Origin of the sequence: Moraxella sp. K1664 (genome assembly GCF_039693965.1) — a bacterium.
Taxonomy (GTDB): domain Bacteria; phylum Pseudomonadota; class Gammaproteobacteria; order Pseudomonadales; family Moraxellaceae; genus Moraxella.
Genome location: NZ_CP155576.1, coordinates 172,535 through 230,205 on the forward strand (window position 1 = coordinate 172,535; position 57,671 = coordinate 230,205).

Annotated in this window: 57 protein-coding genes and 3 pseudogenes (1 of these 60 cut by a window edge); 36 read left to right on the forward strand and 24 right to left on the reverse strand. The window is 42.0% G+C overall.

Annotation, left to right across the window (positions count from 1 at the left end; genetic code table 11):
• The 5 genes in view from pilQ to AAHK14_RS00980 are tightly spaced (at most 34 nt apart) and all read right to left on the reverse strand, a layout consistent with a single transcriptional unit that may run on beyond the window.
• A protein-coding gene (gene pilQ / locus AAHK14_RS00960; RefSeq protein WP_065255320.1) for a type IV pilus secretin PilQ crosses the window boundary here: on the reverse strand, window positions 1-577 show its 5' end (the start). 1,547 nt of this gene lie to the left of the window's left edge; 577 of the gene's 2,124 nt are visible here — the first part of the coding sequence; the start codon lies at window positions 575-577; its stop codon lies beyond the left edge, outside the window.
• 34 nt (window positions 578-611) lie between these two features.
• Window positions 612-1,142, reverse strand: a complete 531-nt coding sequence (locus tag AAHK14_RS00965) for a pilus assembly protein PilP (RefSeq protein ID WP_227514659.1) — start codon at window positions 1,140-1,142, stop codon at window positions 612-614.
• Window positions 1,142-1,960 carry a type 4a pilus biogenesis protein PilO gene (gene pilO / locus AAHK14_RS00970; protein WP_083108163.1) on the reverse strand — a complete coding sequence of 273 codons (819 nt, stop codon included), beginning with the start codon at window positions 1,958-1,960 and terminating at the stop codon, window positions 1,142-1,144. Before pilO ends, AAHK14_RS00965 begins: the two co-directional genes overlap by 1 nt.
• Window positions 1,957-2,838 carry a PilN domain-containing protein gene (locus AAHK14_RS00975; protein ID WP_065255322.1) on the reverse strand — a complete coding sequence of 294 codons (882 nt, stop codon included), beginning with the start codon at window positions 2,836-2,838 and terminating at the stop codon, window positions 1,957-1,959. The genes pilO and AAHK14_RS00975 overlap by 4 nt, the downstream gene beginning before the upstream one ends.
• Window positions 2,838-3,896, reverse strand: coding sequence for a pilus assembly protein PilM (locus AAHK14_RS00980; protein ID WP_194092607.1), 1,059 nt, complete (start codon window positions 3,894-3,896; stop codon window positions 2,838-2,840). Before AAHK14_RS00980 ends, AAHK14_RS00975 begins: the two co-directional genes overlap by 1 nt.
• A gap of 267 nt (window positions 3,897-4,163) precedes the next feature.
• Here AAHK14_RS00980 and AAHK14_RS00985 point away from each other — a divergent pair, with 267 nt between their 5' ends.
• Window positions 4,164-6,878 carry a transglycosylase domain-containing protein gene (locus tag AAHK14_RS00985; protein ID WP_065255324.1) on the forward strand — a complete coding sequence of 905 codons (2,715 nt, stop codon included), beginning with the start codon at window positions 4,164-4,166 and terminating at the stop codon, window positions 6,876-6,878.
• 68 nt (window positions 6,879-6,946) lie between these two features.
• Here AAHK14_RS00985 and AAHK14_RS00990 read toward each other — a convergent pair whose 3' ends face one another.
• Both AAHK14_RS00990 and AAHK14_RS00995 read right to left on the reverse strand, forming a co-directional pair.
• Entirely contained in the window at window positions 6,947-7,897 is a 951-nt protein-coding gene (locus AAHK14_RS00990; RefSeq protein ID WP_115246899.1) for an IS3 family transposase, read from the reverse strand.
• Window positions 7,870-8,406 carry a helix-turn-helix domain-containing protein gene (locus AAHK14_RS00995; RefSeq protein WP_065256690.1) on the reverse strand — a complete coding sequence of 179 codons (537 nt, stop codon included), beginning with the start codon at window positions 8,404-8,406 and terminating at the stop codon, window positions 7,870-7,872. The genes AAHK14_RS00990 and AAHK14_RS00995 overlap by 28 nt, the downstream gene beginning before the upstream one ends.
• Before the next feature lie 255 nt (window positions 8,407-8,661).
• On the opposite strand from AAHK14_RS00995, the gene AAHK14_RS01000 reads away from it, so the two are divergent.
• The 7 genes from AAHK14_RS01000 to dapD all read left to right on the forward strand — a co-directional run bounded on the left by AAHK14_RS01000 (window position 8,662) and on the right by dapD (window position 15,071).
• The gene (locus tag AAHK14_RS01000) at window positions 8,662-8,982 is read left to right on the forward strand and encodes a hypothetical protein (RefSeq protein ID WP_194092755.1); all 321 of its coding nucleotides are present in this window, start codon (window positions 8,662-8,664) and stop codon (window positions 8,980-8,982) included.
• 336 nt (window positions 8,983-9,318) lie between these two features.
• Entirely contained in the window at window positions 9,319-9,666 is a 348-nt protein-coding gene (locus tag AAHK14_RS01005) for a hypothetical protein (RefSeq protein ID WP_065255340.1), read from the forward strand.
• A 954-nt stretch (window positions 9,667-10,620) separates the two neighbouring features.
• The gene (locus AAHK14_RS01010; protein WP_065255337.1) at window positions 10,621-10,863 is read left to right on the forward strand and encodes a hypothetical protein; all 243 of its coding nucleotides are present in this window, start codon (window positions 10,621-10,623) and stop codon (window positions 10,861-10,863) included.
• A gap of 743 nt (window positions 10,864-11,606) precedes the next feature.
• Window positions 11,607-11,894, forward strand: a complete 288-nt coding sequence (locus tag AAHK14_RS01015; protein WP_065255335.1) for a hypothetical protein — start codon at window positions 11,607-11,609, stop codon at window positions 11,892-11,894.
• 710 nt (window positions 11,895-12,604) lie between these two features.
• Window positions 12,605-12,958 carry a hypothetical protein gene (locus tag AAHK14_RS01020; RefSeq protein ID WP_346818210.1) on the forward strand — a complete coding sequence of 118 codons (354 nt, stop codon included), beginning with the start codon at window positions 12,605-12,607 and terminating at the stop codon, window positions 12,956-12,958.
• A gap of 275 nt (window positions 12,959-13,233) precedes the next feature.
• Entirely contained in the window at window positions 13,234-14,196 is a 963-nt protein-coding gene (locus AAHK14_RS01025; protein ID WP_065255330.1) for an alpha/beta fold hydrolase, read from the forward strand.
• 56 nt (window positions 14,197-14,252) lie between these two features.
• A complete protein-coding gene (gene dapD / locus AAHK14_RS01030) occupies window positions 14,253-15,071 on the forward strand; it encodes a 2,3,4,5-tetrahydropyridine-2,6-dicarboxylate N-succinyltransferase (RefSeq protein ID WP_065255329.1) in 819 nt (272 codons plus the stop codon).
• A 76-nt stretch (window positions 15,072-15,147) separates the two neighbouring features.
• On the opposite strand, the gene AAHK14_RS01035 is transcribed toward dapD, so the two are convergent.
• Window positions 15,148-15,771, reverse strand: a complete 624-nt coding sequence (locus tag AAHK14_RS01035) for a DedA family protein (protein WP_065255328.1) — start codon at window positions 15,769-15,771, stop codon at window positions 15,148-15,150.
• 112 nt (window positions 15,772-15,883) lie between these two features.
• Between AAHK14_RS01035 and ribE the strand changes: the two genes are divergently transcribed.
• The 10 genes from ribE to AAHK14_RS01085 all read left to right on the forward strand — a co-directional run bounded on the left by ribE (window position 15,884) and on the right by AAHK14_RS01085 (window position 24,037).
• On the forward strand, window positions 15,884-16,378 hold the full coding sequence (gene ribE, locus AAHK14_RS01040) for a 6,7-dimethyl-8-ribityllumazine synthase (RefSeq protein ID WP_029103191.1): 495 nt from the start codon (window positions 15,884-15,886) through the stop codon (window positions 16,376-16,378).
• A 143-nt stretch (window positions 16,379-16,521) separates the two neighbouring features.
• Entirely contained in the window at window positions 16,522-17,079 is a 558-nt protein-coding gene (gene nusB / locus AAHK14_RS01045; protein ID WP_065255327.1) for a transcription antitermination factor NusB, read from the forward strand.
• Window positions 17,080-17,143: 64 nt separating this feature from the next.
• Window positions 17,144-17,680 carry a helix-turn-helix domain-containing protein gene (locus AAHK14_RS01050; RefSeq protein ID WP_065256690.1) on the forward strand — a complete coding sequence of 179 codons (537 nt, stop codon included), beginning with the start codon at window positions 17,144-17,146 and terminating at the stop codon, window positions 17,678-17,680.
• 2 nt (window positions 17,681-17,682) lie between these two features.
• Window positions 17,683-18,603, forward strand: coding sequence for an IS3 family transposase (locus AAHK14_RS01055; RefSeq protein WP_264753555.1), 921 nt, complete (start codon window positions 17,683-17,685; stop codon window positions 18,601-18,603).
• A 78-nt stretch (window positions 18,604-18,681) separates the two neighbouring features.
• The gene (gene thiL, locus AAHK14_RS01060; RefSeq protein WP_065255326.1) at window positions 18,682-19,659 is read left to right on the forward strand and encodes a thiamine-phosphate kinase; all 978 of its coding nucleotides are present in this window, start codon (window positions 18,682-18,684) and stop codon (window positions 19,657-19,659) included.
• Window positions 19,660-19,690: 31 nt separating this feature from the next.
• A complete protein-coding gene (locus AAHK14_RS01065; protein ID WP_062500474.1) occupies window positions 19,691-20,395 on the forward strand; it encodes a hypothetical protein in 705 nt (234 codons plus the stop codon).
• Window positions 20,396-20,408: 13 nt separating this feature from the next.
• The gene (locus tag AAHK14_RS01070; protein WP_062500471.1) at window positions 20,409-21,014 is read left to right on the forward strand and encodes a phosphatidylglycerophosphatase A; all 606 of its coding nucleotides are present in this window, start codon (window positions 20,409-20,411) and stop codon (window positions 21,012-21,014) included.
• 131 nt (window positions 21,015-21,145) lie between these two features.
• Entirely contained in the window at window positions 21,146-22,501 is a 1,356-nt protein-coding gene (glmU, locus tag AAHK14_RS01075; protein ID WP_065255325.1) for a bifunctional UDP-N-acetylglucosamine diphosphorylase/glucosamine-1-phosphate N-acetyltransferase GlmU, read from the forward strand.
• 76 nt (window positions 22,502-22,577) lie between these two features.
• Window positions 22,578-23,114: a helix-turn-helix domain-containing protein gene (locus tag AAHK14_RS01080; RefSeq protein ID WP_065256690.1), complete on the forward strand. Its 537-nt coding sequence runs from the start codon at window positions 22,578-22,580 to the stop codon at window positions 23,112-23,114.
• Window positions 23,115-23,116: 2 nt separating this feature from the next.
• A complete protein-coding gene (locus AAHK14_RS01085) occupies window positions 23,117-24,037 on the forward strand; it encodes an IS3 family transposase (protein WP_264753555.1) in 921 nt (306 codons plus the stop codon).
• Window positions 24,038-24,095: 58 nt separating this feature from the next.
• Here AAHK14_RS01085 and lipA read toward each other — a convergent pair whose 3' ends face one another.
• The gene (gene lipA / locus AAHK14_RS01090; protein ID WP_065256826.1) at window positions 24,096-25,160 is read right to left on the reverse strand and encodes a lipoyl synthase; all 1,065 of its coding nucleotides are present in this window, start codon (window positions 25,158-25,160) and stop codon (window positions 24,096-24,098) included.
• A 372-nt stretch (window positions 25,161-25,532) separates the two neighbouring features.
• Here lipA and AAHK14_RS01095 point away from each other — a divergent pair, with 372 nt between their 5' ends.
• From AAHK14_RS01095 to queE, 4 genes are all read left to right on the forward strand, one after another.
• Complete coding sequence (locus tag AAHK14_RS01095) at window positions 25,533-26,249, forward strand: alpha-ketoglutarate-dependent dioxygenase AlkB (protein WP_065256825.1); 717 nt, start codon at window positions 25,533-25,535, stop codon at window positions 26,247-26,249.
• 258 nt (window positions 26,250-26,507) lie between these two features.
• Window positions 26,508-29,132 (forward strand): bifunctional aconitate hydratase 2/2-methylisocitrate dehydratase, encoded by a 2,625-nt coding sequence (locus AAHK14_RS01100; protein WP_065256829.1) that lies wholly within the window; start codon window positions 26,508-26,510, stop codon window positions 29,130-29,132.
• A 186-nt stretch (window positions 29,133-29,318) separates the two neighbouring features.
• Window positions 29,319-29,567 carry a hypothetical protein gene (locus AAHK14_RS01105; RefSeq protein WP_065256824.1) on the forward strand — a complete coding sequence of 83 codons (249 nt, stop codon included), beginning with the start codon at window positions 29,319-29,321 and terminating at the stop codon, window positions 29,565-29,567.
• 67 nt (window positions 29,568-29,634) lie between these two features.
• Window positions 29,635-30,354: a 7-carboxy-7-deazaguanine synthase QueE gene (gene queE / locus AAHK14_RS01110; RefSeq protein ID WP_065256823.1), complete on the forward strand. Its 720-nt coding sequence runs from the start codon at window positions 29,635-29,637 to the stop codon at window positions 30,352-30,354.
• A 43-nt stretch (window positions 30,355-30,397) separates the two neighbouring features.
• On the opposite strand, the gene recJ is transcribed toward queE, so the two are convergent.
• Window positions 30,398-32,092, reverse strand: coding sequence for a single-stranded-DNA-specific exonuclease RecJ (recJ, locus tag AAHK14_RS01115; protein WP_083108412.1), 1,695 nt, complete (start codon window positions 32,090-32,092; stop codon window positions 30,398-30,400).
• A 461-nt stretch (window positions 32,093-32,553) separates the two neighbouring features.
• On the opposite strand from recJ, the gene AAHK14_RS01120 reads away from it, so the two are divergent.
• The 4 genes from AAHK14_RS01120 to AAHK14_RS01135 all read left to right on the forward strand — a co-directional run bounded on the left by AAHK14_RS01120 (window position 32,554) and on the right by AAHK14_RS01135 (window position 36,366).
• Window positions 32,554-33,120 (forward strand): hypothetical protein, encoded by a 567-nt coding sequence (locus tag AAHK14_RS01120; protein ID WP_227514765.1) that lies wholly within the window; start codon window positions 32,554-32,556, stop codon window positions 33,118-33,120.
• A 438-nt stretch (window positions 33,121-33,558) separates the two neighbouring features.
• Entirely contained in the window at window positions 33,559-33,882 is a 324-nt protein-coding gene (gene fdxA, locus AAHK14_RS01125; RefSeq protein WP_062499614.1) for a ferredoxin FdxA, read from the forward strand.
• 34 nt (window positions 33,883-33,916) lie between these two features.
• The gene (locus AAHK14_RS01130) at window positions 33,917-35,227 is read left to right on the forward strand and encodes a hypothetical protein (protein ID WP_065256821.1); all 1,311 of its coding nucleotides are present in this window, start codon (window positions 33,917-33,919) and stop codon (window positions 35,225-35,227) included.
• Between the two features lie 404 nt (window positions 35,228-35,631).
• Complete coding sequence (locus tag AAHK14_RS01135) at window positions 35,632-36,366, forward strand: TetR family transcriptional regulator (RefSeq protein ID WP_062500138.1); 735 nt, start codon at window positions 35,632-35,634, stop codon at window positions 36,364-36,366.
• Between the two features lie 48 nt (window positions 36,367-36,414).
• Here the strand turns inward: AAHK14_RS01135 and AAHK14_RS01140 are convergent, their stop codons facing one another.
• Window positions 36,415-36,678: a helix-turn-helix transcriptional regulator gene (locus AAHK14_RS01140; protein ID WP_062500137.1), complete on the reverse strand. Its 264-nt coding sequence runs from the start codon at window positions 36,676-36,678 to the stop codon at window positions 36,415-36,417.
• 157 nt (window positions 36,679-36,835) lie between these two features.
• Here AAHK14_RS01140 and AAHK14_RS01145 point away from each other — a divergent pair, with 157 nt between their 5' ends.
• On the forward strand, window positions 36,836-37,237 hold the full coding sequence (locus tag AAHK14_RS01145) for a DUF6636 domain-containing protein (RefSeq protein ID WP_346818241.1): 402 nt from the start codon (window positions 36,836-36,838) through the stop codon (window positions 37,235-37,237).
• A 62-nt stretch (window positions 37,238-37,299) separates the two neighbouring features.
• Here AAHK14_RS01145 and AAHK14_RS01150 read toward each other — a convergent pair whose 3' ends face one another.
• The 4 genes from AAHK14_RS01150 to AAHK14_RS01165 form a co-directional block, all read right to left on the reverse strand.
• Window positions 37,300-38,844: an aspartate aminotransferase family protein gene (locus AAHK14_RS01150; RefSeq protein ID WP_065256819.1), complete on the reverse strand. Its 1,545-nt coding sequence runs from the start codon at window positions 38,842-38,844 to the stop codon at window positions 37,300-37,302.
• 51 nt (window positions 38,845-38,895) lie between these two features.
• Window positions 38,896-40,338 carry a hypothetical protein gene (locus AAHK14_RS01155; RefSeq protein WP_346818211.1) on the reverse strand — a complete coding sequence of 481 codons (1,443 nt, stop codon included), beginning with the start codon at window positions 40,336-40,338 and terminating at the stop codon, window positions 38,896-38,898.
• Between the two features lie 4 nt (window positions 40,339-40,342).
• Complete coding sequence (locus tag AAHK14_RS01160; protein ID WP_346818212.1) at window positions 40,343-41,464, reverse strand: DEAD/DEAH box helicase family protein; 1,122 nt, start codon at window positions 41,462-41,464, stop codon at window positions 40,343-40,345.
• 72 nt (window positions 41,465-41,536) lie between these two features.
• The gene (locus AAHK14_RS01165) at window positions 41,537-43,120 is read right to left on the reverse strand and encodes a site-specific DNA-methyltransferase (protein WP_065256817.1); all 1,584 of its coding nucleotides are present in this window, start codon (window positions 43,118-43,120) and stop codon (window positions 41,537-41,539) included.
• Between AAHK14_RS01165 and AAHK14_RS01170 the strand changes: the two genes are divergently transcribed.
• On the forward strand, window positions 43,102-43,251 hold the full coding sequence (locus tag AAHK14_RS01170; RefSeq protein WP_156065240.1) for a hypothetical protein: 150 nt from the start codon (window positions 43,102-43,104) through the stop codon (window positions 43,249-43,251). The genes AAHK14_RS01165 and AAHK14_RS01170 overlap by 19 nt on opposite strands.
• Window positions 43,252-43,337: 86 nt before the next feature.
• Here AAHK14_RS01170 and AAHK14_RS01175 read toward each other — a convergent pair whose 3' ends face one another.
• Together AAHK14_RS01175 and AAHK14_RS01180 are read right to left on the reverse strand one after the other, a co-directional pair.
• Window positions 43,338-43,562 (reverse strand): PT domain-containing protein, encoded by a 225-nt coding sequence (locus AAHK14_RS01175; RefSeq protein ID WP_346818213.1) that lies wholly within the window; start codon window positions 43,560-43,562, stop codon window positions 43,338-43,340.
• Between the two features lie 120 nt (window positions 43,563-43,682).
• Window positions 43,683-45,059 carry a diaminobutyrate--2-oxoglutarate transaminase gene (locus tag AAHK14_RS01180; protein WP_065256816.1) on the reverse strand — a complete coding sequence of 459 codons (1,377 nt, stop codon included), beginning with the start codon at window positions 45,057-45,059 and terminating at the stop codon, window positions 43,683-43,685.
• Between the two features lie 663 nt (window positions 45,060-45,722).
• Here AAHK14_RS01180 and serA point away from each other — a divergent pair.
• Window positions 45,723-46,949, forward strand: a complete 1,227-nt coding sequence (serA, locus tag AAHK14_RS01185; RefSeq protein ID WP_065256815.1) for a phosphoglycerate dehydrogenase — start codon at window positions 45,723-45,725, stop codon at window positions 46,947-46,949.
• 56 nt (window positions 46,950-47,005) lie between these two features.
• Here serA and AAHK14_RS01190 read toward each other — a convergent pair whose 3' ends face one another.
• The gene (locus tag AAHK14_RS01190; RefSeq protein WP_065256827.1) at window positions 47,006-47,488 is read right to left on the reverse strand and encodes a pilin; all 483 of its coding nucleotides are present in this window, start codon (window positions 47,486-47,488) and stop codon (window positions 47,006-47,008) included.
• 66 nt (window positions 47,489-47,554) lie between these two features.
• Here AAHK14_RS01190 and AAHK14_RS01195 point away from each other — a divergent pair, with 66 nt between their 5' ends.
• Window positions 47,555-48,247, forward strand: coding sequence for a hypothetical protein (locus AAHK14_RS01195; protein WP_065256814.1), 693 nt, complete (start codon window positions 47,555-47,557; stop codon window positions 48,245-48,247).
• A gap of 91 nt (window positions 48,248-48,338) precedes the next feature.
• Here AAHK14_RS01195 and AAHK14_RS01200 read toward each other — a convergent pair whose 3' ends face one another.
• Window positions 48,339-49,892 (reverse strand): sulfatase-like hydrolase/transferase, encoded by a 1,554-nt coding sequence (locus AAHK14_RS01200; RefSeq protein WP_227713202.1) that lies wholly within the window; start codon window positions 49,890-49,892, stop codon window positions 48,339-48,341.
• A gap of 161 nt (window positions 49,893-50,053) precedes the next feature.
• On the opposite strand from AAHK14_RS01200, the gene piv reads away from it, so the two are divergent.
• Together piv and AAHK14_RS01210 are read left to right on the forward strand one after the other, a co-directional pair.
• Entirely contained in the window at window positions 50,054-51,022 is a 969-nt protein-coding gene (piv, locus tag AAHK14_RS01205; RefSeq protein WP_065256812.1) for an IS110 element transposase-like pilin switch DNA invertase Piv, read from the forward strand.
• A 50-nt stretch (window positions 51,023-51,072) separates the two neighbouring features.
• Entirely contained in the window at window positions 51,073-51,453 is a 381-nt protein-coding gene (locus AAHK14_RS01210; RefSeq protein WP_281133769.1) for a pilin, read from the forward strand.
• 252 nt (window positions 51,454-51,705) lie between these two features.
• Here AAHK14_RS01210 and AAHK14_RS01215 read toward each other — a convergent pair whose 3' ends face one another.
• Complete coding sequence (locus tag AAHK14_RS01215; RefSeq protein WP_115246899.1) at window positions 51,706-52,656, reverse strand: IS3 family transposase; 951 nt, start codon at window positions 52,654-52,656, stop codon at window positions 51,706-51,708.
• Window positions 52,629-53,165, reverse strand: coding sequence for a helix-turn-helix domain-containing protein (locus AAHK14_RS01220; protein WP_065256690.1), 537 nt, complete (start codon window positions 53,163-53,165; stop codon window positions 52,629-52,631). Before AAHK14_RS01220 ends, AAHK14_RS01215 begins: the two co-directional genes overlap by 28 nt.
• Window positions 53,166-53,215: 50 nt before the next feature.
• On the opposite strand from AAHK14_RS01220, the pseudogene AAHK14_RS01225 reads away from it, so the two are divergent.
• Window positions 53,216-53,695: pseudogene (locus AAHK14_RS01225) on the forward strand (IS3 family transposase); the annotation flags it as partial.
• 71 nt (window positions 53,696-53,766) lie between these two features.
• Here AAHK14_RS01225 and AAHK14_RS01230 read toward each other — a convergent pair.
• Window positions 53,767-54,216 (reverse strand): pilin, encoded by a 450-nt coding sequence (locus AAHK14_RS01230; RefSeq protein WP_346818242.1) that lies wholly within the window; start codon window positions 54,214-54,216, stop codon window positions 53,767-53,769.
• Window positions 54,217-54,305: 89 nt separating this feature from the next.
• On the opposite strand from AAHK14_RS01230, the gene AAHK14_RS01235 reads away from it, so the two are divergent.
• Entirely contained in the window at window positions 54,306-55,217 is a 912-nt protein-coding gene (locus AAHK14_RS01235) for an Rpn family recombination-promoting nuclease/putative transposase (RefSeq protein WP_194092780.1), read from the forward strand.
• 12 nt (window positions 55,218-55,229) lie between these two features.
• Window positions 55,230-55,658 (forward strand): pilin, encoded by a 429-nt coding sequence (locus tag AAHK14_RS01240; RefSeq protein WP_346818243.1) that lies wholly within the window; start codon window positions 55,230-55,232, stop codon window positions 55,656-55,658.
• Between the two features lie 26 nt (window positions 55,659-55,684).
• On the opposite strand, the pseudogene AAHK14_RS01245 reads toward AAHK14_RS01240, so the two are convergent.
• Window positions 55,685-56,236: pseudogene (locus AAHK14_RS01245) on the reverse strand (IS1595 family transposase).
• 203 nt (window positions 56,237-56,439) lie between these two features.
• Here AAHK14_RS01245 and AAHK14_RS01250 point away from each other — a divergent pair.
• A pseudogene (locus tag AAHK14_RS01250) lies at window positions 56,440-57,082 on the forward strand (IS1 family transposase); the annotation flags it as partial.
• 97 nt (window positions 57,083-57,179) lie between these two features.
• On the opposite strand, the gene AAHK14_RS01255 reads toward AAHK14_RS01250, so the two are convergent.
• Complete coding sequence (locus tag AAHK14_RS01255) at window positions 57,180-57,596, reverse strand: pilin (protein ID WP_345952321.1); 417 nt, start codon at window positions 57,594-57,596, stop codon at window positions 57,180-57,182.
• Window positions 57,597-57,671 lie beyond the last annotated feature (75 nt).

Consider the following 57,671-nt stretch of genomic DNA (forward strand, 5'->3'; position numbering starts at 1 on the left):
CAGGAATAGATTCATTGGTCAAGCTGACAACAACATCGCCACCTTGAGCATTACCTGTATAATTAAATGCCGAAATGCCTTCATAATTTGTCGCCAAAGAAGAGCTGGTCGGTGCAAGTAGCGGATTAACCCTTACTGTCATTGGCTGATTAGGTGCTGGGGCAACAGATGGATTTACCACCACTTGATTGCCCTGCTTGACATTTACAAGGAGATTATTGCCTTCAATGGTGCTGGTATAGCTTGCCTGTTCTTTTAAATCAATCATCAAGCGTGTCATCGAACCATTATTTAGTGCAGTTACTTCATTGACCACACCACGGTTGATTGGCATGCTTCTTGGCAATCCACCACTGCTGACTTGGTTAAAATCAAGTGTCAGTTGTTTGCCACCTGCCTGCTGGTAGGCAACAGGGGTTACAGGCTGACCATCAAAAGCAACCTTAATTTGTGTGGTGTCAGCACTGATTTGGTTGGCTGATAAACCTTGAATGGCTAAAGCGTGTGCCTCAATCGCCATAAAACTGATTGCCAACGCAGAGTAAGCAAAGGCGGATTTTTTGGTTAAAAAATTCATTATTTTGTCCTCAGAATAAATCTAGTTGGCTCTGTTAATTTGGTGACACCAACGGAGTGGTTTTTTCAACGTATTGCTCATCAACATCTTTGACAATCTCAATAAGATTGATTTGCGTTGCTGTAATCTCAGCAATGCGACCATGGTTTTTGCCCAAATAATTGTTTTTTTGAACATCATGAACCATACCATCTGGTGTTTGTACCAATCCAAATTCCTGTCCATTGGGAGCGGTTACTTTGCCACGATAGGTCAGTTCGGTCAATTCATAAGACTCAAGTGGCTCTTTCGTCCGATTCTCATCTGGTTTCACCGAAGGTGCCTGTTCTCTGACTTGCTGGCGTTCGCGCAGGCTTTTTGCCACGAAAGGACTAGGCTCACTTTGAGCAGCATAAGCAAAATCTTCAATGTGAAGTGGCTCTGGTGGTGGCTCAATGGCTTGCGGTCCTTGACTGCGAATTTTTTGCATCTCAGACTCAGCAATACTAATGCGATCAGTACAACCCGTCATTAATAATAATGCCAGCAATAAACCAACACCGACCTTAGAAGAATTATTTATCATCATTGACCTCCTTCGGTTGTTGCATTCAAATCCACGCCTTTGGAGCGATAAGTCTTAGTTTGCAACACCAGTTGTAACTCGGGCATTCTATCAAGCGATGGCTGTGGGTTTTTAATTTCAAAATCATGCATGGTGATGATTCGTGGCAATGCCGCAATACCACTCACAAACGAGCCAAATTGATGGTAATCACCCAAACCAATGATTTGAATCGGCTGTTCAATGAAAAACTCTTGCTCCACCTCGGCCTGCACTGAGATGTCTTGGAATCGCACACCGCTACCACTGCCCACCATGTTAATACCATCCACCAATTCAGGCACACGAGTATCGGTGGGTAGCTGTGCTAGTAAGTCAGCAAAGTCAGTTTTCATTTGTGCCACTTGCTCTTCATAAGCTTGCAAATGGCGAGCTTTGGATTCTTTTTCTTTATACTGATCTAGCAATACTGATTGCTGTGCTTCTGCCGCTTTGATCTCATCAAGCTTTTTGGAGACCAACATAAACCAAGCAAGTGCCAAGATAAATACCACCAACATCGCCAAGATAAAGATCTTGACCGGCATTGGAGCAGAGCCATAGTTTTGACCATTTAAGGAATTAACCTCCGCCATAAACTTCTTGGAATCAAAAGCAGGCTTTTTAGGCTTAGAACCTGCTTTTTTACCCTTGGCTTTTGCTTTGGATTTACCCAAGCCACCCAAGCCTTTTGGCTTTGATAAATTTGGCTTGCCAAGTTTAATTTTTTTCTTGCCACTCTCCTCTGGGGTAGCAGCCGCATCGGTAGCTGGTTTGGATTTTTTAAAAGGTGATTTCATGATTGACCTCCTACTTGGGTACTACCATCTGTAGGTGTAGGTTGTGCATTTTGAGTATTAGGAGCATCAGTCGCTTCTGTATCCACGGTGGTGTTATTAGTAGGTGCAGATGGCGGTGTTGTCTCACTTGTGGTTGAAGGTGTTTGAGCTGGGGCATTATCAACACCAATCACTGACACCTCGGGCATCTCTTGGTTGTCCATGCCTTGGCTATCCACAGTGACAGGTGGCAAAGCAACGTCTTCACCAGCTGAATCAGTAGCTTCATCTTTGGCTTCTTGATATTGAATCTTGGTGGTTGCCACGAATTCTACATAGCTATCCTCAGGATAGACAGAACGGGCACCTGCATTAGCCACTTGCTGAGAAGGTGTACCTTGATACGCTTGTATGCCACTCTTAATACTCACTACCGCCGAACCATCTAACCACTCACTGGCATTTAGATTACGCACTAGGTTTGCCACAACGTTGGGGTTGGCAGCAAAACCTGTCAATCTAATAACATCACCTTCACGCTTAATGTTATTTAAATACATGGTATCTCTTGGGATGGCTCGGGCAATGTTGTCCCACACACGTACGGGAACCGAACGGCGACCCTGCAAATCTTGAATGACTTTCATCTGAGCCAACATTTGCTCGCGTTGAGCTTCCAAATCTTCAATCGATTTTAGGGCGACATCAAGCTGAGCGTTGGCATCTTCAATACGTTTATTGGCATTTTGTTGATTGGTTAAATCTCTATTTAAAATAGACAAAACCAAAATCGTCGCTAAAATGGCAAGTCCAGCGGTGGCAGCAGCTAAAAGATTAAACTCTTTATTTCTACGCTCACGCTGTTCTTTACGCCATGGTAATAAGTTAATGCGTGCCATCAGTCAAACCCCCTTAAAGCCAATCCACACGCTGCCATCAGGCTTGGTGCATCTTTTTGGAGCATAACGGTATCAATGCGTGAGTCAATGGACATGCCCTCAAAAGGATTTGCCACCGACACCATGCCCCCAACACGTTGTTGCACCATCTGTGCCAATCCTGGCAATGCCGAAGTACCACCACACAAAATGATGTGATCAACATTGTTGTATTCGCTAGATGAGAAATAAAATTGCAATGAACGGCTGATTTGTTGGACGATATTTTCCATAAAAGGCATCAGCACACCCTCATGATAATCAGCAGGCAAAGTATGTTCGTGCTTGCCAATGGTGGCATCATGATAAGGAATGCTATAACGTGACTGAATCTCTTCGGTCAGCTGAGCTCCACCAAAACCTTGCTCACGGTTATAGATGAACTCACCGTCTTTGGCGATATATAGCGTGGACTGCTTATGCCCCAAATCAATGAGTGCCACCACCTGTGGGTCATTAGGCAGGTTATCCACCATCAAACTAAACGCACGCTCAATGGCATGGGACTCAATGTCCATCACTTTGGCTGTCAAGCCACCCATCAAGAGAGCCTCAACACGCTGTTCCACGTTCTCAGAACGGGAAGCGGCAAGCAAAACTCGCACCAAATTCGGGTCGGTCGCCGAAGGCCCTAGCACCTCAAAATCCATATTCACCTCTGCTAGTGGATATGGAATATACTGCTCAGCATCTAGCTTGATTTGTGCCTCACGGTCAGCATCAGACATGTTTGTTTCCATGTCAATGATTTTGGTGATGACCGCCGAGCCTGACACTGCCGTTGCAGCATCTTTGGCACCAGCACCAGAGCGACGCACCAAACGAGCGATGGCCTCGCCCACTTCTTCGTTATTGACAATATTTTTATCAACAACCCAGCCCGGCTCTAATGGCTCAACGCCATAAGACTTCAAATGAAGTCTTCCTTGTTGCTTTGTTAGTTCAACAAGTTTAACGGAAGTGGTACTGACATCTAAGCCGAGAAGATGCCGACCCTTAGGAGAAAAAGATAGTCCCACAGACTTTATCCTTATATTTTTGATGCCAACCGAACAAAAACAGCATCGTTTCGGTTATAATAGTGGCTTTTGAAAGTACAGTGCGTTACTGTTTTACACCAATGATGCCAACTTCACAGTTTTATTTACCAGTTTTGTTGGAAATCTGCTATACTTAGCTGTAATTTTAACATGAATTTTTCAAAATTAACATGCTTTGTAACGCATTCTTTACACAAAGAATATGATACAACATTTTGACAACAATTTTAACCACCTAGAAACGCTATGTCTCAAAAAAATTCTGCCGTTCGTCTGATTTCTTACCTAAAAAACCTAATTTTGGCAATTTTTGCTCTAATTTTTATCTTAGTGCTAACTTTTCCAATTGGGTTTTATGGCATGGCAATGTATCTTGAACCGAGCTTGCCAAACATCAAAGAATTAAAAACCATGCCCCTAGAAATGCCCCTACAAATCTACACCGCAGACAACAAACTCATCGGGCAGTATGGCAACAGGTATTCACTGCCTGTGGCATATGAAGACATTCCTGAGACCATGATTCAAGCGTTTTTGGCGGCAGAAGACGACACCTTTTTTGAACATACTGGCATTAGCGTCAAGGGGCTTGGGCGTGCCATTACTGAGATGATTTCAACCACGGATGGACAAACGGGCGGCTCTAGCATCACTCAGCAGGTTGCCAAAAACTACTTTTTAAGTCCTGAACAGACCTTTGAACGCAAACTCAATGAGATGTTCATCGCCCGAAAAATCGAAAACGAACTCAACAAACAAGAAATCATGACCTTATATGTCAATAAGATTTATTTAGGTCAAGGGGCATATGGCATCCGTGCTGCTGCCAAACGTTATTATAGCAAATCGCTAGATAACCTAACCGTGGCAGAGATGGCGATGCTGGCAGGCTTGCCCAAAGCCCCATCCGACTTTAATCCTGTCATTAACCCCAAACGTGCCTTAGAGCGACGCAACTGGATTATCGGGCGAATGCTTGCCGAAGGTTACATCACCAAAGCCGAGCACGACGAAGCACTGTCTGCTGACATCGGGCTAAACATGTATCAAGAGCGGTTGGATGTCAATTTGCCTTATATCGCTGAGATGGCACGCTCCGCCTTGGTTGAACGCTATGGCACGCAAGTCATGGACAGTGGCTGGCGAGTGCAACTGACCATTGATAGTACCGACCAAATCAAAGCAAGGCAATCCATTTTAAATGGCACTTATGGTCACAACGCTTCTGCCAATACCACTTATCGTGGTGTTGAAGCATTGACAGGCAACTTAGCCAATTTTAAACCCTTTACATTTAGAGATGGTGAGCGATTTCGTGATATGCTCCCCGCCAAAGTGGTAGAAGTCAAAAACGGTCAAATCCGAGCCGAGCTCCAATCAGGCGAGACCGTGCGTGTCATCATGAACATGCATTACGCTGACAGCAGAGTCGGGGGCAAGCGTCGTGGCTTTGGCACCAATTTGGTCGCTGGTGATAGAAAAGAGCTAAAACCCGCCATTGAAGTGGGTAACATCATCAGAGTCAGCAAACAAGGCAACAGCTGGTATGTGACTCAACCGCCACGCACCCAAGGGGCATTGGTGGCGATGAACCCCCAAAATGGTGCCTTAGAAGCCGTGGTTGGTGGTTTTCACTTTAACCAAAGTAAATTTAACCGTGCCACCCAAGGTTATCGCCAACCGGGCTCCATCATCAAGCCATTGGTCTATGCCGCCACTTTTGAGAACACCAAACTAAGCCCCAGCGACATCATTTCAAATGACCCCATCGTTATCGGCAACTGGCGACCCAAAAATGCTGGCGGGGGTGCAGGCGGTGCTGTCTCCATCTCTAACGCTTTGGCACGCTCACTTAACCTACCTTCCATCCGCATGATGCAACGAGCAGGGGTTGAGCCCACCCGTGAGATGTTGTCTTATTTCAGCCTAGAAAAAGACCGTCTGCCACAATCTTTGGCATTGGCACTAGGGGCAACCGATGCCACACCCTTACAAATGGCAACCGCTTATGCCACATTTGCCAATGGCGGTCATCGCATTCAACCTTATATCATCGAACGCATTTATAATTTTCACAACGAAACCATTTTCCAAGCCAATCCCGTCCAAGCCTGTGCCGTATGCTTTAACAAAGAACTAAGCAAGGTAAATACTCGCCTGCTAGATGGCTTTGGTCATACAGAAAATGACAAATCAGTCCAAGACAAAGACGACAACACCGACAGCCAATCCAATCAAAAAGAACAAGACCCACCACAAAGTGCCGACCGCACCAAAGCTCTAATCGCCCGTGCCAATGCCGCCAAAAAAGAATTGCAATCACGTCAAGACGACCATCGCAACGAACACCCAACTTTGGATGCCGCCCCCATCTTTGACCGCCTAAACCCCAAACAAGCCATTCAGTACGGCATCTCAGAGCAAGCCCCACGCATCCTATCGGTGCGTACCACTCGATACATGAGTAGCATGTTAAAAGACGTGATGACAAGTGGCACCGGCAGAAGGGGCAACTTTCGCTCTGACTTAGGGGGCAAGACAGGCACCACCAACCAAGCCAAAGACGTGTGGTTTGCGGGCATTCAACGCAATCATGTGGCAGTGGTTTGGCTGGGCTATGATGAGCCAGCATCACTTGGTTCAGGTGCCTTTGGTGGCACACTTGCCATGCCGATTTGGACTGATTTTATGAGACACCAACTAAGGGGCGAACCCATCAAATGGGTGGATGATGGCAATATCGCCAAAAGCAAAAAGACCGAGCAAAAAGTCATCAGCATCACCGATGACAACGAAGCCGAAGCCATCGAAGAGATTGCCCAAGACGAACTAGAAAGAGAAGAGCTGGCACGAGAAGAAGCCGAGCAAGCCCTTGCCGATGAGTTCTTAGGCACAGACATTGCCGAAAGCTCTGGCGATGAGATTATCCCCGAAGGCGACGGCGAGCCTGTCAATGACTAGCCTACCCCAAACAAAAACACGGCTTATCTCTTGAACCGACCCCCAAATCTTAGACATAAGATTAAAGGTTAGGTTGTTGCAAGTGGTTGTATTAACCCTAATTGGACTAAGTTTCTGTACTTAACAGGACTTAGTCCTTTTAATTTGCTCTTTATTCTATCATGATTGTAGTAGTGTATGTACTCATCAATCACTTGTTTAAGTTCATCTGTTGATGTAAATGTGGTTGTCTCATAAAATATCTCTTGTTTTAGCGTACCAAAGAAGCTCTCTATCACAGCATTATCCAAACAATTGCCTTTTCTTGACATGCTTTGGGTTAAGCCTTGTTCTTTTAGGGTTTGTTGATACTGGTGCATTTGATAGTGCCAGCCTTGGTCTGAATGAATGATGGGTTTGTCATCCATCTTTTCTTGGCTTAGCTTGGATAGGGCATCATTTAACATCTCTTTGACCAACTCATACGTTGGTCTGTCCTTCATCGTATAACTGACAATCTCACCATTAAACAAGTCGATGATGGGCGATAGGTAGAGTTTTCTTTGAATGACACTGCCATCATTTGCCTTGTCTTGTACTTTAAACTCTGTGATGTCTGTTGCCCACTTTTGATTGGGTTTGTCTGCTTTAAAGTCTCTTTTGAGTATATTGTCCTGAATGGTATCTTTGCCCATTGTGCCTTTGTAAGTATTAAACTTACGTTGACGACGAACCAATGCTTTGAGTCCAAGTTTAGCCATCAGTCGTTGCACTCGTTTATGATTAATGACCATGCCTTTTTGGGCAAGCTGATTGTTAAGCTCTGATGTGATTCTACGATAACCATACCTGCCCTTGTGTTGGTGGTAGATGTGGTTAATGTGTTCTTTTAAGTCAAGGTCTTTGTCAGGCTTTGTACTTTGACGAATGTGGTAATAAAACACACTTCTTGGCAAGTTTGACACTGCCAATAAGTCAGCAAGTTTGTGCTTATGCCTTAATTCTTGGATGATCAGGACTTGTTCTTTGTTTGTACTGATTGTTCCTTTTGACGAATTAAGGCATCTAGCTTTTTTAGATAGTCATTCTCTGCTCTAAGATAGGCAAGTTCATCAAGCAAATCATCCACACTTTTTTCGTGGTCTTGTTTGGTTTTCCAAGTTGATTTGGTTTTATTAGCGTTGTGTTTGTTTGACATTGCTTTTTTGCCTTTGGGTTTGGGTATTAGTCCCATTATACCAAAGGCTTGGTAGGACTTTAACCAAGTTGACAGTAAAGAAGGTTGTGGCAGATTAAGCTCTATGGCAAGTTGTGTAAGCGATTTGCCCTGTTGTATGGCTTGAACGGCATTAAGCTTAAAATCTGTGTCATAGACAGCCTTTGTGTGTCGTCTTTTTATGCCATCAATGCCATGTGCTTGATAGAGTTTAACCCATAGCTCTACGGTTGTGTGGTTTAGATTAAAGTGTTTGGCGGTTTGTTTGTAGCCATGATGATTAAGATAATACCCAATCACAGACAGTTTAAAGTCGGTTGTGTATTTTGCCATAAAAAGCACCCCAAAGGTTAGTGTGTCTAACTTTTGGGGTGCGGTTCAATATTTTCGCCCTTTTTTATGTTTTTGGTTTCATGGAGTGCGTGCCACACATCTTTGATTGATAGTTATTGTAAATTGATAAAATAATATTTATAATCAAGGTTGGAAAGGCTTTGGTTATATTATTATTGACCCAACTAATGGAACGGGGGATTATCTCATTGATGGTGTGGCGAATGGGGGGGGTTTGCTTTTGTTGTTGGTTTAATGATAGGTGTTCTTATACAGACGATTTTAATAGGAATACAAAGTAAGCTGTTTGTAGGAATTAGCGGTGCTGCAATTGCAGAGCTAACGATGGTATTAGCCCCAGTTGTTATTATGTTAACTATTTTAGTTGGTTTAATTTTAATTAATGATGATAAGAACCATACAGGATTAATCTGCTTAGGTGCTGGTATTAGTGCTGGAGTGGGAACAACAGCAGTTCTCGATTCACTGTTTTTAAGTAAAGTTTTGTATTCTGGGGCTCTTGGGGGTGCAATAGGTACAGGTTCTGGGCTTCTCGGAATAGGTTCTTGCTTTTAATAAGGTTTGTATACTATGACAACAAATGTTAAATTTTTATTACTACTTATTGTAACAATTATTATGCTCTATTGCATGTATACAGGTATGGGTGCACACTCTTACTTTTTCCTTATATACCCTATATTATCAATACTAATACTTTTTTTAGCAAGAAAATTAAAATAGATGCAGAGTGTGAGTCTAGTAAATCTTTAGCATTAACAAAAAAATGCTTTTGAGTTATTAATAAATTAAACAAACACATTTCTGACTTGTAATAAAGAGATTATTATTAATACATCTATTGCTATTGGTATTGGAGTTGCTATATTTGTATCTGTTAGTAGTATTGAAGTGGGTACAGTAGGTACAGGTACTCCAGTTGCTGTTTTAGTAGCAAGTTTTCTTGCAAGTTTAATACCTTCTACAGCACTAGCAGCAAATAATGAAGAATGCGAAGCAAAAATTCAATGCCCAAAGGCTAGTAAATTTCATCTAAAGACAATTGATGTATTTGGCTTCGAACATCAATACAAGGAAGAGTATGGTTTAAGTCCTGTTTCACATTTTGATATATGTGCATGCAAAGATGGTGCAATTGTTTTTGCTTCACCAGCAGGAACCTGCAATAAATCTGGGGCAACATATATCCCTAGCTACGAAAGATGGCAAAATCCAGTTGTATCATGGGAAAATAATTAATGATAAGATTTATTGAGATATCAGTATTACTATCAGTTGATGACTATGTCAATTTACAAAAAATTGACATGAATTCATTAAGAAATTTTTCAACTATTCGGCTTTCACGGAACAAAGAAATCTATATTTGTAAAACTCATAAATTAGATATAGATTTCAATTTATATACAAACATGTATAGTCTAAATGATCTAATTTATAACTATTTATTAGAATTTAATAAAATTAGCGAAATTTCACATTTATTTAAAAATTGGTCTAGTCTTTATATTATTTACGATAACGATTCTAATGAATATGAGTTAATAAATTTGGATAATAAAACCATAAAAAAACTCGCTGAATTAGGGTTAGCCATACAAACACATATTAATAATTTTGAATAACCTTAATAAATTTTAAACCCCACCACTTCCAAAAAAGGCTTATAAAAATCGGATTTGGTGGGGTCTAGCATTTGATTGATATAGTTATTACAAATTAATAAAATAATATTTATAATCAAGGTTTGAAATGCTTTGGTTATATCATTACTGATACAACAACTGGTATGGGTGCTTATATGATTAGTGGTAGGTTTAATGGTGGGGACATAACTCTGCTAACTGGATTACAAAAAGTTTTTCAATTTCTTGGTTGGGGAAATGCTTTCAAAAGCCTACTAGCAATCATTTCTGGAACGCCTTCTGCATTTTTAGGAAGCTTAGCTAGAGCATTTTTGCAACTTCATTTCTACTTGGAGTAATTAAGTTAGCATCTAACTGCAAATCAACCTTATTATCTGAAATTACTTTAATAGGTATGACAGTTTTAACTTTAGTTATCATAGGGAGTTGGTTTTATTTGCTGCTCCCGCTCTAGTAGTTCTACTTAGTATGTTCACTGTAGGATACGTTAATTCACAGTTAGTATCTAACGTAGTTAATACTAGAGTCTGCAAAGAAGGGTAATTCAATGAAAAATTACGGTGAAACAAGTATCAGAAAAGGTTTTTGGATAGAAGCTCTTCTATGGGGTATATCCGTGGTATTAGGATTAGTTTTTGGGATTACTCATATAATATTACTGTTTGTTTTTGGAATTATTCTAATAATGTTGCAAAATATGAAAAATGGTAAGTTAAGTAAGGCTGGAGTTTTTACTATTTTAATCTCTTTTTTCCTAGGTATTATACAATTTTATAAAACTAAATTATGAATCGGAATCTAACTTTTTTCCTACTCAGACTAATTCAATCTGGATTTGATAAGGACGATGATGCAAGCTGGCGTACAAAGCTACTTTGCCATTAACCAAGCCCAAGATACTATCACCACCAAACAACACAGTAAGATATGACTAGACTAATTTAAACCCCACCACTTCCAAAAAAGGCTTATAAAAATCGGATTTGGTGGGGTCTAGCATTTGATTGATAGTTATTGTAAATTGATAAAATAATATTTATAATCAAGGTTGGAAAGGCTCTGGTTATATCATTATTGACCCACAGACTGGCTCAGGGGCTTATCTCATTGACGGTGGTGCAATTGGAGCATTTATAGCTTTCTTCTTAGGTGATACTTTTGCTGAGCTGTATCAGGAGCTGTAAACAATTTATCTTGTAGAGAAATGCCATGAACAATATAAACAATTTGGATTATATCTTACTAATTATTTCTTCATTAATAGTTTCGTATTTTATTTTACTGAAATATAAGGATTATCATCAGAGCTTAAAGATTAAATATTATTTTCATTTTACCAATCTCATTTATTCGTTTTGTGGCATATTGTCTTTCTATTTGGCGTTGGAAATGTACAATCAGGCATTTATTCAATATAAAATTGAAGGATTAATGAAGCTATTTATCATAACAATTATTTCAGCAGTTGTTATGCCTATTATCTGGAAATCTAATATGCGTAAATATATGAAATAGCCAGTAAAAAGGGCGATGATGCAAGCTGGCGTACAAAGCTATTTTGCAATTAACCAAGCCCAAGATGTGATTGCTAAACAACATGGCAATGTGTTAAAATCCCCCTTTATGGCGTATGGTAGCTTTGCGACTTATATTCACCCAAATAAACGCTATGGTATTATTTTCGGGGGAAGTTTTAAGGGCATGATGATGGATATTGACCAATTAATGTATCAAGCGGTAAGTCGTGATAATGATAACAATGAGTTAAAAGGCTTTATCCAAAGTCAGGGGGTTGCTATCATCTATAACAATTGGAGGTAATGTCTTGGACTGGCATATATTTGGTAACGTCCTAACCAATTTAGACTGGATTTATATCATTCCATCAGCATTATTGCTTATAGCATTAGACATTAATAGAACTAGATACAAAAGCAATCCTTATGTTTGTATAATGTTAGTATTTATTTGGTTTATAACATTAGCTACTTTAGCAAATATATATCCTGTTTAATAATGAACTTTATGTGTTATAGTCAGATTATCCCAAAACTTAGCCTATCTAGCGGTGTGATGACGGATATCCGTGATAATGTGGCGGTGGGTCGTACTATGGCACTTGAAAAGACGATTAACTATAAGGGCTGGAAAGGCTCTGGTTATATTATCATTGACCCACAGACTGGGAGTGGGGCTTATTTAATTGATGGGGGTAATAATGGGGGGGGTGGGCTGCTTTATATAATGCATTGGGTATATTATTACAATTCTTTTCATATGTTGCAGATTTTTCCTCAAAGCTACTTCAAATAGCACAATACTCCAATGAGTTGAAAGGTGCAATTAGTGTTTTAGATGATGTTTTAGGAAAATATTTTGTTGTAGCACGATTTACCCAAACCATAGGTGGTATATTACTTGCTGAGTCGTAGAAAACCATAGGCTTTTGATATATGCTAATTATTATTATCATAGCAACAATCTTTTGTATCTATTCATTAAAATCTTACATTATTCAAAATATACTTAGTATGTTATTATGGGAGAGAATAGATATCTATGATTTGACAAAAGAAATTGTATTAACTGAAAGATTAACGCTAAAATCGGGGGTTATGGAGTTTTTTGAGCCTTGTGTTAGTTTTAATCTTGTATACAAAGGTCATGAGATTAATGAAAAATTAATTTTTCATAAAAATATAAACACAACAACACATAGACAAAGAGAAAATTTCTTACAAAGAATAGAATATATAACATTGTATATAAACCCTAGAAAACCTACTCAGTACTATATTGTTAAGCCAGAAACACAAATTCATTTTTTGTTACTTGGTGGTATGTTATATATTTTTGCATGGATACTAAATGCAATGGAAATATAGTATAATAATACAATTCTTTATAACTATATAATTTATATAAATTAATTTTTTATGTTTTTTTTACATAAACCCCACCCTAACCAAAAAGGTTTATAAAATTCGGTCTTGGTGGGGTCTGACAGTTCATCGGCGATTTTATTTGCAAACTCATCGGTACTAGCCCCAACAGGGGCATAACTGCCCAACTCTGGCAAATTCACCAGTTTTGATAAACCAATTTTAATTGGCAGAATGGCAAAAATTTTGTATAATAAAAAAAACAATTGTATGCACTTATGAAATTTAAAACCATTCTCTCATCAAACGGCATTCACCGCCTACACCATACTTTTTTTATCCCCAAAGGCGACATCAACGCCACCTTGCTTATCGTGCATGGTATGAGTGAGCATAGTGGACGATATGCTGATTTTGCTCAGTTTTTAGCCAATCATGGTATTTTGGTCGCCACTTACGACCAACTTGGGCATGGGCAGACGGTCAAGGACAAATACGAGCTTGGTTTTATTGATGAAAAACACCCCGTCCAAGCCCTGTGCAAAGACGTGGTCATCATGGCGGACAAATTAAAAGACAAGGCACGCACGCTGACCGACCGCCCCACCCCCCATTACATCATGGGACATTCTATGGGGTCATTTATCGTGCGGACGGTGTTGACCCACCACGCCACGAGCTTTGACGGGGCGATTATCATGGGGACGGGCAACAGCTTTGGGCTTATCAACCGCTTTGCCCTAACCACACTTGGGGTGATGAATTATGTGAATCCAAAACGCCCCAACGTCCGCTTTGCCACACTCCTAAACCACTATCTACTCTCGCAAATCCGCTCGCCCATATCGGCATCGCCTTTTGCGTGGCTGACCGAAAACACCGATAGCATCAAAGCCTTTGAAGCCGACCCCTTATGCGGTTTTGCGTTTAGCAATAATGGCTTTGTCGCCTTGCAAGCCCTTATCAAAAAAGCCACATCGCCCACATGGTACGCCCACACGCCCAAAGATTTTCGCATTTTGCTCATAAGCGGTAAAGACGACCCAGTCGGACGCATGGGGCAGGACATTGATGAACTACAAAACGAACTCATCAAAGCAGGGCAAAACGTCCGCACGCACCTATATCCCAATATGCGACACGAGCCACTGCATGAGACGGATAAAGATAGGGTGTATGGGGATATTTTGGGGTGGATAAAAAATCATATCATTGATAAAAACAATCAAAAATCTCAATAAAATCAGCTTAAATTATGCTAGAATAAAGCGTTATTTACTTCACTTAGGAAATTGTTATGTCTTTACAAAACATCATTGAAACCGCCTTTGACAACCGTGCCAACTTTGGGGCGAGCGACTGCCCTGCTGATGTGCGTTCTGCCGTTGAAGAAGTGCTTGCAGGCTTGGATAATGGTTCACTTCGTGTTGCCGAAAAAATTGACGGCGAATGGGTGGTTCATCAATGGGTCAAAAAAGCGGTACTGCTGTCCTTTAAAATCAATGACAACAAGCCGATTGAGTCTTGCGATTTACGCTTTTTTGACAAAGTGGACACCAAATTTACCGATTGGATAGAAGAAGATTTCAAAAACGCTGGCGTGCGTGTCGTTCCCCCTGCCGTGGCTCGTAAAGGCTCATTCATCGCCAAAAACGTGGTGCTCATGCCGTCTTATACCAACATCGGTGCGTATGTGGACGAAGGGACGATGGTGGATACTTGGGCGACCGTTGGCTCATGTGCCCAAATCGGTAAAAACGTCCACCTATCAGGCGGTGTGGGTATCGGTGGCGTGCTAGAACCCCTACAAGCAAACCCCACCATTATCGAAGATAACTGCTTTATTGGTGCTCGCTCTGAAATCGTGGAAGGCGTGATTGTCGAAGAAGGCTCGGTCATCTCTATGGGTGTGTATATCGGTCAATCCACCAAAATCTACGACCGTGAAACAGGCGAGATTCACTACGGACGTGTGCCAGCAGGTTCGGTTGTTGTACCAGGTAACTTGCCAAGTCCATGCGGAAAATACAGCCTATACGCCGCCATTATCGTTAAAAAAGTAGATGCTCAAACTCGTGCCAAGACCAGCCTAAATGACTTATTGCGTACTGAGTGATTTAAATAGCACGACCGTCTTTTTAAAACAAACCCCAAGAAGATGTTTGGGGTTTGTTTTTGTATTGGCGGTGTTTTTAGGGTTTATCAAAAAACACACTCCTAATCCGCAAAAACATCACGACCGCCAAGACAAGCCCCGCCACGACCACCACGCCTTTACTAATGGGAGCGATAAACTCTGCCACTTGTTCATAGTTCGCCCCAAGCACATAGCCGGCATACGCCAACAGAGTCGTCCAAATGGCAGAACCTAATGTCGTCAGCACCAAAAACGGCAACATCGGCATACGGTTCATGCCGGCAGGGATAGAGATGAGCGAGCGAATGGCGGGTATCATTCGCCCAAAAAATACCACCGCCTTGCCGTGTTTGTTAAACCAATGGGTCGCATTGGTGATGTCGGACGGCTTGATGAGTAGGTATTTGCCGTACTTTTCGGTCAGAGTGTACAGGCGTTTTTCATCAAACACCGTCCCTAGATAGTACAGTGGCAACGCCCCAAGCACCGACCCTGCCGTCCCTGCGATGATGACAGCAATGATGTTCATGTTGCCTTGACCTGCCGAAAATCCCGCCATTGGCATGATAAGCTCGCTCGGTATGGGCGGAAAGACGTTTTCCAAAAACATCATCAGCGTAACCCCTGCCAGCCCAAGCCTATCCATAATCGCCAAAATCCACGCACTCATGCTATCCATGAATACTCCCAATCTTTAAAAAAAGGTCTTATCATAACAGAAAAAATACTTTGTTGGCAAAGGTAAATTTGATATAATGGACAACCAACCCTTTATTTATGATGAGAGCCTTATGACCACATTTACCGAACAAAAAAATGCCGTAACCCACATTGACGGTGCCTTGCATGACAATGCCAATCTGCGTATTGGGATTGCGGTAGGGCGGTTTAATGGTTTTTTGGTTGAAAGTTTGGTAGAAGGGGCGTTAGATGCTCTGCTACGTCATGGCGTGCTTGGCGAGAACATCACGGTGGTGCGTGTACCGGGGGCATTTGAGCTACCCTTGACCGCCAAACGCATGGCGGTAACGGGCAACTATGATGCCATTGTCGTGCTTGGGGCGATTATCCGTGGGGCGACACCGCATTTTGACATCGTGGCAAGCGAGTCTGCCAAAGGCTTATCGCACGTGGCTCTACATCATGACATTCCTGTGATTAATGGCATTTTGACGACCGAAAACATCGAGCAAACCATTGAACGTGCTGGCACCAAAGCAGGCAACAAAGGCTATGAAGCAGGTATGACCGCCATTGAAATGGTCAGCGTGTTAAAGGCTTTATAATCTCTATCATATCAATTTGGCATTGTTTTACATTAAAAATGTCGGGGCAAATTGCAACTTGCCCCAAATCATAAAACAATGCCCCATTTTTTTATTTTCCCATTAAAAGATGATTTTAATGCAGTATTATTTTAAGGCTAAATATGACCACACCCAACCCCCAAAACGACCAATTTGACATCAACGAAACTGGCTACAAAACCAGCTACACCGCCATTCGCAAGGCTCGCCGTTTTGCCGTGCAGGGTTTGTACGAATGGCTGATGACCGATTATCGTTTTGCCACCCAAAGCCGTGATTTATTAGGCGGTAATGAGCCACATACCATTGTCGCTCGCACTCGTAGCGAAAACGCCATGCACACCGTGCATTTGGGCTATTATCATGAGCTGATGCGTGAGATTCCGATGAAAGCAGGCGAGCTGATTGTGGATATCGCTCGTTATCTTGACCGCAGTTTTGACCGCCTTGATATGATTGAGCGAGCGATATTGCTGATTGGGGCGTATGAATTAAAATACAGCTTGCATATTCCCTATAAAGTGGTGCTTGATGAAGCCATGCAATTAAATACCCATTTTGGGGCAACCGATGCCCATAAATTTATCAATGCCATTTTGGATAGATATGCCAAAGACGTGCGAGAATTGGAATATCAAGCCAACAAAGCTGAGAAAAAAGCCAAAAAAGAAAGTGAATAATGAAAAGGGCGGATAATGAACCGCACCCCAAAAGTTAGACACACTAACCTTTGGGGTGCTTTTTATGGCAAAATACACAACCGACTTTAAACTGTCTGTGATTGGGTATTATCTTAATCATCATGGCTACAAACAAACCGCCAAACACTTTAATCTAAACCACACAACCGTAGAGCTATGGGTTAAACTCTATCAAGCACATGGCATTGATGGCATAAAAAGACGACACACAAAGGCTGTCTATGACACAGATTTTAAGCTTAATGCCGTTCAAGCCATACAACAGGGCAAATCGCTTACACAACTTGCCATAGAGCTTAATCTGCCACAACCTTCTTTACTGTCAACTTGGTTAAAGTCCTACCAAGCCTTTGGTATAATGGGACTAATACCCAAACCCAAAGGCAAAAAAGCAATGTCAAACAAACACAACGCTAATAAAACCAAATCAACTTGGAAAACCAAACAAGACCACGAAAAAAGTGTGGATGATTTGCTTGATGAACTTGCCTATCTTAGAGCAGAGAATGACTATCTAAAAAAGCTAGATGCCTTAATTCGTCAAAAGGAACAATCAGTACAAACAAAGAACAAGTCCTGATCATCCAAGAATTAAGGCATAAGCACAAACTTGCTGACTTATTGGCAGTGTCAAACTTGCCAAGAAGTGTGTTTTATTACCACATTCGTCAAAGTACAAAGCCTGACAAAGACCTTGACTTAAAAGAACACATTAACCACATCTACCACCAACACAAGGGCAGGTATGGTTATCGTAGAATCACATCAGAGCTTAACAATCAGCTTGCCCAAAAAGGCATGGTCATTAATCATAAACGAGTGCAACGACTGATGGCTAAACTTGGACTCAAAGCATTGGTTCGTCGTCAACGTAAGTTTAATACTTACAAAGGCACAATGGGCAAAGATACCATTCAGGACAATATACTCAAAAGAGACTTTAAAGCAGACAAACCCAATCAAAAGTGGGCAACAGACATCACAGAGTTTAAAGTACAAGACAAGGCAAATGATGGCAGTGTCATTCAAAGAAAACTCTACCTATCGCCCATCATCGACTTGTTTAATGGTGAGATTGTCAGTTATACGATGAAGGACAGACCAACGTATGAGTTGGTCAAAGAGATGTTAAATGATGCCCTATCCAAGCTAAGCCAAGAAAAGATGGATGACAAACCCATCATTCATTCAGACCAAGGCTGGCACTATCAAATGCACCAGTATCAACAAACCCTAAAAGAACAAGGCTTAACCCAAAGCATGTCAAGAAAAGGCAATTGTTTGGATAATGCTGTGATAGAGAGCTTCTTTGGTACGCTAAAACAAGAGATATTTTATGAGACAACCACATTTACATCAACAGATGAACTTAAACAAGTGATTGATGAGTACATACACTACTACAATCATGATAGAATAAAGAGCAAATTAAAAGGACTAAGTCCTGTTAAGTACAGAAACTTAGTCCAATTAGGGTTAATACAACCACTTGCAACAACCTAACCTTTAATCTTATGTCTAAGATTTGGGGGTCGGTTCAATAATTCTGCCCTTTTTTAAAACCATCAAACGGATTGACGCATGTCCGAATTTTCCCTAATCTACACCCATTTTAAACACGCCACCACACGCCATGCCAATACCGTTTTGGGCATTGGCGATGATTGTGCGGTAAGCCACATTCCGCCAAATAGCCAGCTTGTCAGCTGTGTGGATACGCTCGTGGCAGGACGGCATTTTGTTCATGAGACCGACCCGCACGCCATTGCCTACAAGTCGGTGGCGGTCAATCTGTCCGACCTTGCCAGCATGGGGGCAGCACCTTACGCCATTTTGGTGGGATTGTCTTTACCAAAAGCCATGGCGAATGATGATTTTTGTCAAGCGTTTGCAGAGGGTTTGGCGGCGGCTTGCACACCGTTTGGGGTAGAGCTGATTGGGGGCGATACCACAGGCTCGCCCGTTTTGGCGATTTCGGTTACGGCTTTGGGTTTTGTTCCGTCAAGCCAAGCAATCACACGGCAAGGGGCGTGCGTGGGCGATATGGTGTGCGTAAGTGGCACGGTGGGGCTTGCAAGCCTTGCCTTGCATGGGATTTTGGACGATTTGAACGCAGACGGACACGCCAACCGACCGCCAGACAGTCTGCCCCACGACCTACGCCAAGCCATGCAATACCCTGCCCCACAGGTGGCACTTGGGGAGCGACTTATCGGCTTTGCAACTAGCATGATTGACATCTCGGACGGCTTGGGGCAGGATTTGGGGCATATTTTGACGGCAAGTGGTGTGGGGGCGGTGATTGACCTTGATGCCATACCAAGCCATGCCCTGCTCGATGCCTTGCCCCACGCCCAAAAATGGCAACATCAAATCAATGGGGGCGATGATTATCAGTTGTGCTTTACCATGCCTTCTGCTAAACTTGATTTATTTAAAACCCAAAATCCTGATATGGCTATTTATCCGATTGGGCAAATTGTGGCGGATAAGGGATTGGTGTTTTTACATGATAAAAAACAAGTGGATTTATTGGTAAAAGGGTGGGAGCATTTTTGATGAATGCTTGTTAATTAAAAAGGCGTTAATCATGAATAAATTTATTTTGGTGGTTTTATTATCTTGTGGTTTATGCAATCAAGCATTTGCCAATAATCAATCTTTTCAAAAATTTATCCCCAAGGGATTTAAATTAACCGAAACACATTGCCAAGCTGATTTTAATAAAGACGGCAAAAAAGATTGCGTGTTACTCATCAAAGACACTAAAAAATCAGCATGGGAAAAAACATACTCTGGCGATATGGTGGATAGAAATCGGCGTGGGATTGTTATTTTATTTAAAACCAATCAAGGCTACCAAAAAGTTTTGGAAAATAAAGCATTATTTGCGTCCGAAAATGAAGATGGTGGCGTATATTTTGCCCCAGAATTGGAGATTGAAGCCGAAGGGAATAAACTTATCTTTTATTACGGTCATGGACGATATGGTAGTTGGCAATATCTTTTTGATTATCGCACCATTGATAATGATAAAGACTTTTATTTGATTGGCTATGATTTATCATCTAATCATGGTCCTTATATTGAATATACGCACAGTGTTAATTTTTTAACACACAAATTCCGCCATCAAGAAAATATGAATACTAACCAAGAAAATGATGTGCCAAATTTTAAAACAACTTGGCATACTTTGTCCAAAGCACCCATTCAAAAATTAAGCCAAATTGATGATATTGATGATGTGGGTTCTCGTTTGAGCGAAATACTTTATCATATCAAAACTCAATAAATAAGACCATAGAATGAGCCAAGCCACCAACCACAAACCCGACATTCGTAAATCAAACCCTTGTCCGCCCTGCCCGACCACCGCCACCACCTTTGAAAAATGCGTATATTGGCTGGGGATTGGCTTGGGTTCTGGTCTGCCCAAAAAAGCTGCTGGCACTTGGGGGACGGTAGGCGGAGTTATTATTGCCTTACCCATGCTTTTATTGGGGGTTTGGGGGTTTTTAATAATTACCATTATTGGTTGTCTGATTGGCAGTTATATTTGTGGCAAAACGTCTGATTTGATGAACACCCACGATGACCCGCATATCGTCTTTGATGAATGGGTAGGAATGTGGATTGCGTTATTGCCGATTTCCTACGATAAATTCTATGATTTTGGAGCAATCATAGAACATTATTATGGTTTTAAAATGTATGATATAACAAGCGATTATTTTATTGATGTTTGGGGTTATTTGATTATTCCATTTATTTTATTTCGCTTTTTTGATATTATCAAACCTTTTCCCATCAAATGGGTGGATAAAAATGTCTCTGGCGGATTTGGGATATTGATTGATGACATATTGGCAGGGGTGATGTCGGCGGTGGTATTTGTGGTTGTGATTTTATGAATTACCACCAAGATTAATTTGAGTATATTATTGATAAATGGCATTTCAAGCGGTTGTATAAATTTATCTGACTTTATGTTTTTCCACATTCCATGTTATAATAATTTTACCTATTTTAGTAAGGATTTACCATGTTAAACATCATCATTCTAGCAGGTGGCAAAGGCACTCGCATGAAGTCCGCCAACCCCAAAGTCTTGCAACCCTTAGCAGGCAAGCCCTTATTGGCACACGTCTTGGCAACCGCCAAACAGGTAAATAGCCAAAAAAATATCGTGATCTATGGGTTTGAAGGGCAAAAGGTCAAGGACGCATTTGCTCATGAAACGATTGAATGGGTGGAGCAAGCCGAGCAATTGGGTACAGGTCATGCTGTTGCCATGACGTTGCCGGTGTTGCCAACGGACGGTAAAAGTCTGATTTTATCAGGCGATGTGCCTTTGATTGGCGTGGATACCTTACAAAAGCTGGTAAATAGCCAAAGCCCATTTGCCATGCTGACCATGAATCTGGATAATCCGTTTGGACTTGGGCGAATTATTCGCAAAAATAGCCAAGTGGTTGCCATTGTGGAAGAAAAAGACGCCACAGACGCTCAAAAAGAGATTCAAGAAATTAATAGCGGTGTGTATTGTGTTGCTAATGAAATTTTACATAAATATTTAAAAAATCTAAATAATGACAATGCACAAGGCGAATATTATCTGACCGATATTGTCAAAATGGCGGTTGATGACGGCATTGATATTGATACGGTATCGCCCACATTCCAGTTTGAAATTGAAGGGGTGAATGACCGTGTACAACTTGCCCAATTAGAACGCACTTGGCAACAACATCAAGCCGAGCTGTTGATGAAACAAGGCGTGCATATCATTGACCCAAGCCGTTTTGATTTGCGTGGTACGCTGACGGTGGGGAAAGATGTGCAGATTGATATCAATGTGATTTTTGAAGGCGATTGTCAAATTGGCGATAATGTGCAAATCGGTGCAGGCTGTGTGATTAAAAACACAACCATTGCAAGTGGCACAGTCGTTGCTCCATATAGTATGTTTGATCATGCAACCGTTGGCGAAAATAACCAAATCGGACCTTTTGCCAGATTGCGTCCAAAGGCGGTAACGGCTGATGATGTGCATATTGGCAACTTTGTGGAGCTTAAAAACACGCAAATGGCAACAGGGGCAAAAGCCAATCATCTGGCATATTTGGGCGATAGCACCATTGGGCAAAAAACCAACATCGGAGCAGGAACCATTACCGCTAACTATGACGGCGTGAATAAATTTAAAACCGTCATCGGCGATGAAGTGCGAGTTGGTTCAAATGCGGTACTGGTTGCCCCTGTCAAGATTGGGGCAAATGCCACGATTGGGGCAGGGTCGGTAATTACCAAAGATTGTGCGGAAAATAAATTAGTGGTCGCTCGTGGCAAGCAAGTTACCATTGAAAATTGGGTCAGACCTGAAAAAGAGAAAAAATAAAATTTATGATAAAAAACACGGCTCAGAGTGAACCGCACCCCAAAAGTTAGACACACTAACCTTTGGGGTGCTTTTTATGGCAAAATACACAACCGACTTTAAACTGTCTGTGATTGGGTATTATCTTAATCATCATGGCTACAAACAAACCGCCAAACACTTTAATCTAAACCACACAACCGTAGAGCTATGGGTTAAACTCTATCAAGCACATGGCATTGATGGCATAAAAAGACGACACACAAAGGCTGTCTATGACACAGATTTTAAGCTTAATGCCGTTCAAGCCATACAACAGGGCAAATCGCTTACACAACTTGCCATAGAGCTTAATCTGCCACAACCTTCTTTACTGTCAACTTGGTTAAAGTCCTACCAAGCCTTTGGTATAATGGGACTAATACCCAAACCCAAAGGCAAAAAAGCAATGTCAAACAAACACAACGCTAATAAAACCAAATCAACTTGGAAAACCAAACAAGACCACGAAAAAAGTGTGGATGATTTGCTTGATGAACTTGCCTATCTTAGAGCAGAGAATGACTATCTAAAAAAGCTAGATGCCTTAATTCGTCAAAAGGAACAATCAGTACAAACAAAGAACAAGTCCTGATCATCCAAGAATTAAGGCATAAGCACAAACTTGCTGACTTATTGGCAGTGTCAAACTTGCCAAGAAGTGTGTTTTATTACCACATTCGTCAAAGTACAAAGCCTGACAAAGACCTTGACTTAAAAGAACACATTAACCACATCTACCACCAACACAAGGGCAGGTATGGTTATCGTAGAATCACATCAGAGCTTAACAATCAGCTTGCCCAAAAAGGCATGGTCATTAATCATAAACGAGTGCAACGACTGATGGCTAAACTTGGACTCAAAGCATTGGTTCGTCGTCAACGTAAGTTTAATACTTACAAAGGCACAATGGGCAAAGATACCATTCAGGACAATATACTCAAAAGAGACTTTAAAGCAGACAAACCCAATCAAAAGTGGGCAACAGACATCACAGAGTTTAAAGTACAAGACAAGGCAAATGATGGCAGTGTCATTCAAAGAAAACTCTACCTATCGCCCATCATCGACTTGTTTAATGGTGAGATTGTCAGTTATACGATGAAGGACAGACCAACGTATGAGTTGGTCAAAGAGATGTTAAATGATGCCCTATCCAAGCTAAGCCAAGAAAAGATGGATGACAAACCCATCATTCATTCAGACCAAGGCTGGCACTATCAAATGCACCAGTATCAACAAACCCTAAAAGAACAAGGCTTAACCCAAAGCATGTCAAGAAAAGGCAATTGTTTGGATAATGCTGTGATAGAGAGCTTCTTTGGTACGCTAAAACAAGAGATATTTTATGAGACAACCACATTTACATCAACAGATGAACTTAAACAAGTGATTGATGAGTACATACACTACTACAATCATGATAGAATAAAGAGCAAATTAAAAGGACTAAGTCCTGTTAAGTACAGAAACTTAGTCCAATTAGGGTTAATACAACCACTTGCAACAACCTAACCTTTAATCTTATGTCTAAGATTTGGGGGTCGGTTCAATATCCGCCCCTTTTTTTTAATCAAAAACATCCACTCGTCTCACCACGCTCTGCCTTTGCCAATTTCTCTTCGGCTAGGGCTTTTGAGCTACGCACAGGCGGTGGGCAGTCTTCGCCATAGTATTGGCGGTCGGCAAAGTAGCTTGAACGCACCATAGGATTTGCCCAGATGTTAAAAAAGCCCAATTTTTTGCCGTATTCGGTATAACGGGCAAACTCATCGGGGTGGACGTATCTGTCCACAGGAGCGTGGTTTTTGCTTGGGGCTAGGTATTGCCCGATGGTGATGATGTCCACGTCATGAGCTTTTAGGTCGTCAAGCAGGGCATAGACTTCTTCTTCGGTCTCGCCAAGCCCCACCATAAATCCGCATTTGGTGGCGACATCGGGACGGCGTGCTTTGTATTCTTTTAGTAAGTTTAGTGAGTGCTGATAGTCCGAGCCGGGGCGAAATGCCTTGTATAGGCGTGGCACGGTCTCAATGTTGTGGTTAAAGACATCGGGGGCGGTCTCGGCAAGTAGGTCAATGGCGATTTTTTCACGTCCACGAAAATCAGGCACAAGAATTTCAATCAAACAGTTGGGGCTTAGGGCTTTGGATTCTTGGATAACTTCCACAAAATGCCCCGCTCCGCCGTCTTTTAGGTCGTCTCTGTCCACGCTTGTGATGACGGCATATTTTAGCCCAAGCCCAAGTATTGTCTCGGCGGTGTGGCGTGGCTCGTCCACGTCTAGGGGGTTGGGTCTGCCATGAGCGACTTCACAAAACGGGCAACGGCGTGTACAAATGTCGCCCATAATCATAAAGGTCGCTGTCCCGTCTCCAAAACATTGGGGTAGGTTGGGGCAGGCGGCTTCTTCGCAGACGGTGTAGAGTTTTTGTTTGCGTAGCGTGCCTTTGATACGCTCCACTTCGGCAGGGCTGGATAATTTGACACGAATCCAGTCGGGCTTTTTGGGGGCTTCAACGGTGGGAATGACCTTAATGGGAATGCGAGCGACTTTGTCATAGCCACGCAGTTTTTCGCCTTGAACGGCTTTTTTTGGGGCAGGTTTTGGGCTTGGGGTGTAAGTTTGGACGGTCATGGCTTGCCTATTTTTATAAAAATATGAAAATAAATTGGGATATTTTACCTTATTTCAAGGTAAAAAGCGATGACAAAAATCAAGGCGTGGGGGTAGGGTTGTCGCCATAAACCCTTGTCGTTGATAGGGTTTTGTCATTTTTAAAGGCGGTCTGGGTATGGTATGAGCGTGGATTGGCAATGATGGATTGATTTGTTAAAATGGGTGTAAAAATTTGGGTGAGTTAAAGCTGTTTTTAAAAATAAAATAACCATTTGTCAAACTTGGTTATTTTAGAATTATGGTTATTTTAAAATACTTGCAAATTGTAAATGGTGTTATCAAGGTTTAATGAATTCTAATTATTTAAAATTAAAATAAAAAGGTAAGTTCATGGATTTATTTAATGATATTTTTGACAATCAACCGCCAAATCAATTACCCATAGACCAATTAATCAAAAACGGTAACTTTATGAATACCGACTTTACCGCTTATCTGCACGATGACGGTAAGGGCGTGGTTATTGTGGTGCCATTTGGCAGATTGTATTATTCGCCATGTTATTTTGATAAAAAATTCTGTGATGACCATTTGGCTTATTTATTGGCAGATGGCAATATCAACTGGCAACAAGACACCATTTATATGTATGGTAAAACGCACCCAATTCCCCGCCTGTCGGCATGGTATGGCGATAAGGATTGCCCTTATGCATATTCGGGCATTAGCCTTATGCCAAATGCTTGGACGGATGAGCTACTTACCATCAATCAGGTGTTATTTGATGTTTGCAAAAGGCGATTTAATAGCGTGCTGTTAAATCATTATCGTACTGGCGATGATTATATCAGCTGGCATAGCGATGATGAGTCGGAGCTTGGGGCAAATCCTTTGATAGCGTCGGTAAGTTTTGGGCAGACCAGACGATTTTTATTAAGGCTTAAAGACAATCATGCGGTAAAATTAGAATTGCCTTTATATCATGGCAGTCTGCTTGTTATGGCAGGGCAGATTCAGCACCATTGGCAACACGGCATACCCAAGCAAAAGCGAGCGCAGGGCAGTCGGGTGAATCTGACGTTTAGGAATATCAAAATACGCCAATAACCCAATGCTCCACGTGTCGCCTAAGCCCAAATCATACCCAATGCCAAACCTTGAAAAATGGGTGGTATTTTTTAAATAAATATTGGCTATGGCAGAGAATTTTTTGAATTTGGGTGGATTTTAGGGTATGATAAAGGGGAGAAATTTAGGCGCAAACGCCTTTTAAATCAACGTCTAGGCACTTGATAATTATTGTAATAATGAAAATCATTGTCAAGCACTTATGACCTACTATCATGGAGAATTGCTATGTCGCAAATGCTAACCGAATACAGAGCCCACGTCGCCGAGCGCGAAGCCTTAGGCGTACCCCCACAGCCATTGACCGATGCCCAAACTGCCGATTTGGTAGAACTCTTAAAAAACCCGCCAGCAGGTGAAGAAGACTACTTGGTGGATTTGCTTGAAAACCGTGTGCCAGCAGGGGTTGACCAAGCTGCCTATGTCAAAGCCGCCTTTTTAAACGCCATTGTTAAAGGTGAAGCGACTTCTCCACTGGTTACCAAAGAGCGTGCGGTGTATCTATTAGGCACGATGCTTGGTGGTTATAACGTAGCACCACTCGTTGAGCTACTTGATGATGCCGAGCTTGGTGGATTGGCGGCAGAAGCCTTGAAAAAGACCCTGTTGGTATTTGATGCGTTCCATGACGTAGAAGAAAAAGCCAAAGCAGGTAATGCCAACGCCAAAGCGGTACTAGAATCATGGGCAGAAGCGGAGTGGTTTACAAGCCGTCCTGACGTGCCAAGCGAGATGACCATTACTGTCTTTAAAGTAACTGGCGAGACCAACACAGACGACCTATCTCCTGCCCAAGATGCGTGGAGCCGTCCTGACATTCCACTACACGCCAACGCCATGCTAAAAAATGAGCGTGATGGCATTCGCCCAGAAAAAAATGGCGAAGTTGGTCCCTTGACCCAAATCAAAGAATTGATTGCTAAGGGCAATCCTGTTGCCTATGTGGGCGATGTTGTGGGTACAGGTTCTAGCCGTAAATCAGCGACCAACTCTGTGCTATGGTTCTTTGGTGATGACATTCCACACATTCCAAACAAGCGTGACGGCGGTGTGTGCCTAGGCGGTAAAATCGCTCCGATTTTCTTTAACACCATGGAAGATGCTGGGGCATTGCCTGTTGAGATTGACGTTACCGACATGAACATGGGCGATAAAGTTACCCTAAAAATCGACCACGCCACCGCAACCGTTACCGCATTCAAAGACGGCAACCAAATTGCCGAATCCAAACTAAAAACTCCTGTACTACTAGATGAAGTGCGTGCTGGCGGTCGTATCAACCTTATCATCGGTCGTAACTTGACAGGTAAGGCTCGTGAGTCGCTAGGTCTTGAACCGTCCACCTTGTTCCGCACCCCAGAGCAACCTGCCGACACAGGCAAGGGCTTTACACTTGCCCAAAAAATGGTCGGTCGTGCGTGTGGTCTGCCAGAAGGTCAAGGCATTCGCCCTGGCACCTACTGCGAACCTAAGATGACCACTGTGGGTTCACAAGATACCACAGGTCCGATGACTCGTGATGAGCTAAAAGACTTGGCGTGCCTAGGCTTTAGCTCCGACCTTGTGATGCAGTCATTCTGTCATACTGCTGCCTATCCTAAGCCGATTGACGTGGTAACGCACCACACTCTGCCTGACTTTATCATGAACCGTGGCGGTGTGAGCTTACGTCCAGGGGACGGTGTGATTCACTCATGGCTAAACCGTATGCTACTGCCTGATACTGTGGGTACTGGTGGCGACTCGCACACTCGTTTCCCAATCGGTATCTCATTCCCAGCAGGTTCGGGTTTGGTGGCGTTCGCTGCTGCAACTGGTGTGATGCCACTGGATATGCCTGAGTCTGTTTTGGTTAAATTTAAAGGCAAAATGCAACCTGGCATTACTTTGCGTGATTTGGTACACGCCATTCCTTACTATGCCATTCAAGAAGGCGATTTGACCGTTGAGAAAAAGGGTAAGAAAAACATTTTCTCTGGTCGTATCCTAGAGATTGACTTGACCGAAATGGAAAATGACTTGACCGTTGAGCAAGCGTTTGAATTGTCTGATGCGTCTGCTGAACGCAGTGCAGCAGGTTGTGCGATTACCGTATCAGAAGAAAAAGTTGCCGAGTACCTACGCTCAAACATCGTCATGCTAAAATGGATGATTGCCGAGGGCTATGGCGATGCTCGTACATTGGCTCGCCGTGCTGAGAACATGCAAAAATGGCTAGACAACCCAAGCCTGCTAAAAGCCGATGCTGATGCCGAATACACCAAAGTGTATGAAATTGACCTTGCCGACATCAAAGAGCCAATCCTATGCTGTCCAAACGACCCTGATGATGCCAAATTGCTATCAGAAGTCGCTGGCGATAAGATTGATGAAGTGTTTATCGGTTCGTGCATGACCAACATCGGACATTTCCGTGCCGCAGGCAAACTATTGCAAGAAGTGCCAGCAGGTAGCCTAACCACTCGTTTGTGGATTGCACCACCGACCAAAATGGACGAACGCCAGCTGATGGACGAAGGTTATTACAACACCTACGCCCAAGCAGGTGCCAGAACCGAAATGCCAGGTTGCTCGCTATGCATGGGTAACCAAGCTCGTATCGCACCAAACTGTACTGCCGTCTCGACATCTACTCGTAACTTCCCGAACCGTCTGGGTCAAGGAGCCAACGTGTACCTAGCGTCTGCCGAGCTTGCATCAGTAGCATCGGTACTTGGTAAACTGCCAACCGTTGAAGAGTACATGGCGTATGCAGGCAAACTTGAATCCATGGAAGCTGAAGTTTATAATTACCTAAACTTCGACCAAATGGCTGAGTACACCGAAAAATCAGACAAAATCAGCGTGGCACAACTTGCTTAATCTGATTTGATAAAGCACCATAGCACATACCAGTCCCCAAAGGCACTTAGCTTTTGGGGACTATTTTGTGACAAGTTAATGGCGAAAAAACCAACAAACCTTTTATAGTAACATATACACGATAATTTAAAAACAGGAAAACCCAATGACTATAGAATTATCAAGCCTACCCCCTGCCGTACAAGCATGGGTAGCTACCTTACTTTTGATGAAGACATTCGCCTAACCAAATCGCATGACAGCCTGATTATTCAAGAGCCGCTTTTTGACATGGCACGCATGAAGCACGCCATTGACGACTACGAAACTAAAGAGCAGGCGTTGCAAAATGGATTGACTCTACCACAAGGCAAAAACGAAACCGAACTGCTTGCTTGGCTAGATGAAAATATCCCCACCCATTTGCCAAATGCCGATAAATTGGCTTATTTTTAACACAATAAAATCCCCAAAATCCCACAAAATTTGTTAAAATAAGCGATTTTTGCAAATTATACACACCATGCCAAACCCCACCCCTTTACGCAACACCTTTATTCCCACCACCGACCCGTCCGCAGGCTTGCGTTTGACGGAGATTTTTTACTCCTTGCAGGGCGAAGCCTTGGCAATGGGTTTGCCGACCATTTTTATTCGTCTGACAGGTTGTCCGCTCCGCTGCGTCTATTGCGACACGACTTATTCCTTTACAGGGGGCGAGCGTTGGGGGCTTGATGCGATTTTGGAGCATATCAAACAGTATCCTTGCAAACGCATTTGCCTAACAGGGGGCGAACCGCTTGCCCAGCCCAACGCCATTGCCTTGATGAAATTACTCCTTGATAACGGCTATGAGATTTCATTGGAAACGGCAGGGGCGTTGTCGGTCAAGGACGTGCCAATAGCGGTGTCAAAAGTCATGGATTTAAAAAGCCCATCATCAGGCGAAGTGGATAAAAATCTGTGGGAAAATCTAAATTATCTCACCGACAACGACCAAATCAAAATTGTCATCGCTGACCGTGCCGATTATGATTGGGCAAAAGACGTTTTGCAAAAATATGAGCTTGATAAAAAATGCGGTGTGGTGTGGTTTTCGCCCATGTTTAATATAGACGAGCGTAAATCGGACGTGCCAAATTTGGCGGTAGAGCTTGCCGAATGGATTTTGGCGGACGGCTTGCCTGTACGTTTTCAATTACAACTGCACAAAATCATCTGGGCGGACGCTAAGGGCAAATAAAACAAAAGCCGATAATCAACATCGGCTTTTATCTCATCTCAATCTAATCAATCGCACACACCGCCAAATCCTTGATGATGAGTTGCAAACTCTGATTACCCTGCCACTCGTTAATGTCTAGGGTAAACAAAATATGCACCGCACTTGCCCGATAATCCCATTCGTCCACGTCATAATTAAACCAAATGGCATCTATCGGATACTGCACGCCATCGGCTCGCAACGTCAGTTTTAAATGCTTGTCTTTTAAAATGCGAAAATTAACCACTTCAAAGACCCCATCAAAGGCAGGGGGCAAAAAGCCATTACCCCACACGCTGACATTTTTTAGAGCATGGACAAAGGCCAGACTAAAATCAGGAGGGATGAGCGTGCCATCGGTGTATTTTAATTCGCTAAATAGCTCATCATCAAAGCCGTCCACCACTTTCAAAAATTCTGCCTTAAACCGCTCAAAATCCCGCTTATGAATGGTCAAGCCTGCCGCCATCGCATGACCGCCAAAGTGCAAAATCAGCTCAGGATTTGCCATCGCCACCGTCTCAATGGCATCACGAATATGCACGCCTGCGATAGACCGCCCCGAGCCTTTGATTAGGTCGTCATCACCCACTTTATCAGCATCGGCAGGGGCAAAGACAATGGTCGGACGGTATAACTGTTCTTTGATACGTCCTGCCACGATACCAATCACGCCTTGGTGCCAGTTGTCTTGATACAGGCAAATGGCTTTGGCAACACATTTGGGCTTATCATCAGATTCATCGGATAAGTGTAGCTCATCAATGATACTGCTGGCTTCATCACGCATTTGCGTTTCTATGGCACGGCGTGAGTGATTAAGACGGTTCAGCTCTATCGCCAAACGGTGTGCTTCGCCAAAATCATCAGTCAGTAGGCACTCCACCCCTGTTCGCATATTATCCATACGCCCTGCGGCGTTAATGCGTGGGGCAATGGCAAAACCAAAATCATCTGCCGTAATCTTACGCACGTCTCGCCCCGCCTGCTCCAAGAGTGCCAAAATCCCCACACAGCACCGCCCTTCCCGAATGGCGTTAAGTCCATGTGTTACCAAAATACGGTTATTTTGGTCAAGATGACCCACGTCCGCTATCGTCCCTAATGCCACAAGGTCAAGATATTTGGCGACTTGTGTGGTGGATTTGCCCATCTCACGGCGGATTTTGGCGACACGTCCCATGACATAGAACGCCACACCCACGCCCACGAGCCACTTACTGCCGAACTCACAGCCGACTTGATTGGGGTTGATGACCGCACTTGCCTTAGGTGAACTCGTTGTTGTCAGGTGATGGTCGGTAATGACAACATCAATGCCCAATTCTTTGGCTTTGGCAACCCCATCATGGCTAGATATGCCATTATCTACCGTAATGATAAGTTTTGGGTCAAATTCATCTGCACCATGTGCCACGATTTCGGGGGTTAGCCCATAACCGAATTTAAAGCGGTCAGGCACCAAAAACTGCACGTCCGCTCCCATCTCACGCAAACACCGCACCATGAGCGTGGTCGATGTCGCCCCATCGCAGTCAAAATCACCCACAATGAGTATGCGTTTATTCTCATCAATGGCACGACTGATGATATCCGCCCCCACGTCAAGTCCCAATAAATCACTCGCAGGCAGGAGCTTTGCCACAGACATGTCCATCTCATCAATACTGCCAATCTGTCGTGACACAAGTAGTCGCCCGAGCGTCTCACCAAACATCGCGGTTAGCTCATCAGGCACATCACCTTGATGACGTGGGACAAGTGTCAGGTGCTTAGGGGTAAACCGTCCGACTTTATCAAAGGCACGCTCAAAATCCTGCACACTCGTGTTGGTCAGGTGCGACAAATTGGCATTGGCAAACTTTTGCGTACTTGTCACTTGGGCAGGCTTGGGTAGGCTTGGCGATGGATAGCCATCAAAAGGACTGTCATCGTCTTGGCGATTTTGCGTACTCATTACTTACTCTCTTTTTCTTTTGCATTTGTCTTTGTGGTTATTTTAGCACAGTTTTTTAACACAGTTTTGCCAAAACTTGCCCAAAGTCAAAAACTTGTCCCAAATCATGAATATAAATTTACATACTGATACATTTTGTTAGCAACTTTATTACAATACAATCATCAGGCTGTGGTATGATTTGTTTTATTATCAGTTTTTATTACATTTTGGAGCTTATCATGAATTTTAGCGAACTTAGTACAGACACATTGGTTGTCAAGGATGTCAGTGGACTTGACCTAGACAAGATAGAACGTGAATGCAAAGAACTTGCCAAATCTCGTGCCAAAGTCTCAGCAGGCGTTGCCATTGTTCCCATTCCTTTTTTAGATGTGGCGGTTGATGTTGGCATGCTAAGAAAACTTTTACCCCAAATCACCGAACGTTTTGGTCTAGAAGACAAAGACACCGCTTCGGCTCGTGAAAAAAATATCAAAGAAAAAGTGCTTCGTGTGGGCGGATTGGTTGCCACTCGTGGTATCGTTAATAAAACTGTACAAGGCTTTGGCGGTCGTATGATTGGCAAACAAGTCGCCAAATATGTCCCCCTAGGCGGTCAAATCGTCGCAGGTACGGTAGGTTATATGATTTTTACCAGAATTGCCTTTGACCACATTGAACGTTGCCACAAAATTGCCAAAGAAGCACAGCAACAGCAAAATCAACAACAAACCCAACAACAGAGCCAGTCTAAACAAGAAGGCACTCAGCAAGACAAACAAGACAGAACAGACACAACGATTTGATTAAAGCATTGGTTTAAAACATTGATTTAAAACATAAAGCAAGGTCTCTCCTTGCTTTTTTGACAAAACCGCCATCAAAATCCATCAAAAAATGACAAGCATTAACGCCATTCTCACTGTGTTTATCTACTTTACCATTTGCTTTACTTACCGCCCATTTTAGCCATTGTAATAATAATCACTTTTACTATTTACAACTTTTTGGCATTTTTTAATAAAGATTTTGTATTTTGGTCTCATAAATCACCTGCTTTGGTTTGAGAAAATTTGCCAAAAAGTATAAAATATACACCAATTTTGTCGTCGTGTTATTTTGATGGGACATTTTGGTAATCTTATTTTTATGACCATTTATCAGCTCATCATAGGGACAACTGCCCAAAAAGTCTCGTCAAGCCAAACCATTTTATCATAACCAAACACAACTAAGGTATCGCCATGACATTTGTAGTAACTGATAACTGCATTCTTTGCAAATACACCGATTGCGTTGAGGTTTGCCCTGTGGACTGTTTTTATGAAGGTCCAAACTTTTTGGTCATCAATCCTGATGAGTGCATTGACTGTGCTTTGTGCGAACCTGAATGCCCTGCCAACGCCATTTTTTCAGAAGATGAAGTACCAGCAGGTCAAGAAGCGTTCATCCAAATCAACGAAGAACTCGCCAACGAATGGGCAAACATCACCGAGAAAAAAGACGCCCTACCCGACCATGAAAAATGGGACGGCGTAGCAGGCAAAATCCAGTATTTAGAACGCTAATTTTTAAAAATCACTCACAAACCCACGAGACATCATGACCCACACCACGCCCCCTTTTGATTTGTCCGCCTTGCCTACCGACAAGCCCTTGACCATTGGCATTGTCGCAGGGGAAGTGTCGGGCGACGCATTGGGGGCGGATTTTATGGCAAAAATGAATGCCATTTATCCGAGCATTCGCTGGGTTGGCGTGGGCGGTGAGATGATGACCAAGGCAGGGCTTGACTCTCTTATTGACATGAACCGCCTATCGGTCATGGGCATCGGTGAAGTCGTCAAGCATTTGCCGGATTTATTGCTTGCCAAAAAAGAGATTTTGGATGAGTTTTTATCCATTGGCATTGATATTTTTGTGGGCATTGACGCCCCTGATTTTAATTTACGCCTTGCCAAAAGTCTCAAACAAAAATCGGTCATCAAGCCCATTTTTTGTGTGCAATACGTCAGCCCGAGCGTGTGGGCGTGGCGTGAAGGGCGTATCACGGGCATTAAATCTGCCACCGATTTGGTGCTGTGTCTATTCCCTTTTGAGACGGCGGTCTATGACAAGCATGGACACCCTGCGGTGTGCGTGGGACATCCCTTGCTTGACAAGATACGCCCTGATGAGCGGTCAGGGCGTGAGATTTATGGCGAGTTTCTAAGCGATTATAGTCCGCTATTTCCCGAACTTGCTCGCCTGCAACATAGCCCTGCTCGCCCCATCTGCGTGATGGCAGGCTCTCGCACCAGTGAGATTAACGCCATTTTACCCCTGCTTATTGGGGCAATGGATAGACTGGACAAGGCGGGCGACCACGCCTTTATCCTACCTGTGGTGAGCCACGAACACGCTCATCTGGTCAAATCGCTCATCAAAGAGCAAGCGGTACATCTGCTGGATAAATGCCACATCATCTTTCCCCAAACCGCCAAAGACGGTCAAGCAGGGCGACTGCCGACCACGCTCTCACTGTCTCAAAATGTGATGAGCGCCTGTGAGCTGACCATCTTAGCGTCAGGTACGGCAACCCTAGAAGCTCTGCTACTGCACCGCCCCATGGTCGTGGTATATAAAGTCAATGTCCTAACCTACGCCATCGCCAAGCAACTGGTCAAAACCCCCCATGTCGCCCTGCCCAACATCCTATCCCACAACCAAACAGGGCAAGCTGTCGTGCCAGAGCTTATCCAAGATGACGCAAATGCCGACAACATCGCCCGTCATGCTCTGGACGTACTGGCAAATCCTAGCGAACAAATCGCCAAACTTACTCGCACCACGACCCAACTTCGCACCGACAGTCGCCATGATGTTGCCGTTAGTGTACTTATGCACTTTTTTAATCAAAAAAATGTGTTATAATATACGCCAACATCAAAAATTGTTTGTTGGGCTTGATTGATATTCATTCAAATATCCATTCACACCAAAAGCCTTGCAATTTTTGAAATTTTTCTAGGGCGTGCCTGCCTTTTGTATTTGCAATGAAAAATGAGAAAAATCGCCCGTTTTTCAAGGAAAAAACTTGCTTGATAGTTATTTTATCAAGCAAGTTTTTGACGCAGAAAAACAAGATTTAGCCATTTTTCATGCAAAAACATCGTTTTCTTTCTATAAATGCTCTAAAATATGAATTGTGTTATAAAGGGCAGGCACGCCCTACATAATAAACAATAATTCACCAAAATCTACGCAACTTGGGATTTTGGTCGTTTTTATTTGTCTTTTACCATCATTTATCAATTAATACCCAAGAAAGGTGCCTTATGACCACGACCGACAAAACCAAAGAAGCCAAAGCCCTAACCCGTGAAGAGAAAAAACGCCAAACCCGTCAAGCTTTCTATAATGCCGTGCTTGACCTATGCATGATGGGGCAAGGGTTTAGCTCTATCAGCCTACGTCAGGTAACCCGTGAAGTGGGCGTGGTGCCAACCGCCTTTTATCGTCATTTTGATGACATGGAAGAGTTGGGCAAATCATTGGTAGAAGACGAACTGGGTGATGCTCTATCAACCCTGCGTGAGCATATGCAGTTTGGCAAAAAACGCACCTTTGAACGCCAAATCGCCAAAAGCGTGCAACTATTTTTTAAAGCGGTGGACGCTCAGCCACGCTACTGGCAATTCATCGCTGCCGAGCGTTTTGGTGGTTCAGAAGCGGTTCGCCGTGCCATCAGCGAACAAATCAAAACCTTTGCCAAGGTCATGAGTGAAGACCTAGCCCTACAACCCTCTTTTGAACATGTCAGTGCCAGCGACCGTTATTTGCTTGCCGAGATTGGGGTAAACTTAAGTTTCTCATGGATTATCGACTGGCTAGATTTGACCTATGCCCCCGAGCTTGAAGACGATGAAGAGACCAAGCCTGTTGATAGCGACCTAGAACAAGCCAAAGAGGCCATGCTGTTGCATTGCACTCGCCAAATGCAAATGATTCTCTACGGTGCCTATAACTGGAAATCTACCGAAGAGACAGTGTTGGATGAAAATGTAAAATAAATCAACTCCACACCAAAAGCTGATAGCCTAAAAGCCGATAATCTAGACTTAGTTATCGGCTTTTTTATATGCCAAAATCATCTGTGCCAACTCATCATCAGCAAAAAAGTAAGCAGGCGGTACATCTAAGGCTTTGGCAATGTTATTTAATGTGGTCAAATCAGGCAAATGCACACCCTTTTCATAGCGATTAATGCGTGAGCTTGCCACAAATTCATCCAAACCAATGGCGATGCCTAACTGCTCTTGGGTAAGATTTTTAGCCTTGCGAGCCACCTTAAAACGCCGTGTAAATATCTGTTGCAAACTCATAACTTTTACCCTAGATTAAAAAGTTACGAATTTCGTATATTTTACTTGATTTTTTACTACGAATATCGTAGTATTAATCACGTTCTTTCCCATCAATAGGAGTTTTTATGAAAAAACTTATGCAGATTGCTTTGCTCAGTGGCGGTCTATTTTAGCAATAACCGCTTTTGCTGGCTGGTCATCATTTAACTACGCAAACACCCATAATAAGGTTTTTGCCATACCTAGTGGTAATATTGTCTGTGGCGGTGATAATATTACCAGTTCTGGCAACGCCCTTACTTGCTACATTCAAAACGTTGCCAAAAAACCTGCAAAATGCAGTGAAGGCGTTGGATTGGAATTTACCTTAAACCAAACTGGCAAAGGCAAACTTCAATGCACCAATCATGAATTTGAGCCTGAAAACGAAGCAGAAGATATTACAAAGATTATCCCTTATGGTTCGTCAATCAACGGCAACGGTTGGACTTGCACTAGCCAAACCACAGGCATGAGATGTGTGAATAAATCAGGGCACGGTTTTCAGTTAAGCAAAAGCAAACAAACCTTGTTTTAATTTCCAAACAAAAAACCGATTAATTCACTTAATCGGTTTTTTATCGTTTAATTCAACCAAACTCAATCAATCGGCGGAGTATAAGTACCATTTTTAATATCATCTTTGATACGCTCGGCTTCTGCCAGCACTTGCGATAATAAGGCTTGCACGTTTTCAAGCGTGGCGATTGGGCTTAGTGTGGTCATCTTTAACGACTGCACATTTTGACGGCTATCAATCACACGGGTTACGCCGATGTTGGCTTCCCCACGGGCAAACAGCTCGTCCGCTACATTTTGATTTAGGCTATCAATAAACTCATCAGGATAGCCAGTTGGCACAACACGGAACAAGACAGACGCAAATTGTGGCTCAACAAGTAGCTCCAAGCCGTCCGTGTTACGGATATAATCCGCCACTTCTTTTGTCAAATTTACCCCGTGGTCAATCATTGAACCGTACAGCTCTTCGCCCAACGCCTCCACCGTGAACCATAATTTTAACGCATCAAATCGGCGAGTGGTCTGCAAAGACTTTGACACCAAGTTTGGCACGCCATGCTCTTCGTCATAAGCTGAGTTTAAATACTCGGCTTCATAGTGCATAAAGCGGTAATTTTGCTCGTCTTTTAACAAGAACGCACCGCAAGAAATGCTTTGGAAATAGTGCTTATGAAAATCAAGCGTAACCGAATCGGTCAGCTCAATGCCGTCTAGCATAGAGCGGTAATCGTTGGATAGCAATAACGCCCCACCCCACGCCGCATCAACGTGTAGCCACGCTCCGAATTTGTCGCACAAGGCACGGATTGTCTTGATGTCATCAATCGCCCCTGCGTCAGTCGTCCCTGCCGTTGCCACCACACACGCCACGATGTTGCCTTTGGCGTACAAGTCCGCCATGATGTCGGCTAGGGCGTTGGTATCCATTTGGGCATTGTCATTGACAGGCACGGTAACGACTGAGGCAAAGCCCATGCCCATCATCGCCATGTTTTTTTGTACGGAGAAATGAGCATTTTCTGAGCATAGCACTTTGACTTTTTTCATCGCATCAGGCGGAATGCCATCACGCTGTACCGACCACGCTTTGCCGTTGTCGTCTTGATAATTTTTGCTAATCGCCCAATCACGAGCCAGTAGCACGCCCATAAGATTAGACTGTGTACCGCCTGATGTGAACACGCCTGCCTGCCCTGCCCCATAGCCGACCTTTTGGCGTAACCAGTCAATGAGCTGAACTTCCATGAGCGAGCCTGCAGGCGACTGATCCCATGAGTCCATTGATTGGTTGGTGGCGTTGATGAGTACTTCGGCAATTTGTGAAGTTACCATGGTAGGACAATGCAAATGAGCGAGCGAATGGGGGTGATGAACTTTTAGACTTTTGTTTAAAAACAGCTCCACAAGGCGGTCAAGCGATTTTTGTACGCCCAAACCTTCTTTTTGCGGATTAAAGCTGATTTGCGAACGAAGCTCTTTAATGCTACCGCCTGTGTACATTTTGTCGTTTTTAAGCCATGCCGTTACCGCTTTGACAGCGTCCGTCATCGCACGTTCATAATCGGCGATTGACTGGCTATCATTGCAAAGTAGGGCTTGGCGGTGTTGTTCAAAAGTTGGCATGGCTACATCCTATAAAGTAAAAAATGCTTTATTTTAGCATATTTGCATCATTTAATACACCTTATTATTTTCGGTTAATTCATTGATTTTTTGCACCACCTGATAGCCCACTTCATCATTTATTTCAAAAAACCGCTTGGCACAAGCAATCTTAAACCGCTCTTCCCACTTCAGTTTATCAACCACCACCCCATCTTGAATGGATTTATCGCCTGTATTTTTGGTCTCAGCAATAAAATAAACCTGCTCGCCATTTTTATTGATGACAACCGCCCAATCAGGATTATAATTACCGATTAGTGTTGGGATTTTAAATTTTTTGGGTAATTTAAAGTAAAATGCCACTTGCTCATCATAATTCTCACAATCGGTTGCAAATTGATGTTCAGTTTTTGAATCCAAATCCAACACGCCATTATAAATGGTTTTTTCCATTTTATTGATATAAAAAGTGTATTGATTGGCATAAATTTTATAAGTCTCAAACAGATTTTGTTCATAAACTTCATCTAATTTTTGATAATAAATGCCGTTTTTCATCAAATCATACAGTTCATTATTGATGATTTCTGCCACAATTTCAATAAAGCGTTGTGGGTTATTTTTTACTTCATCAATCCGCCCAGATTGTTTTAAAATCTCAACCAAAGTTTGACGAGTTAATCCCGTCTTATTTTGCAATGTCTTTAAGATATCAGGTATGGCAATTTTTTTGTCCAAATACTGATAATCAGAATAAATTTCTTCTGCCTGTACGCCCGTTTCACTATTTTGAATGAGTCTTGCTTTTTTGATTTCAATTTTTGGTTTGGTAATGACTGGCATTTTATTTAATGCTTGGCCTGCCAGTTTAATCAATTCATCACTATCAAATGCAACACGATATTTGGTTTTTTGGCGAATACGCTCCCAAATTTGTAAAAATAGTGGGTCGGTAAACGCATCAAAACGATAAGTTACCGTGCGTTCATTTTTAGCGTCTTTGATATTAGATTTTTCAAATTTAATACCACAATCATCAATATATTCCTGCTGTAAACTGCTGGCAAATTGCTCATAGCTTTCATTGGGAATCACGGTCAAAATATTAACCTGTTCATCATAAATTCGTTCGCCTTTTTGATTCACAGGCAAACGAAGTCCACGCCCAATTTCTTGGCGTTTTTTGATTTGTGAAGTTGTTTCATTTAAAGTACAAATCTGAAAAACATTGGGATTATCCCAACCTTCTTTTAATGCCGAATGGCTAAAAATAAATCGCACAGGCTCATCAAGCGACAATAACCGCTCTTTATCCCTCATAATCAATTCATAAGCATTGTTATCATCTTTGGTTGTGCCGTTACTATTTTTGGCATTGCCTTTTTTGTCTTGGCTAAAATAGCCATTATGTACGCCACTTGCTGATTGTTTGGTTTCTAATTCATACAATTCTTCAAACCACTCATAAAACTTACCAATTTCACCTTGTGCATTGGTGCGATAATTTTCCACTTTATCAATAAAAAAATAGCGACAATACTTTAATGCCTAATGGATTTAACTGCTTTTCACGCTGCAGATGTGTTTTAATCGTGGCGTGAATTTGCTGTTTCATCATATCATCTTTAAGATAATCCAAATTTACGCCACAGGCAATTTCTATACCATTAGAAAATCTAACTATTTTGTTTTCTAAATCAATGCCTGTAACCATAAATCCTTGATAGTTGGGATTTTGTTTTGATAGTTTATATAAATCATGATTTTTGTCATTGGTTGTTACAGTAACAACTTTTCTTTTCAATTCTTTATTTTCATTAACATCAATAAGTATTTTTGCTTTTAATCCGCCTTTATTGATGACTTCTTTTAATTCAATAAAAGCATTATTTTTATCCTGCGACACCACAGAATTGACGACAATTTGTTTTACCAAATTCTTTTCAAATGCTTGTACAGGATTTAGGCTATACACTTTATTGATAATTTCTTTATGCGTTGCCGAATATCCAACCGCAAATAATGGATTTAAATTTTCAATGGCATTTTTGCGTTTATCACTGCTGATATTTTGTGGTTCATCAATAATAATGATTGGGTTTGTTGCTTGGATTAACTCCATTAACACGCCATTTTCTCGCTGTTGATTGATGATGTTGCTTTCTTTTTCAAAAGATTGAATATTCATCACCAAAATTTCAATATGTGTGCTTGTCGCAAAATGTTTTAATGCATTGGTTTTTTGACCGCTATATTCGCCATAATGATAAATTGGCGAATTAAATTCATCTTTAAAATAGGCTTTTGTGCTATTTAAAGTTTGCAATACACCTTCACGAATGGCAACACTTGGCACAACAATGATAAATTTTCGCCAGCCATAGCGTTGATAAAGCTCAAAAATGGTATTTAAATAAACAAAAGTTTTGCCCGTACCCGTTTCCATTTCTACGCTAAAATACAAATTATCCAACTTATCAGACAAAGAAAGCTGATTTTGTGTTTGGATATTTTTTAAATTATTAAAAATATCATCTTTGGATAATGATAATTCATTGGCAATCACACGCACATTGTCTTTATCCGATAAGCTAAAATCATCTTGATGATGCGTGATTTCGCCTTGAAATAAATCCACGATACTATCAATCGCCTGTTTTTGATAATCTAAATGCTCATATTGAATTTGCATTAACTATTCCCCCAATAATTAAATACTTTCAAAATTTAGTCCAGCATCTTTAAATTGCAAAATCACATTGGATTTTTCACTGTCATTTAAAAATGCTTTGTCCAATACAACGGTTTTGGCAGGTTTTTTATCAATAATGGCATTAAACTTATCTTGGGATAATGAATTTAGCACAATGGCGTACGATTTATTTTCACAAGTTAGCCAATAAACACCCTTTTCAAAGTGAATATCTGCCGTTAATTTTAATCCCATCTTTAATAGCAATTCATAGACAATATCCATCTCATTGGCATTATCTTTTAGGAGATCAATATACATTTCTAATTGCTTGGCAATATCATCATCGTCAATTTGCCACGCTTTAAAATTACTATCACTTAGTTTAAATACCTTAAATCCTATATCAAGGGCTTTATCAGGATTTTCGGCTTTGATTTTTGCCCCTGCACGGCGAATGCGTTCTTTGGAGATATCGCTAATGGTTTTAAATCCAGCTTTATAGGCTTCGCTTTTTTCATCGGTTAATTCTGGTAATTGCACCATTATAAACTGACGATTACCGTTATCTTCTGAGTTTAATTGCATGACAGCGTGGGCGGTGGTTGCCGAACCTGCGAAAAAGTCTAGGGTTATATCGTCCTTTTTGGTTGTTAAAAATAGAATATTTTTAATTAATTTTACAGGTTTTGGTGTATCAAAATAACTTTCTCCATTAAATAATTTTCTTAATTCTTGGCTCGCTTCTTGGTTATGTCCAACATCATTATATTTCCAGATAGAAGTTGCTTTTAATCCGTCTTGAACTTCGCTTAAAAATCTTTTAATTCTTGGAACATTTCCGCCATTTTCTCCAAACCAAATACGATTATCGGCAACCATTTCTAAGAATTTGCTTTCCGAAACTCGCCAACTTCTGCCACTTGGCGGATTATGTTTAGTACCGTTTGGTGTGGTAATTGTATAAATACCGCTTGACTGAACATCTTTTCTTAATAAATCACCAGAAGTCCAAGCACCCCTTGTATCATTATCAATATTTTTATACCTTGAATTTAACTCATCTGTTCTTGGCAATAATGCAATATTTAAAAATTCTGCATTTTTTGCATAACATAAGATATGGTCGTGATTTTCGGAAAAATATTTAGCATCATTTTGCGGACTAAATTTTTTCTCCCAAATAATATTACTAATAAAATTCTCCCCACCAAAAATCTCATCACATAATAATTTTAATTGAGCCTGTTCATTATCATCAATACTAATAAAAATCACGCCATCATCAGAAAGTAAAGTATGAGCCAAATGCAAACGGGGCAACATCATATTCAGCCAATTAGAATGATAATGCCCATTGTCTTTGCTATTCTTTTTAAAGGATTTTAATAATTCGCCATTGATATTTCTATCGCCTGTGGCAATTTCATACTCTTTTTTGCTTTGGCTAAAATCATCGTGATAAATAAAGTCATTGCCCGTATTATAAGGCGGGTCAATGTATATCATTTTGATTTTGCCTGCATAGGATTTTTGTAATATTTTTAGGGCTTCTAAATTATCACTTTCAATAAAAATGTTTTGTGTGGTATCAAAATCCACGCTCTCGGCAGGACAAGGGGCTAATGTATTATTTGTGGGACGTTGCAGGGCTTGATAGGCGGTTGATTTTCCCGCCCAATTTAAGCCGTAGCGTTCGTTTTGGGCAGGGTGGTCGCCCAGTAGGGTTTTGAGTTTTTCTAGGTCTAGGGTATTTTCGGAAAATATTTCGGGGAGAATTTGGCGAAGTTTGGTTAATTTTTCACCAAAAAAGTCGGTATTATGGGCAGTTTTTAGGCTGTTGGTTGGTTGGTTGGTTGGTTGGTTGGTTGGTTGGTTGGTTGGTTGGTTGGTTGGTTGGTTGGTTGGTTGGTTGGTTGGTTGGTTGGTTGGTTGGTTGGTTGGTTGGTTGGTTGGTTGGTTGGTTGGTTGGTTGGTTGGTTGGTTGGTTGGTTGGTTGGTTGGTTGGTTGGTTGGTTGGTTGGTTCATTTTGCGATTTTCCATAGCAAGTGTCAAGTAAAATTTTTTATTTTAACAAATTTTTTGATAAACATAAAGCCAGTTTTTGGCAAAAATAAAGGCGTACCATTTAGCACGCCTTTATTTTTAAATGACAATTAACGCCTAGCCACGAACCGCTTTTACCGCTTCGCCCACCGCCTTTTTAAAGCGAGTGATGACCTGCTCACACTCTTCACGAGTAATGGTAATCGGACACAATAAACGCACCACCGTACCACCACGACCACCACGCTCCAACAACAGCTTATTATCAAAGCACGCTTTTTGGATAGCGACCGCAAGCTCACTGTCGGCAGGGTATGACCCCATATGGTCGGCGGATTTACGCTCGTCCACAATCTCAATACCAGTCATCAAGCCACGTCCACGCACATGACCGATACAGGGGAATTCTTGTGCCACTTTACGCAGTTCATCACGCAAAAACTCGCCTTGAATGCGTGAGTTTTCGGCAAGGTTGTTGTTGGTGATTTGTTCTAGGACATTATAGCCTGCCGCCATGGCTAGCTGATTGCCACGGAAAGTACCTGTATGACCTGCTGGCGACCATGCATCAAATTTTTTGTTAATGGCAAGCACGGCAAGGGGCAGACCACCGCCCACCGCCTTAGACATGACGACCACATCAGGGACAATCTCGGCGTGTTCAAAGGCGAACATCTTGCCAGAGCGAGCAAATCCTGCTTGCACTTCGTCCAAAATCAGCACGATGTCGTGGCGGGCGGTAACTTCACGAATCTTTTGGAGCCATTTTTTGGGAGCAGGGACAACACCACCTTCGCCCTGAATGGCTTCTAGGATAACGGCAGCAGGCTTGACCACGCCACTTTCTACATCTTCGATGAAGTTTTCAAAATAATAAGTCAAAGCGTCCACGCCTGCCTCACCGCCAAGCCCTAGCGGACAGCGGTATTCGTGTGGATAAGGCATAAACTGCACGCCCGCCATGAGATTACCCACTTTTTCTTTGGCGGATAGGTTGCCTGTCATGGCAAGCGAGCCGTGCGTCATGCCGTGATAACCGCCAGAGAATGCGATGACATTATCACGCCCTGTATAGGTTTTGGCAAGCTTGATGGCAGCTTCTGTACCGTCAGCCCCTGTTGGACCGCAAAACTGCAAGACAAAATCTTTTGGAAAAAATGACAACAATTTTTCGGTGAATGCATCTTTGATTGGCGTAGTGATGTCAAGGGTATGCAGTGGCAAACCGCTTTCTAGCACGTCTTTGATGGCATTGATGGTGGCAGGGTGATTGTGTCCTAGGGCTAGCGTACCTGCTCCTGCTAGGCAGTCAAGGTATTCGTTGCCTTCTACGTCAGTAACCCAGCATCCTTGTGCTTTGGCGATTGCTAATGGAAGTTTGCGAGGGTAGCTACGGACATTTGACTCCATCTGGTTTTGACGAGTCAAGTAGTAGTCGTTGGTTGCACCGTCTTTGGGGGCTGTTGGGGCATGATTTACAGAATGAACGCTCATATCGGATTACCATCTCAGATAAGGGTTAAAAGAAAAACCTATGAATACAATCTCAATCTTATCAATCACATATGAAAATTTGATGACTGTATCCCTAAACCCAAACCCAATTTATCAACTAAAATTTGGGTTTAACAAGGTCATGACGTTCGGCGCGTGGTTCAATGAACGATAAAGTAAAAATGAAACATCCATTGCACACCAGTTTTGCAAGAGTAATCATAGACAATGATTTGACCGCTTGCACGGCAATAATACTTTTAAATTTAACAGAACAAATGTAAACTTATTAAAAATTTAAAAGTGGCAAAAAGTGGCAAAAAGTGGCAAAAAGTGGCAAAAAGTGGCAAAAAGTGGCAAAAAGTGGCAAAAAGTGGCAAATTATAGCACATGTTCAAAATTTGACAACTAAAATTTCATTTTGCTGCCGATTTAAGTTATTGTATCATGGTTTTTTAGGACAAAACAAAAAGTTACCGATAACCAACATTTGCATACATGATGAGAATTTTTTAAATTTCCTTTAAAATTTTGCAAAAGTCAAGTTGCCAATGACCTTATTTCTAATTAAGTTACAAAAAACCCCCAAAATCCTTTGCAAAATCTGCCAAATGGGTGTATAACTATATCTTTGCCAACCACTCTTTATTGTAAGGATTTTTCATGACTTTATCCCTTAACAAAGACAAAATCCGCTTTTTGCTCTTAGAAGGCGTGCATGACAACGCCCTAAAAGTGCTAAACGAAGCTGGCTACACCAACATCGAATACATCAAGACCGCCCTTGATGAAGATGAACTCATCGAAAAAATCAAAGACGCCCATTTCATCGGTATCCGCTCACGCACCCAGCTCACTCGCAAGGTGCTAGAATCTGCCGAAAAACTCATCTGCATTGGCTGTTTTTGTATCGGCACCAACCAAGTGGATTTGGACGCTGCCTTAGAGCTGGGCATTCCTGTCTTTAACGCCCCCTACTCTAATACCCGCTCGGTTGCCGAGCTGGTGCTTGCCGAGACCATCATGCTCATGCGTGGCATTCCTGAGAAAAATGCGGTCGTCCATCGTGGTGGCTGGAACAAATCTGCCAAAGACAGCTATGAAGTGCGTGGCAAGACCATGGGTATCGTGGGCTATGGTTCTATCGGCTCACAGCTATCCGTACTGTGCGAAGGACTGGGCATGAAAGTCATCTATCATGACGTGCTGACCAAATTACCACTGGGTAATGCCGTGCAAGTGGGCAGTTTTGATGAACTCCTAGAAAAAGCTGATGTGGTAACCCTGCACGTCCCTGACCTGCCTAGCACCCGTAATATGATGACCGCTCGTGAGTTTGGCAAGATGAAAGACGGCTCGTTCTTTATCAACGCTGCTCGTGGCGGGTGTGTGAATATTGACGACTTAGCCGCCGCCCTAGAAAGCGGTAAGATACTCGGGGCTGCCATTGACGTATTCCCCAAAGAACCAAAATCAGCCGATGAAGAGTTCATCTCGCCCTTGCGTGCCTTTGAGAACGTCATTCTCACTCCCCATGTCGGCGGTTCTACCCAAGAAGCCCAAGCCAACATCGGTCTAGAAGTCGCTGACAAATTCGTCCGCTACTCTGACATGGGCGACACCACCAGTGCAGTGAACTTCCCCAACGTCTCCATTCCATTCACGGACAAGAGCCACCGCCTGCTACACATTCACCAAAACGTCCCTGGTGTACTCTCGCAGGTCAACGCCTCCTTTGCGGACGCTGGCATCAACATCACCGCCCAGTCAATGATGACTCGTGGCGATGTCGGCTATCTGGTCATGGACGTGGACGACAACGACTCTGCCAAAGCCCTAGAACGTCTGCGTGCCATTCCCCAGACCATTAAGGTGCGTGTGTTGTTTTGATTGTGCATTCTAAATAACCCAAAATAAAACCACTCGTGATGAGTGGTTTTATTTGTTTATGGCTCTCTGCACGATATTGGCGTATATTTATCTTTCCAACCAGCTGATCTTTCTTCTAACATGCATGACCACTGTCCGTCTGCACTACGCACCATAGATATTTTTGACCCTGTTAGTGCCTTATAAGACTGCTTACCAAATTCGGCGGTTAGTTTATTAAACCTACCTCCATTGACATCAATACTGGCAATATACACCAAGTTGGATGCAGGGTCTTCGGTCATGCCGATATACTCATAATCATCATCACTTTTTGCAACATCTGGATCTAATGTTGGCAATCTCCCATCTGACAAAATGGAGTCAATGATGGTACGTGCCGCATTGATCTCATAATGTACACGGTTCACCTGAGCTTTGGCGATGTAGTCTTGATACATGGGCAGGGCAATCGCCGCCAACGTCCCGATGATTGCCACCACAATCATCAGCTCAATGAGCGCAAATCCAGCTTGTTGTAATGTTGGGTTGTTTTTCATGGCAGTTTCACAAATAAAATAATATTTGATATAATTAAAGCAATTTTCGTACCAACTTAATACACCATGAAACCATTCGCTTCTCTCGTCAAAGCCAAAGCAAAAGCCAGTTTTATTCATTTTCTTGTTTGCCTGACTATCTTTTTACTGTTATTGGCGTGGGTGTGGTTTTTTGCCTACCCTGATTTTTATTTTACGATGGCAGGGGCAGTGCAGGGTCTCACTTTGGTGTTTTTGGTGGACGTAGTACTAGGGCCTCTGCTGTCTTTTTTGGTGTATAATCCTGCCAAATCCAAAAAAGAAATCATCTCTGACTTTGTCATCATTGGAGCGGTACAGCTTGGGGCATTGATTTATGGTACTTATACATTATACCAAGAAAAACCCTCTGCTGTCATTGTCTATCCTAACAGTACCGCCTCGGTCATCGGTCATCGTGAGCTGGCAGATTTTGAGTTGGGTGATTTATCCGCCTATGGCAAACTTGGCAAATTACCCATCGCCATCTATCACCCTATCAACAAAGATAAGCCCTACACCACCCTTCATGCCATGCCAGATGTTATCCAAAGCACGGACATCGCCACACGCAAAACCTTAGCCATAAGCGATGACGACACCCAAGCCTTACAAGACATCGAATCCAAATACGGTAAAGTCTATATCATTAGTCTGATGGCAAAATATAATGGAGCTTATATCGCTCTTGATGAGAATTACACATTTGTTGCCAAATTTGGTGAAAAACCCATTTCATGATTGCGGAGTTGCCTTATATCCACCGACTTTAGGCGGTGGTTTTACAGCAACGGAGGATAAAAAAATCCCCATCTGGGGATTTTTTGGTTCATCATTCTTTGACTTTGAGATGTACCCATGATACATCTTGCCATTGGATATAGGGGTGAATAGGTTGTCTACTGATAATCGGTGGCATATGATCGCCCACCACAATCACCTCCACGCCTTTCATACTCGGCTTGGCCAGTAACTCCCCAAGCCCATCAAAATACTGAGCGTTTAGACGAAAATTGTTACAAATATCCCCCTTAGGGATGCCATATTTATCACAATCAAATCTAGGATTTACCATGTCTTTTTCGGCAAACGGCGAATGACTGGTTAGTGTTAGCCAATAATAAAATAGCTTATCATTGGTAGCAAATTCCTGCTCTACCACATCAAACAACTCACTATCACAGATACCATTAAAAGGCGAACAATGCTTACGGTCATTGTACTGCTCGGAAAAAACCAACTTCTTAAAACCCATATGACGGTATAAAATATCACGCTCATAGATACCACTAAACCCTGCGTGCATACCCACTGTCTGATAACCTTGTGCAGATAGGCGTTGGGGTAGGCAACCCTCAAAGGGCGTATCATCCAACTTCCTAAACCCATAGCCACCCTCCACATCAAGCTGACACAGCTCTCTGAGCTCTCCCTCTACGGTCGCCCCCGAAAACCCAAAATACCCCGTATCCACAAACTCAAAATGCTCGCTACGGTCGTACAGTCCTGCCAATATGTCTTTTTGAGCCTCGCTGTCTCGTGCCACACCCCATGACTCCGCCACGACAAACAGCATCTTGTTTGGCAAGTTGCGTGGTACATCACCGATATCCACACCCTTATCGCCTGTTACCTTATCGCTGTTTTCGGCAGTTACAATAGGACGGCTAATAGGAATGGTAACACCTTGTTTATCTACCCCAAGATGATGGGAGATGTAGGCGATGTCAGTTGGCATCATCTCTGGTATTTTACCAAAATGCTCCGCAAACTCACTACCTACCATCCACTGATATCGCTTATACTGGCTGTGAATATAAAAAAAGTCTGATTGGGCAAACCGCTCCGCCTGAGCATGAGTGGCGTATCTATACTCATTAAATTTATGGTATGCCAATCCACCGATAACCGCCCAAAACAGCACCAGCACAAACGATGATTTTTTGACAAACCATTTTTTTGATAAATAAATCATGGCGACAGGTATGATTACCATACAGACCATCACAAGCCCTGCCAGTAGCATATAGCGAGCAGGGGCATTGACCAAAAATGGGGCAAGCGAGATGGCAGCAGCCATATCCAAAAAAGGAAACAGTTGCATCGCCATCATCATCGCATCAATGAGAGCCACAATAATAAAGGCAAACACCCCCAACCACTTTGCCACACGATAGGGTAATGCCCATAGCACACAGACTGGCAGATAGTCCACATTGATAAGCGGACGAGCAATGCCTGTCAAATACGCCCCAAGCAAAAACAGCACATTAGGGAGCAGTACAAAAATAAGTGCCAACCCCAGACCATACCAGTCAAGCCTTAGCTGATAGTCATGAGTGAGCCAATCGGGATATTTTTTAGCAGAATTCTTTTTTATGGTCATAGAACAATTACCGTTAAATTTGCATTTATAGATCAAATCCTCTATAATTCATGCATTGTGCAATAATATTGGGGAAAACTCGCTTGGTATCCTGGGAGCAAAACCCGCAAGCTAGGTTGAGATAACTCCTTTACCAAACTAGTTTGGTGCTTTATACTACCATGTCTAAAACTTACATTGGGATTGATATCGCCAAAAACACATTTGATGCCTGCTTTATTACCCATAACACTTGGCAAAACTGTACATTCACAAATAACCAACAGGGTTTTATAGAGCTAACATTGTGGATTCAAGCACATCATTATAACACATCTACCTTACATTTGATTATTGAGGCAACGGGGGCTTATTGGGAAAAATTAGCTCATTGGGCAATCTCTCATCATCATAAGGTAAGTATTGTCAACCCCTTATATATTCATGCATACGCCAAAAGCCTAGGCATACGCACCAAGACAGATAAGCAGGATGCCATTCTCTTGGCACGCTATGGTGCAAAAGAAAATCCACCTTTATGGCAGCCTAAATCAGACAACGAAATAAAACTGACTGCCCTTCTAAAACAACGTGAACACCACAAACGGCAACTCATCAAAGAACGCACTCGACAGGAAGCTCTGTCTATTTATGTGAAATCGTATACTGATGACAACATTCGTCATTGGAGCGACAGCATCACACAGCTCGATCATCAAATTTGGCAACTCATCAATTGCACGCCCGAGCTAAATCACCGTGCCAGCCTACTTGCCACAATACCTGGAATTGGCAAAAAGACACTGCCACATCTACTGGTTGCCATTGGAGATGGTTCATTATTTCAAAGTGCCAAACATCTAGCAAGCTATGCTGGGCTTGCCCCTCGTCATCATCAATCAGGCATTAGTATTCACAAGCAGTCTTCCATTGGATTTAGTGGACAAAAAGAACTACGTTCAGCCCTTTTTATGCCCGCTGTCATAGTCAGCTTTGGTCGATATCCCGCTTTTCAAAAGTTCGTCAAACGCATGGAACAAAAAGGCAAAACCAAAAAACAAATTATTATCGCCATCATGCGCAAATTACTCACCATCAGCTATGCCGTTATTCGCCAAAATCGCCCTTTTGACAAACGCATTCATGAATAACATTTATTGGTATCCTAGCTGCTATCGCACTACCTGCTTACCAAGACTATATCTCAAAGTCTCAAACTACCCGTGTTTCTGGTGAGCTAGCTGCCGGTAAAACTGCTGTAGACGCTGCTCTATTTGAAGGTAAAACTCCTGTACTAAATGAAGCATCTAGCACCTCAAAAGAAAATATTGGCCTGACTAGCTCAGAAAATAGCACAAACCCACGTTCCAATCTAATGGCTTCTGTTGAACTAACTGGTTTTGCTAACGATGGTGCAGGTACTATTTCTGCTACCCTGGGTAACAAAGCTAATAAAGACATCGCCAAAACTGTTATTACACAAGAACGTACTACTGACGGTGTATGGACTTGCAAAATCGATGGTTCTGCAGCAGCTAAATACAAAGAGAAGTTCAACCCAACTGGTTGTACAAAGAAATAATCTAATCTTAGATTGCAAAACACCACTCCTTTATGGGGTGGTGTTTTACGTAAATACATCATCAGCACCCACTATTAACACCTCTTAAAAGAGCGATTAACATCAAATATAAGAAAAACCGCCACTCAAAGAACCGTTGGCGTACCAGCTAGGTTACACATTCAAGTCTAACCACACTCAATTCATATCAAAATCATACAAAAACCGTTCGCCCATGAACCGACCCCCAAATCTTAGACATAAGATTAAAGGTTAGGTTGTTGCAAGTGGTTGTATTAACCCTAATTGGACTAAGTTTCTGTACTTAACAGGACTTAGTCCTTTTAATTTGCTCTTTATTCTATCATGATTGTAGTAGTGTATGTACTCATCAATCACTTGTTTAAGTTCATCTGTTGATGTAAATGTGGTTGTCTCATAAAATATCTCTTGTTTTAGCGTACCAAAGAAGCTCTCTATCACAGCATTATCCAAACAATTGCCTTTTCTTGACATGCTTTGGGTTAAGCCTTGTTCTTTTAGGGTTTGTTGATACTGGTGCATTTGATAGTGCCAGCCTTGGTCTGAATGAATGATGGGTTTGTCATCCATCTTTTCTTGGCTTAGCTTGGATAGGGCATCATTTAACATCTCTTTGACCAACTCATACGTTGGTCTGTCCTTCATCGTATAACTGACAATCTCACCATTAAACAAGTCGATGATGGGCGATAGGTAGAGTTTTCTTTGAATGACACTGCCATCATTTGCCTTGTCTTGTACTTTAAACTCTGTGATGTCTGTTGCCCACTTTTGATTGGGTTTGTCTGCTTTAAAGTCTCTTTTGAGTATATTGTCCTGAATGGTATCTTTGCCCATTGTGCCTTTGTAAGTATTAAACTTACGTTGACGACGAACCAATGCTTTGAGTCCAAGTTTAGCCATCAGTCGTTGCACTCGTTTATGATTAATGACCATGCCTTTTTGGGCAAGCTGATTGTTAAGCTCTGATGTGATTCTACGATAACCATACCTGCCCTTGTGTTGGTGGTAGATGTGGTTAATGTGTTCTTTTAAGTCAAGGTCTTTGTCAGGCTTTGTACTTTGACGAATGTGGTAATAAAACACACTTCTTGGCAAGTTTGACACTGCCAATAAGTCAGCAAGTTTGTGCTTATGCCTTAATTCTTGGATGATCAGGACTTGTTCTTTGTTTGTACTGATTGTTCCTTTTGACGAATTAAGGCATCTAGCTTTTTTAGATAGTCATTCTCTGCTCTAAGATAGGCAAGTTCATCAAGCAAATCATCCACACTTTTTTCGTGGTCTTGTTTGGTTTTCCAAGTTGATTTGGTTTTATTAGCGTTGTGTTTGTTTGACATTGCTTTTTTGCCTTTGGGTTTGGGTATTAGTCCCATTATACCAAAGGCTTGGTAGGACTTTAACCAAGTTGACAGTAAAGAAGGTTGTGGCAGATTAAGCTCTATGGCAAGTTGTGTAAGCGATTTGCCCTGTTGTATGGCTTGAACGGCATTAAGCTTAAAATCTGTGTCATAGACAGCCTTTGTGTGTCGTCTTTTTATGCCATCAATGCCATGTGCTTGATAGAGTTTAACCCATAGCTCTACGGTTGTGTGGTTTAGATTAAAGTGTTTGGCGGTTTGTTTGTAGCCATGATGATTAAGATAATACCCAATCACAGACAGTTTAAAGTCGGTTGTGTATTTTGCCATAAAAAGCACCCCAAAGGTTAGTGTGTCTAACTTTTGGGGTGCGGTTCACCATCATGGACTTATTTAATGGTGAGATTGTCAGTTATGCGACAAAGGATAGACCAACATACGCATTGGTCAAAGAGATGTTAAATGATGCTTTATTAAAGTTAGGTGGTGCAGATAGGTATGATAAGAACAGTAAGAACAATGAAAATAACAAGCTCATCATTCATTCAGACCAAGGCTGGCACTATCAAATGCACCAGTATCAACAAACCCTAAAAGAACAAGGCTTAACCCAAAGCATGTCAAGAAAAGGCAATTGTTTGGATAATGCTGTGATAGAGAGCTTCTTTGGTACGCTAAAACAAGAGATATTTTATGAGACAACCACATTTACATCAACAGATGAACTTAAACAAGTGATTGATGAGTACATACACTACTACAATCATGATAGAATAAAGAGCAAATTAAAAGGACTAAGTCCTGTTAAGTACAGAAACTTAGTCCAATTAGGGTTAATACAACCACTTGCAACAACCTAACCTTTAATCTTATGTCTAAGATTTGGGGGTCGGTTCAATTGGGTGGTTTTTTGTTTAAATGAATAACTAAATTATGGACTAGAAGTAGCAGCACCTACTGTACAACCAGCTGGTGCAAATTTATCCTTCCAACCTGGGGCACTACCTGCAGCAACTGTACAAGACCAGTTACCATTTGCGTCACGAGTTTGAGCGACAGTTGCACCTTTGATGTCGTTGTTAGCGTTACGACCTAGGGTACCAGTTAGGGTAACAGTGTTCGCATTAACATTCAATGTCAAGCCACCTGCACCTGAAGCCAATAGGTTTGAACGGGCGTTGTCAGAATTAGGACCAGTAGTTAGACCAATGTTTTCTTTGGTAGTGGTAGAATCACCCTTCAATATTGGCTCTTTACCTTCAAATAGGGCGGCGTCAATTGCAGTTTTACCAGCAGCTAGCTCGCCTACCACACGAGTCGTTTGAGACTTAGAGATGTAGTCTTGGTAAGCAGGTAGTGCGATTGCAGCTAGGATACCAATACTTTATCATCCCATGTATAGCAATCCCATTCATTATCAGCTATAATGACATCTCACCCCTCCTTTTTTTTGGCTTATGGTAAGATACGATGAGTGCAGTATACATCAACCCCTACACAGACTTTGGCTTTAAAAGATTATTTGGCAGTGAAGCAAGCAAACCTTTTTTGATGGATTTTTTAAACAGCATTTTACCACCCCATCATCAGATTGCTGAGCTGGCATTTAAAAATACCGAACAATTGGGTTTAACACAAAATGACCGCAAAGCAATCTATGATATTTATTGCCACAGCACCACAGGCGAGCAGTTTATTGTGGAATTGCAACGCATCAAACAAGAATTCTTTAAAGATCGTACCTTATACTATGCCACCTTCCCCATTACCGAACAAGCCAAAAAAGGCAAAGACTGGGGATATCAGCTAAGTGCTGTATATTGCATCAGCATTTTGGACTTTTATTTAGACATCATCTCTTCTGATGTGATACACACCATACAGCTAAAAAATCAGCACAATCAGGTGTTTTATGATAAATTAACATTCATCTATCTTGAGATGCCAAGTTTTAACAAAACCCAAAATGAACTGACAACCCATCTGGATAAATGGTTATTTTACCTAAAAAACCTCAAGGACTTACAAATGATACCCAATGTTTTTAAAAATGACACTTTATTTCAACAAGCCTTTGAACAAGCCAAAATTGCAAACATGAACCGAGAAGAATGGGCAAGATATGAACACAGCCTAAAAACTTACCGAGACAATACAGCAGCAGATGCTTATTTGGCCAAAGTGTCCTGGCAAGAGGGGCGAGATGTGGGGTTGAAACAGGGAATGAAACAGGGAATGAAACAGGGAATGGAAAAAGGCATGGAAAAAGGCATGGAACAAGCCACGCTAAGCACCGCCAAAAACTTAAAAACCCTAGGGCTGTCCATGGATGTCATCATCCAAGCAACAGGACTAAATGAAGAGATCATCAATCAATTATAAACAAATATTGGTATCCTAGCTGCAATCGCTCTACCTGCTTACCAAGACTATATCTCTAAGTCTCAAACTACTCGTGTGGTAGGCGAGCTAGCTGCTGGTAAAACTGCTGTGGATGCTGCACTGTTTGAGGGTAAAGAACCAGTTCTAGAACCAGGAAACACTGCAACTTCTAAAGAAGACATTGGTTTGACTGCTGCTGGCACTGGTGGTGGTAAAGGTACCCCACGTTCTAATTTGATGTCAGATGTTGTATTGAATGGTTTCTCATCAACTAGTTCAGCAGGTAGTATCACCGCTACTTTAGGCAATCGTGCAAATAAAGACATTGTTGGTACGACCATCGCACAAAATCGTGATGCACACGGCGTATGGACTTGTACAATTGATGGTAAAGCTGCTCAAGGCTGGAAACCAAAATTCGTACCAACAGGTTGCAAATAATAATTAGGGGCTGAACTAGATTAAGTTCAAATTTCACACCATCTTCTCAATACTCTAAGCTGATTAGATGGTGTACCATAGTTAAAACGAAACTCACATTCTTTAATAAAAAGATGAAAGTTTTTCTTATCAATGCCGTTGTATTTTCTCAGCATTCTCTTGGCTTGCGACCAGAAGTTTTCAATGCCATTAATGTGATTTAAGCGATTTTGTTTATCTATAAACTCTGTTGAGTGATTAACCCTAAAATGCTTAAAATCACTTACATCAAGGGCATTATAACTTCGGTAGCTGTCTGTATAAACTTGCGCTTAAGGCTTGATTTTACTGGCTATGATAGGCTTACGGACGCCACCAAAGTAACTCTCATCAAGCTCTATCTCTCCATCAAATAAGGTTTGAGCTGCAAGATTGAGATTGTATTCTATCACAAGTCTGATTTTGTGGTAAAATAATATAGCTGTGTTAGCGTGAATACCAAGTAAATCACTGGCTGTTCTAGCAGTAACTTGTGCTACGAAAAATTCAAGCAATTTAATTTGTACTTTTTTGCTTAGTTTACAACGAGTTATCTTCATAAAACTAGTATAGCATAGTTGCTAATCTAGTTCAGCCCCAATAATTATCTATAGTAATAAAATTTAGAGTATTGTTCAAAACCTATACCTAAGCTATAATATCCATTATACCACAACAACCAAAGACCAACCAAACTATGTTAGCCTTAGACCATTGCCCAAAATGTCAATCCAATCATGTTGTTAAGGCAGGATTTGCCTATGGCAAGCAAAGATACAGATGTAAAGGTTGCAAGCATCATTTTACCGTGCTTCACAAAAGCACTAAAAAAGATGAAAGCATCAGAAAACTTGCCATTGATATGTATCTTGAAGGCTTGGGCTTTCGTGCCATTGGTCGTGTACTTGGTATAGGACATAGCACTGTATATTATTGGATAAAAGAGCTTGGTATTAAACATCAAGACAACTACAATGACAGTTTAAACCAAAACAATGAATCAACTGACATTGTAGAACTTGATGAAATTCACAGTTATGCTAAGTTAAAAAAAACAAAGTCTGGACTTGGATTGCTATCAGTAGAGATACCAAGCAAGTCTTAGGCTTTGTTTGTGGTAAAAGGGATACCAAAACTTTTAAAAGACTGTATAACAAGCTAAAAATAGGCAACATCAACCTGTTTTGTTCTGACTACTGGAAATCTTATCAAGAAGTTATTCCAAAGCATAAACATCTACAAAGCAAGAAACAAACCTTTACTATTGAAGCTATAACAGCAGAATACGCCATTATCTAGCAAGGTTTAAGCGTAGAACTAAGTGTTATTCTAAATGCTCAAAGATGATAGAGAATTCTCTGTACCTGCTGTTTGCTAAGTGGAATGGTAGGTTGAGTTATGTATAGTTTTTGAACAATGCCATATTTTTGAATATCTCAACAAACACCACCTTTTTGAGTGGTGTTTTTTATTAAAACAAAAGTTGTTAACTAGGAGATGATTTTATTTAGTACAGCCAGTTGGGATAAATTTTTCTTTCCAACCAGTACCAGCACCAGTTATTTTACAGTTCCAAGTACCATCTACATTGCGGTTTTGAATGATTACTGTACCATGAATATCTTTGTTTGCACGATTACCCAAGGTACCTTCGATTGTGCCAGCACCAGTAGCAAAATTACCACCACCAATTGCAACCTTTGATAACAAATTAGAACGTGCAGCCCCACCAGTAGTAGTTAAACCTATATCTTCTTGTGAAACAGTTGGAGTACCACCTAATACTGGCGTTTTACCCTCAAACAGTGCAGCATCCACAGCAGTTTTACCAGCAGCTAGCTCGCCTACCACACGAGTAGTTTGAGACTTAGAGATATAGTCTTGGTAAGCAGGTAGAGCGATTGCAGCTAGGATACCAATACTTTATCATCCCATGTATAGCAATCCCATTCATTATCAGCTATAATGACATCTCACCCCTCCTTTTTTTTGGCT

What these genes read in the sequence shown, in the direction of transcription:
- AAHK14_RS01065 (WP_062500474.1), top strand. Translation starts at nt 19,691, where the DNA reads ATGAATAAATTTATTTTGGTGGTTTTATTATCTTGTGGTTTATGCAAT.
- piv (WP_065256812.1), top strand. Translation starts at nt 50,054, where the DNA reads ATGTCTAAAACTTACATTGGGATTGATATCGCCAAAAACACATTTGAT.
- AAHK14_RS00975 (WP_065255322.1), bottom strand. Translation starts at nt 2,838, where the DNA reads ATGGCACGCATTAACTTATTACCATGGCGTAAAGAACAGCGTGAGCGT.
- AAHK14_RS00995 (WP_065256690.1), bottom strand. Translation starts at nt 8,406, where the DNA reads ATGGCAAAATACACAACCGACTTTAAACTGTCTGTGATTGGGTATTAT.
- AAHK14_RS01000 (WP_194092755.1), top strand. Translation starts at nt 8,662, where the DNA reads ATGATAGGTGTTCTTATACAGACGATTTTAATAGGAATACAAAGTAAG.
- AAHK14_RS01035 (WP_065255328.1), bottom strand. Translation starts at nt 15,771, where the DNA reads ATGGATAGCATGAGTGCGTGGATTTTGGCGATTATGGATAGGCTTGGG.
- AAHK14_RS01140 (WP_062500137.1), bottom strand. Translation starts at nt 36,678, where the DNA reads ATGAGTTTGCAACAGATATTTACACGGCGTTTTAAGGTGGCTCGCAAG.
- fdxA (WP_062499614.1), top strand. Translation starts at nt 33,559, where the DNA reads ATGACATTTGTAGTAACTGATAACTGCATTCTTTGCAAATACACCGAT.
- AAHK14_RS01130 (WP_065256821.1), top strand. Translation starts at nt 33,917, where the DNA reads ATGACCCACACCACGCCCCCTTTTGATTTGTCCGCCTTGCCTACCGAC.
- AAHK14_RS01220 (WP_065256690.1), bottom strand. Translation starts at nt 53,165, where the DNA reads ATGGCAAAATACACAACCGACTTTAAACTGTCTGTGATTGGGTATTAT.
- AAHK14_RS01195 (WP_065256814.1), top strand. Translation starts at nt 47,555, where the DNA reads ATGAAACCATTCGCTTCTCTCGTCAAAGCCAAAGCAAAAGCCAGTTTT.
- AAHK14_RS01175 (WP_346818213.1), bottom strand. Translation starts at nt 43,562, where the DNA reads ATGGAAAATCGCAAAATGAACCAACCAACCAACCAACCAACCAACCAA.
- ribE (WP_029103191.1), top strand. Translation starts at nt 15,884, where the DNA reads ATGACCACATTTACCGAACAAAAAAATGCCGTAACCCACATTGACGGT.
- serA (WP_065256815.1), top strand. Translation starts at nt 45,723, where the DNA reads ATGACTTTATCCCTTAACAAAGACAAAATCCGCTTTTTGCTCTTAGAA.
- AAHK14_RS01080 (WP_065256690.1), top strand. Translation starts at nt 22,578, where the DNA reads ATGGCAAAATACACAACCGACTTTAAACTGTCTGTGATTGGGTATTAT.
- recJ (WP_083108412.1), bottom strand. Translation starts at nt 32,092, where the DNA reads ATGTTTGGTGAGACGCTCGGGCGACTACTTGTGTCACGACAGATTGGC.
- AAHK14_RS01135 (WP_062500138.1), top strand. Translation starts at nt 35,632, where the DNA reads ATGACCACGACCGACAAAACCAAAGAAGCCAAAGCCCTAACCCGTGAA.
- nusB (WP_065255327.1), top strand. Translation starts at nt 16,522, where the DNA reads ATGACCACACCCAACCCCCAAAACGACCAATTTGACATCAACGAAACT.
- AAHK14_RS01095 (WP_065256825.1), top strand. Translation starts at nt 25,533, where the DNA reads ATGGATTTATTTAATGATATTTTTGACAATCAACCGCCAAATCAATTA.
- AAHK14_RS01200 (WP_227713202.1), bottom strand. Translation starts at nt 49,892, where the DNA reads ATGACCATAAAAAAGAATTCTGCTAAAAAATATCCCGATTGGCTCACT.
- AAHK14_RS01010 (WP_065255337.1), top strand. Translation starts at nt 10,621, where the DNA reads ATGAAAAATTACGGTGAAACAAGTATCAGAAAAGGTTTTTGGATAGAA.
- AAHK14_RS01180 (WP_065256816.1), bottom strand. Translation starts at nt 45,059, where the DNA reads ATGAGCGTTCATTCTGTAAATCATGCCCCAACAGCCCCCAAAGACGGT.
- AAHK14_RS01235 (WP_194092780.1), top strand. Translation starts at nt 54,306, where the DNA reads ATGAGTGCAGTATACATCAACCCCTACACAGACTTTGGCTTTAAAAGA.
- AAHK14_RS00965 (WP_227514659.1), bottom strand. Translation starts at nt 1,142, where the DNA reads ATGATAAATAATTCTTCTAAGGTCGGTGTTGGTTTATTGCTGGCATTA.
- thiL (WP_065255326.1), top strand. Translation starts at nt 18,682, where the DNA reads ATGTCCGAATTTTCCCTAATCTACACCCATTTTAAACACGCCACCACA.
- glmU (WP_065255325.1), top strand. Translation starts at nt 21,146, where the DNA reads ATGTTAAACATCATCATTCTAGCAGGTGGCAAAGGCACTCGCATGAAG.
- lipA (WP_065256826.1), bottom strand. Translation starts at nt 25,160, where the DNA reads ATGACCGTCCAAACTTACACCCCAAGCCCAAAACCTGCCCCAAAAAAA.
- AAHK14_RS01020 (WP_346818210.1), top strand. Translation starts at nt 12,605, where the DNA reads ATGTTATTATGGGAGAGAATAGATATCTATGATTTGACAAAAGAAATT.
- AAHK14_RS01100 (WP_065256829.1), top strand. Translation starts at nt 26,508, where the DNA reads ATGCTAACCGAATACAGAGCCCACGTCGCCGAGCGCGAAGCCTTAGGC.
- AAHK14_RS01070 (WP_062500471.1), top strand. Translation starts at nt 20,409, where the DNA reads ATGAGCCAAGCCACCAACCACAAACCCGACATTCGTAAATCAAACCCT.
- AAHK14_RS00985 (WP_065255324.1), top strand. Translation starts at nt 4,164, where the DNA reads ATGTCTCAAAAAAATTCTGCCGTTCGTCTGATTTCTTACCTAAAAAAC.
- AAHK14_RS01015 (WP_065255335.1), top strand. Translation starts at nt 11,607, where the DNA reads ATGCAAGCTGGCGTACAAAGCTATTTTGCAATTAACCAAGCCCAAGAT.
- AAHK14_RS01105 (WP_065256824.1), top strand. Translation starts at nt 29,319, where the DNA reads ATGGGTAGCTACCTTACTTTTGATGAAGACATTCGCCTAACCAAATCG.
- queE (WP_065256823.1), top strand. Translation starts at nt 29,635, where the DNA reads ATGCCAAACCCCACCCCTTTACGCAACACCTTTATTCCCACCACCGAC.
- AAHK14_RS01150 (WP_065256819.1), bottom strand. Translation starts at nt 38,844, where the DNA reads ATGCCAACTTTTGAACAACACCGCCAAGCCCTACTTTGCAATGATAGC.
- AAHK14_RS01190 (WP_065256827.1), bottom strand. Translation starts at nt 47,488, where the DNA reads ATGAAAAACAACCCAACATTACAACAAGCTGGATTTGCGCTCATTGAG.
- pilO (WP_083108163.1), bottom strand. Translation starts at nt 1,960, where the DNA reads ATGAAATCACCTTTTAAAAAATCCAAACCAGCTACCGATGCGGCTGCT.
- AAHK14_RS01120 (WP_227514765.1), top strand. Translation starts at nt 32,554, where the DNA reads ATGAATTTTAGCGAACTTAGTACAGACACATTGGTTGTCAAGGATGTC.
- AAHK14_RS01025 (WP_065255330.1), top strand. Translation starts at nt 13,234, where the DNA reads ATGAAATTTAAAACCATTCTCTCATCAAACGGCATTCACCGCCTACAC.
- dapD (WP_065255329.1), top strand. Translation starts at nt 14,253, where the DNA reads ATGTCTTTACAAAACATCATTGAAACCGCCTTTGACAACCGTGCCAAC.
- AAHK14_RS01050 (WP_065256690.1), top strand. Translation starts at nt 17,144, where the DNA reads ATGGCAAAATACACAACCGACTTTAAACTGTCTGTGATTGGGTATTAT.